The following is a 56,861-nucleotide window of genomic DNA, read 5'->3' on the forward strand; positions in this document are numbered from 1 at the left end:
GAAACAGTGGCGTGTCGAGCACCGATCTTTCCGCAGCCTCGTGCCAATGCCGGAGCGCCAGTAACACAAGACAAACCGCACCGGCGGAAGGCTCAAACATGAAGTGGTTCAGTAGCGCCGACTGCCAGTGTTCCAACGATACTTGGTTCAGCTCCGTCGCAGGAGGTGAAAGCTCAGGTGCATTGGTATGACGACGAGCAGGTATAAGACCACGGCGTCGATAGGAAATACGCCGCATCAGGTCCGTTTCCGGCAGCGGAGACGTTTCGTTGAAATAGGCCTTTTCTAGCGCCTGGATATCAGTGCGTACCCGCGACAGCAGCTGAGACAGGGCCCGTACTGTTGGAATGGGTATGCGCAGTAGGCTGTTTTCGTGATCATTGACAGGGCCCGACAACAGTGCCCTCAACCAATCGGCTAATTCAGGTAATGTAAGGCGTGGCGTCCCTTCGGAGCGGCTGTCAGCACCAAGAAACACGTTGTAGTCGTCCAAAAACTCTCCCACCTGGGGCATCCGTAATCGACGATGCAACGGTAAAATCTTACGCAGATACTCATGCGCCAGATCCTCGGCTATTGGCTTCGCTTGGTCATGATAATGGACAACGTCTATCGTCAGCCGCCGAAACGCGTCACGCCATGTGACCTCGCGATAGAGACTCAGATCCCCGCAGACGATAGGTAATATCACCGGACTGGCCAGATAACGCCGCACTACCTCCAGATTCTCGAACGCACGATGCAGTGTCGTGTCGACGTCATCGATTGGCAGCACTAGCAATTTTTTGCCCAGCAACTGCGCTGCCTTAATGAAGAAGTCGTGGACGGCGCCCGCCAACTCCTGCGTGCCCATGAATGCCCGAAGTCGGTCAAGACCGACTCCGTCACTCTGGGTTTCCTTGCCCGCCAGCGCGATCCCCAGTGTCTGAAGGCTCTCGTGTAACGCTTGCCAGAGATCGGGTTTAGCTCCCCGTTGCTCCTTTACTTGCTTATCGCCAAGTACAGCCGCTACTACAACATTTAGGAATAGATCGTCTCCATCCTCGAGCTGTGACGGATCGATGGGCTTTAGGATATGCACTGCATCGGCCAAACCGGCATAGCGCTCCCTCACACCGTCAGCCTCCAAATACTTGGGCAGGTTGACGATAACGGTCGTCTTACCAGTACCCCGATCGCCATCTAGGAAGATTGTCGTATGACCGCGATCCCGCTCGAAGCACTCACTGTCGTCGCCACTGGTTGTCCAGTCAGCTGTGGGACACGACTCGCTCAGCATTTCCGCAAGCTTCTCGTATACCTTACGGGGCAGTAACTGGCTCACAGTCAAATTGCCCGCCCGCTCCCCTTGGTCGAGAGGAAAATAGATGGGCCTCTTCTGGTCCTGGCCCTGCTCTGACGACATGGTTTTTTCCTTTGATCTTGGTTCTCGATGTTGTCCACGTATCTGCAACGGCTCCGGGAGCGATTAGCAGGACTCGATGCAATTTCGCGGGGCAAATTTTACTACGTCAGAACCTACCCGATACCGACTTTGCAATACACGGCGCAAACTTAATATTTTTTAAAGCCAAAGAGGCCACATCCCAAGCCAAAAATGCCAGCTCAAAGCTCTTGAACAAGCAAGCTCGACCAACGAAAGACGTTTCAAAAAAGATGCTTTTTTAGCGAGCGACTATCGGCTTGGAGCCGATGGGGGCTCTCCACGAAAGGATGCCTAGGAGGGCTGTCGGTTGTGACTAACAATGTCAGATTTTCGCTTGGTGCTTGAAGACCCATGGCTTTTCTAAACGACGAGCTAGCAGCCGTGCCGTCAGCAGATAGTAGTACCGAGTCGCCGCACATCGCCTAGCTAGTCGGTGCTCAAGAAACCAAGTCACATGTTTTCTCTGCCAAGCCCAAGGTGTTTCCAGCTGCCAGCGCTCAGATATCTCTGCTTGGATGAGCTTAGCTTGCCGTAAATGGCGCTGCCGCGTTGCGTACGATCCCGTCAGCACCGCAGCCAAGAACAGTTCCATATCGAATGGCTTGCTCATATGCGTCCTCCAATGTAGGCCGCGACCACATCGATCCGACCGTGCCCCAACTCATAGCTGATTTGCCTTCGGGCCTCACGATCTAGGTTCCTATCTGCCTGGCAACATTGGCCGCCGTTGATAGGCGCGGGGTGTTGGGTGATTTGCTCATAGCGTTCACATGCGTACGCCGCTCGTAGCTCATGGAAGCCTTTGAGCTTGTGTGCATGCAGGATGTCCCGTGCAGGGCGGATGATTTCTTGCAGAACATCCAGGTAGCTTTCGTTGGGCGCAATCAGGTTGTGGCTACCCGCAGGCGACACTTGCCGTCCAAACCCAAGTGCACCTTGAACATGGTCGTCCACCGTAATCCATCGTGGCGCCGAGGCGCCAGCGCGGCCGCCTTTGGTGCCATCCTGAATATTAATCTTGCCTAGGTTGTTAGCCTCACGGCTTAGCCGTGGCAGGTCAGCCAAGATGGCCTCACGCAAGCGCATACCGGTGGCTCGTGCCAACAGAGCGATGGCGGCGGCCCGTAACTGATCCTGGCGACAAAGCGCATCGACGATCTGCTTAACCTGTTCGCGATCTTGGCCCTGCGGCACCGACTGGCGAACCCCGTTGCGCTGCATACCCAACGCCTTACTCGGGCTTGGCAACTTCACGTACTGATCACCGCGAAGCGCTGCCATGGTCCTGTTAACGCTGGATAGGCGGTTTTGTGCGGTGCTGACGGCGAGGTCACCGCGGCTAACTACGTCGCGCAGATACGCTGCATAGTCGGCCAACACTTTCCGATCAATCTGCCGCGCATCATTGATACCCGGCCCCTGATCGGAGCGGCACCACTTCACGAATGCCTGCCACCGATCACAGTGCGCTTTGACCGTGCCGTAGTGGCCTCCGCCGAACATGTCTTTCAGCGCCTGCGGTCCTGCGTAGCTCAGTTGCCTGCCGTAACCGAAATTACGACCATCGCGTCTATCCACCAATGCCATGTCAGTCACCTCATCAGCCGATCTCCGATCCTCGCCCCACGTCATCCCGCCAAGAATGTTGAGTGTTATCAGGGATCAAGGCCCCTGCGACCTGTGGGGAATGTCCACTACGCGGGACTGGCGGCTCCTTACGACCGGGAGCAAGGGCATCTCATGATCTGGCCTCCTGAACACCGTTACCGGTGGGCGGGTGGAAGCAGCAATGGCTGACGAGACCAGCGCCTGAAGATCCTGAGCCATGTGCAAGCAGCAATGCGATGACCGGGGCATGCCTGACTGTCAGTCAGGTGCAGTCCATTCCCTGGTCTGCGGCACCATCATCTACAAGGCTGTTGCTGGTGACATCGGCGTTTGTCACGCCGATTGTCACGAGGAGGATTGCCGCAAAGCCATGTGGGATCAGGGCTGCAGCAGTGTTAGAAGCGCCCGTCTCTTTCCAGAGAAAGAGACGGGCACAGGTTGGCGCAAGATTCGGCCAAGCGGATAGGTTGCTGCAGGGCAGCGAGATACGGTGTTTCTGGCGCACGAGGGCCACATGTGTAAGAGCATCCATCACCGGGGAGGTGACCGGGCGAGCTGCCGGATGCGAATCGCCTTTGGGGAGAACCACCGCGAGAGCGGCGTGACCTTGAAGGCTCGGGTCACCTGGGATGCTGTCAACGACAGCCTTTGCACTGTCTTTTCTACGCCCGCAATCCGAGAGGGTCAAGCGACTCGCCGGCTGGATTTAGCGGTTGAAAATGGCATTGGGCGTGTACGGAATCCCGTGACTTCCAGTGGCCGATTGGGTGCTTTTGATTTTTTAGGTGAGGTCCATCCAAACAGGGCGGCTGTGCAGCCCTGTTTGGATGGACCCGCATGGAAAGCGGATCATCGAAACCTCAAAGCCGTGCGTTGGATCGTGCGTTCACTGCCAGCGTCCGGGCACCCCGTCTTGCGGGGATGACCCGGATGCCTATCTCAAGTATGTGCCGACGCAACGGGCCTGCCGGTGCCGGCACGCATATCCGTGGACTCGGTCGAAGCCAAATGGTGTCGATGCGGACCAACGTAGCAGCTCTCAAAAAATGCTGGTACGAGCAGCAGCATTGTCGGCGGGCCAACTCACGTTGATGGGCGTGCATGGATGCTGGATTTCAATGCAAATGCTGGGAGGTTGAGCTTGTGATCCGGGCGAGAGCATCTGGCTATGTGGGTGACCAAGCAGATGGCGCATAGCGATTGGGCTATGATTACGAAGGTTTTTGGTAGGTGGATACCTTCCGATGTAGATGCCGCAGGATCCAAGGCTGTCTCCCAGTTCGAAGAACAAGCAAACGGCAAAAAACCTCCGAGCGGTTAAAGGCGAAATGCCATGCTTGAGGTATAGTGCGCACCTGACGTATGGATGGGATGCCTATGAGCCACCGTGTAGTAGAATTGCACTGCATCATGCCAATCGAGAATCTTCCATCAGTGTTCCAGCACGGAATTCTCTGCCACGACCGAGCTGCAGCGCTTCCGCATTCATCGGTAGCTGCCCAAGCAATTCAGGATCGTAGGGTAGGTAAGACAGTCCCAAACGGAATGCGTCTGCATCAGTATGCGAATCTTTATTTTTGCGCCCGTAATCCAATGCTATACCTCAGGAAAAATGCTCATCCAGACCTTTGTGTTGTCAGGGTCAGCCGTGGAGTGCTAGAGCTCCCCAATGTAGTAGTGAGCGACCAGAATGCTGCCTCGGACTACGTAAGGTTTCATTCCTATCCTGACGGTATGGCAAGAATCAATTTCGACTACGTGTTCGCGGACTCCTGGAAAGATCAGGAACAGATTGTCGAATGGCAAAAAAAGGCTGCGAAATGTGCTGAAACCCTTGTTCCTGGGGCAGTGGCCCCTGGCTACATCACAGGGTTCTACACTTGTGACGACCCAACGAAGCAAAAAGTTGAGACTGTACTCGCTGGGTTGAACTGGCGAATCCCAGTAACATCCAACCCTCATCTTTTCTTCAGGTGAACAGCGTGATCAGAGTTCTTATAGGCGACATGTTCCAAAGCAACGCGCAGACGTTGGTCAATACCGTGAACTGCGTCGGCGTGATGGGCAAGGGCGTAGCATTAGAATTCAAAAAACGCTGGCCGGGCCTAATGCAAGACTACGTGGAAAGATGCTCACAAAAGCTTGTCAAGCCCGGCATACCTTATATTTACACGGACATCCTCGGAACTTCAATTATAAATTTTCCAACCAAAGACCACTGGCGCTCCCCCTCCAAACTGGTGGACATACAAAACGGGCTAGTGATTTTTGTTGAAAACTATAAAACATGGAATATCACATCCGTAGCCTTTCCTCCTTTGGGTTGTGGAAATGGCGGACTGGAGTGGGAACTGATAGGGCCAATCATGTATAAGATGCTTTCGAAGATTGACATTCCGGTGGAAATGTACGCACCATTCGGTACTCCAGCGAGCCAACTCACTACCGACTTTCTTAGCCCGTCACAGCAAAAGCTTTTCGAAGTATCTTCGCACAAAGGCTCGAAAAACCAGAAGATAAATCCAAACTGGATTGTGCTATTAGAAGTTTTACACCAACTTGAGTCTCAACCATACGCACCTAAAGTTGGACGTACCATTTTTCAAAAAATTTGTCATGCCATCACAGCTTTGGGCGTTGACACCAATCTAGACTTCAAAAAAGCAAGCTACGGTCCTTTCTCTGAAGAAGTACAAAGGCTTTTGAGCACCTTAGCGAACGCGAATCTCATAAGTGAAGTTCAATTAGGACGAATGAATTCACTAAGAACTGGACCAGAATATAAATCCGCGCGCGATAAATTTAAAGATGTACTACAACGCAACGATAGTAAAATATCAAAAACCGTTGATCTTTTTAGTAGAATTAAAAACACAGAACAAGCTGAAGAAGTGGCGACCGTTTTTTATGCGGTAAGCAAGCTCAAAGAAGACCAGAAAGTTACAATTGTGCCTGAGCGAGAGGTTTTTGATTTCGTCCTGTCGTGGAAGAAGGCTTGGAATACCGAATCCAAACGAGAAGCTATCGCCTCTGCGATCCGTAGTCTTGCGATCCTTGGATGGATTCGAGTCAGCTCCAGTGACTGCCTACCAGTAGCGGAGATCAGCTGTGACGAGTTTAGTTTCTGCTAAATGACAGCATTTCACCGCAAGCCCTCCCATTTTTAACTGGTTCGGGCTCAAAGAGTGAGGGGGTGCACAATCAAGATTTTGTTGCCCCCTACCTCAGTTACACACGAGCTGCAATGGCTGCGATCTGGGTAGTGAACTCGTGTATTTCACCAATAACCGACTGCAAGTGATGACTAGTGTCATAAGCGATCCAATCAGTTGGGCTACCTACTATCTTACCTAAACTACATTGCTTGATCATTGCATCACCCCAGCTGAAGTTTGGCTGCCTGTAGTGAAGTGAGCTCACAATTGTTTTCGCAAGGGTTTGACTTTGAGCAAAGCCGCCCTCGCCTTTCACAGAGTGACCGCGAACTACAAAGAATGCATTATTTACTGTATATCTAATCTTAGCATTCATATTTGGCGCAATATTATCTGAAGACCGAGGACTCCTGACTCCATAATCACCAAAATAGAGAGAGGCTCGCGGATTAGCGGATAGAAAACCTTTCCATACAATCATTTCCTTTCGCTGAACCAAGCCACTTGAGTCGCGATCTTTTACTGCTTTATCAATAGTGTCTGGTATCGAACTTGCGTTTATGACGATTTTCTCAAAACCTAGGCCTTTCATGTGCCCGTAAGCAGACTCTATGACTTCCATCAGTTCCTGCATTGGCAACCTGGTCACATCACCGATATCAATGATCACTGGAGTGCTGGACTCATTCAGCCCCGCACTCAGTATCATATCTTCAATTATCTCGTTGAGGTGATCAGGGTCTCCAAGGTCCTCAATAGCCAAGTTGTCTAGCCTGATACAGAAAAATGCGTCATTCGGCAAATCCATAGCCTTGATGGTTTCTCGGTACTCTACTGCATCCCATCTGTCATATCCGATCACAGGGCAAACAACAACCCCTAGGTCGTTCAGCCTATTGCAAACATAACTCAATACTTGTTCACCACCTTCGGTAGTGAACTCGGTAGGCCATTGCGAGACATCGAGCATTACGCGCTTACCCCTAAATACCTCAGCGATCTCATGCGCACGCTTATCTAGATAGTACTCATAAGGGGTAACGCTTTTCTTACATGCGACTTCAAGATCTCTACCTTCAAGCTTGGTGATCTCAAATATAGGCGTACAACGCTCAAACGAAGACTTGTCCAACTTTTTCAAGTAAGACAGCGCCTCCATCTCACCAGATTTAGCTCGAACGATGGGGAAATACTGATTATTCATATTTCATACCTCATAGATTTTCGAGTTGAGCCCTAACCATTCCCTGGCCTATTAGATCGGTAAACTGGTTATAATTACCCGCTTCTTTTCTAAGGCGACCAGCTATAATCGCTGGGTGTATCTTAAGCTCTTTAGCTAAGTTAATAATCGTCTCTCTGCTTGGTTTCAAATATGCATCGGTACGCTTCCACATCGCCCGGGGTATGAATGCATCTCGTGCTATTCTATTAGCCTCTGACTCTCTTTTGTCGGTGCTGCCGTGCTCCAAATCATCTAGGATAGCTTCACTGGCGTCATCGATATGTTTCCAAACGTGCACCATTTCATGCACCAGAGTAAACCAGAAATTGTCGACCCTGTCATACCTCAAGGTCAGCGCAATAATAGGGGTACCGTCTACCTCTTTAAGAGCAGCACCATCAAGCATTGTACCTTTTAGCTGAGGCTCAATAATTACTGCTATACCATGTTTTTTAAGCAACTCCACTGCCATTCGAGGCCCTTCCTCAAAACGACTGAGCTGAACGACCTCTTTGATTAAGGCTTCACCGACTTTTGTCTTATCGTACTCCGGAAGCTCACTTTTCATCTCCCGCGTTCTTTGTATAACTCTAGCCAGCCATGCATAAAGCGCATAAGTTGTCGTTGGAGTAGGTGAGTCACCTGAAAGCGTACGCCGGAAAGAAGCTCCACTTTCTTGCAGCCCCATTTCCGCTATAAATCCCTGAACGATGTCCTCAACAGCTTTCTTTGTTTTACTAGTGATGGTGTCAATCCAGCCCCTAGCAACCATTTCCTTAACAGGGAATTTCGACCAGTCTACATTAGACTTATTTTGGCTACTCCCAACTTCATCAAGCCCAACCAAGGTGTCAGCTGAAATACCAAGCCCTACTGCCAGAGCTCTAATCATAGGCACTGTGAGAGGTCGTTTCCTCGCTAATACTTCTGACACTCTACTTCTGGTTCCAAAATATGGAACCAAATCGGCTTGCTTCAATCCCTTTTCGGTCATACGAAAAAGAATAGCGTCAATTGGATCAGGAGCCTCTACTGGATATTTTTGCTTCTCATAGTCCTCTATGAGCATCGAAAGCAGTTCGAGCCTATCACTTTCCTCCGAACCAAGTCTCGGAGAAGAAATTATCAGAGAATGCACCTCATTAAAGTATTCGAGGTATTGTTCCTCTGTTTTGATAATTTTAGGGCTCAAGATTTTCATAATTTTTTCACTATTGCAGTGATTATTGCAATTCCTTGGGCAAAAGCGATCTTCAACTCTAAGAATGTGTTGGACTCACAGATAGAGAAGAGAAAGGTATCTTCGGAAGTTGAAAGGGCATTAGGGTACTGTTCGAGTAGCTCGGCTGGAACCTTCCACTTTGCGTGACCGATCTCACTCACCCATACACAAATCCATTTGCGGATATGCTCGCTTTCCCCCTGAAGAGGAGGCAGTTTCTCTCTACCAAGCAATCTCATGATCGTCGCTTTGTTCCCAATTTGGGAACAAGCTACCTCAACCCCTACCACACGTCAAGGGAGTGTTCCCAAATCGCGAACAACAGCCGGCCTCCACACGCACCTCACTACGCTCACGAGATTTAAAAGACGAGCTGACTTACACGCTGATTTTCTATCTTCCCCAGGAGATACTGGCGATAAACCTGCCTCTTTACGCTAGCGCGTCAAGGCAGATAAATCTGCAAGGAATTGGCGGAACACGCTCAACCGGCGTAACTTAAGCAATTGATTCATAAGGTTTTTGTTGTGAAATCACCAATCAAATACATGCACGGGCGTGTTTTCTTACCTGCTATCCGATAAATAAGGTCACTCGACTGCGCCACGCCTCGCTCTGAGGCGAGAAACGTTTGCCCCGGTCTGATTCGCGAACTCATGCGGCGAGATATGCTCCTGCCGGTTCGCTTCGAGGTAACGGCTCCACCAACTCATGATCATTCGCCGCTCCTCCAGGAACTCGGCCTTGTGGATATACGCCGCCCGAACATTGTTGCGCTCCCTGTGGCTCATCTGCCGCTCGATAGCCGTCTCTGACCAAAGCCCGGATTCGACCAAGGCACTGCACGCCATGGACCGGAAGCCATGCCCGCAGATTTCAGTCTTGGTGTCGTAGCCCATGTTCCGCAGAGCGCTGTTGACCGTGTTCTCAGACATAGGCTTCCACGAGCGAGCGTCACTGGTAAACACCAGATCGAAGTACCCCGTGATCGCGTGAATCTGTTCGAGTAACGCCACCGCTTGCGGTGACAGAGGGACCAGATGGATATCGCCCGCCATCTTCGTCCCTCTGGTCGAATACGGAACGCCGTCCAACGCGGGTCGCGTATCCGGTATCTCCCATATGCCGCGCTTCAGGTCGAACTCACTCCAACGTGCGAAGCGCAATTCGCTGGAGCGCACGAACACGTGTAGCGACAGCATGACTGTCAGCCGAGTGAGCGTGCGTCCCTTGTAGTTCTCGATGCGATCCATCAACTCTGGCAGACGTGAGAGCGGGAGTGCAGGCCGATGCGTAACCCGTGGCGCGCTGACGAAGCCCTCAAGGTCATATGCAGGGTTCACCGTGATCAACCTCAGCCGCTTCGCCTCACGCATGATGCTCTGAAGGTAGTTTTGTACCCTTAAGGCCACATCGATCGTGCCGCGCTTCTTGATCGCCTCAAGCGGCTGCATGAGGTCGAAGGTATCCAGATCGACGATGGCGCGTGCGCCTAGCAGCGGGAATACGTGAGTCTTCAAACGACTCAGCACGGTCCTGGAATGGCCAGGCGCCCACTTCACGGACATTTCCTTATGCCAGTCCAAGGCAACGCGTTCAAATGTATGGCCTCTGACAACCGCCTCGGCCTTGGCCTGCTGCTTGGACGCAATCGGGTCAATGCCTTCAGCCAGCATCCGCTTAGTCTCGAGACGCTTCTGCCGAGCATCTGCGAGACCGATAACGGGATAATTGCCAAACGAGGTCAGCCCCTCGCGCCCATCCGGTTTCACATACCGGAAGCGCCAGCCTTTGCGGCCATTGGGGTAAACGAGGAGGTAAAGACCGTCACCGTCAAAAAGCTTGTACGGGCGGTCGGTAGGCTTGGCCGAGCGGCAAGCGGTGTCGGTCAGGGGAGCAGTAGTACGAGCCATAAGGGTAAACCCCTTTATCGAATCGACTTTATCCCAAACGTTACCCCTAAATCGGCTGGCAGCTGTCGGAATCCGACGGAACGCCATAACGAAAAAACCCGCCAGAATGCGGGTTTTACGGGGGTTCCAGAGATTTTGGTAGCCTTCGCTGGAACCTGAACTGGTGCCGGAGACAGGAATCGAACCTGCGACCTTCGCGTTACGAGTGCGCTGCTCTACCGACTGAGCTACACCGGCGTGTAGCGCAACGTACCACTGCTCGCACCCGTTACGCAAACCCCTGTTTCCGCTAGCTTATTGCCCCACCCTCAAGGCGCCTTGCACCCCTTCGGCGCCAGGTCTTCCTCGATGTCGGTCGTACACGCCCACCCGCTAGCCGAACGCGTCAGGGTCAATGCCTTGCCCAGCGCATTGGCCGGCGCATCCACCAGCGTACAAACGATGCTCCCAGTGCCATCCGCCGCCTTGCCGCTAGCCGTGATCGCACAGTGCGCCGTCGCCGGCTGGCCACCCAACGCGGCCACATCCGGCACATCCTTCCCGTCGTTCAACCGCAGGTCCATCGCGGTCTTCAGCGCGCTGATCTCCAGCAACCCGGCCGCGGCCTTGGAGCGTGACTGGTGGTTGGTGTACATCGGTAAGGCGATGGTCGCCAGAATGCCGATGATCGCGACGACGATCATCAGTTCGATCAGGGTGATACCGCGTTGCCCTTTCATGAACGTTTTCCTTTTTGATACGCGTACTCGTTGAGGTCAGGCTCGACCCCTGCTGGCAGCGGCGCAGTAGGCCTGAACAGACACCTTTTGTCACCCCTGCCCGCTTGGGCGTCGTCTTCGCTGAACTACTCTAGTGAGCATCACGGACGCGCGCCCTTGCATGGACGCGGCAAGCTGTTTCCAGGCTTGTCGCACGGGCAGAAAAAGGACCTTGCATGACCCAATCCACACTCCTCTACACCTGGCACGGCACCGACGCCAACGGCGCGCCGGTCAGTGGGCAAACGTCCGGGCGCAGCCCGGCCTATGTGCGTGCCGGGCTTATCCGCCAGGGCATCAAGGTGGCCAGTTTGCGGCCTGCCGGTGGGCTGACGTTCAGTTTGCCGAAACGGCAGGCAAAGGCCGACCCGGCGGGGTTCAGCCGGCAGCTGGCGACCTTGCTCAAGGCCGGGGTGCCGCTGCTGCAGGCGTTCGAGGTGATGGGGCGCAGTGGCTGTGATGCGGCGCAGGCGGCATTGCTGGATAGATTGAAACAGGATGTGGCCTCGGGCCTGGGGCTGGCGGATGCGTTGCAGCGCCACCCGGGCTGGTTCGATGCGTTGTATTGCAACCTGGTGCGGGTGGGCGAGCAGTCCGGCACGCTCGACCGGCAGCTGGAACAGCTGGCAGGCATGCTGGAGCAGCGTCGGGTGCTGCACAAGAAGGTGCGCAAGGCGATGATCTACCCGTTGCTGTTGTTGCTGACGGGGTTGGGGGTGTCGGCGATCCTGTTGCTGGAGGTGATTCCGAAATTCGAGGGCATGTTCTCTGGCATGGGCGTGGCGTTGCCGGCATTTACCCAATGGGTGATCGACTTGTCCACAGGGCTGAGCCGCTTTGCGCCGCTGTTGCTGGTGATGGGCGTGGTGCTGGGTTTTGCCATGCGCCAGCTCTACCGGCAGCACGCGCCAGCACGCCTGTGGATATCTCGCCGGGTGCTGGGCTTGCCGGTGTTCGGCACGCTGCTGGGGCAGGCGGCGCTGGCGCGCTTTGCGCGCAGCTTGGCAACGTCCTACGCCGCCGGGGTGCCGTTACTGGATGCGCTGGGCACGGTGGCCAGGGTCAGTGGTGGCGACCTGCATGAACAGGCGGTGTTGCGGCTGCGCCAGGGCATGGCCAATGGGCAGGGGCTGCACCAGGCGATGGCCGCTGAGCCGCTGTTTCCGCCGCTGCTGGTTCAACTGACCGCCATCGGGGAATCCAGTGGCACGCTGGACCAGATGCTGGAAAAAGCCGCCAGCCATTACGAGGAACAGGTCAGCCAGGCGCTGGACCAGTTGACCAGCCTGCTGGAGCCGGCCATCGTGCTGGTCCTGGGCCTGCTGGTGGGCGGCCTGGTGGTGGCGATGTACCTGCCGATCTTCCAGTTGGGTAGCTTGATCTGAACATGACTTTATGGACTTTGCTGGCTGAGCAGCCGGCGTACTTTCTCACCCTGGCCACGGTGCTCGGCCTGCTGGTGGGCAGTTTTCTCAATGTGCTGGTGTACCGCCTGCCGATCATGCTGGAGCGGCAATGGCAGCGTGAGGCGCAGGAAATGCTGGAGTTGCCGACCACGCCGCACGAGCGTTTCGACCTGTGGCTACCCGCCTCGCGCTGCCCGCATTGCGCGCATCGGATTCGCGCATGGGAGAACATTCCGGTCATCAGCTACCTGGCCTTGCGCGGGCGTTGCTCAGCCTGCAAAACCCGCATCAGCCCGCGCTACCCATTGGTGGAGTTAGCCAGCGCGCTGCTGTCGCTGGTGGTGGCCTGGCGCTTTGGTGCTTCGCCCGAGGCCTTGCTGGCGCTGCCGCTGACCTGGTGCCTGCTGGCCCTGAGCCTGATCGATGCCGAGCACCAGTTGCTGCCGGATGCGCTGGTGTTGCCGATGCTGTGGCTGGGGCTGATCGTCAACGCCTTCGGCCTCTACGTCCCGCTGACCAGTGCGTTGTGGGGCGCGGTGGCCGGGTACCTCAGCCTGTGGACGGTGTACTGGGTGTTCAAGCTGGTTACCGGCAAGGAGGGCATGGGCTATGGCGACTTCAAGCTGATGGCGCTGATCGGGGCCTGGGGTGGCTGGCAGGTGTTGCCGTTGACCCTGCTGTTGTCGTCGGTGGTCGGGGCGCTGGCTGGGCTGTGCCTGTTGCGCTTGCGCCGCCATGCCATTGGCACGGCGATCCCGTTTGGCCCCTATCTGGCGATTGCGGGGTGGATTGCCGTGCTCTGGGGTGATGAAATATACGCCTCATACACAAACCTGCTTGGATTCTGATGACCACTGCGGCCTTTACCCCCTGGATTCTCGGCCTGACCGGCGGCATTGGTAGCGGCAAGAGCGCCGCTGCCGAGCGTTTCGTCGAGCTTGGCGTGCATCTGGTCGATGCCGACCAGGCGGCGCGCTGGGTGGTCGAGCCTGGCCGCCCGGCCCTGGCCAGCATCGTCGAGCGCTTTGGCGCCGGCGTGCTGCAGGCGGACGGCCAACTCGATCGTTCGGCACTGCGCCAGCTGATATTCGCCGACCCGGCGCAGCGCAAATGGCTGGAGCAATTGCTGCACCCGCTGATCGGGCAGGAGATTTTCAGCTACCTGGCCAAGGCGGAGTCGCCGTATGCGGTGTATGTGTCGCCGCTGCTGATCGAGTCGGGCCAGTACCAGAAGACCCAACGGGTGCTGGTGATCGATGCGCCGCAGGAGCTGCAGGTGGCGCGTACCCTGGCGCGTGACAACACCAGCGCCGAGCAGGTACAGGCCATTCTCAAGGCCCAGCTGGCCCGCGAGGAGCGCCTGCGCCATGCCGATGATGTGGTGGTCAATGACGGCGACCTCGCCGCGCTGCATCAGCAGATTGACCGCCTGCACCACTTTTACCTGACTTTACGAGGAGGCCAGCCATGAGCCAGCCATTGACCGTCGATTGCCCGACCTGTGGCGCACCTGTGGAATGGAACGAGAAAAGCCCGTTCCGGCCATTCTGTTCGGACCGTTGCAAGCTGATCGACCTGGGGGCCTGGGCGGCGGAGGAGCACAAGATTCCGGGGGCGGAAGAGTCCGAGGACGAGCTGTACTCGGGGGATTTGGAGCCGCGGCATTGATCCGATAGCCAAGTGGCTGTGCGGGCCTTTTCGCGGGCATGCCCGCTCCCACAGGCAACCCCACAAGCTTCAAGACTGACGCGGTACCTGTAGGAGCGGCCTTGTGTCGCGATGGGCCGCAAAGCGGCCCTCGATTTCAGCGTTAACCCAAAGTTCGCCGGGGCTGCTCCGCAGCCCTTTCGCGACACAAGGCCGCTCCTACAAGCAAGGACCGCACCGCTGCGGTGGCCTGGTTAGTTATCGCTCATCCTCCTTCCACGGCGCCTGCAGATACCGCGTGCGGTTGAAGGTTTCCAGCCACTCCGGGCAAAACACCACCAGCGCGCTGATCACCGTGCCGTTGATGAACGCTTCGGGGAACATCATCAGCCACAGGTAGCCGACAAAATCGCTGAGCCACTCCGGCATGGCGAAGCGCCCGTCCAGCCACAACAGCCCCAGCGCGGTCGACAGGCAGGCCAGCACGGTCAGTGCCGCCGGGAAGAACCCTGAACAGAAGATATACACAAACAGGTTCCGCGGCTGGGCGCGCTCGACCCCTATCGCGCACGCCTCGGCGATCAGCACCGGCAGGCCAACCAGCAACAAGCCATTCACCCCCAGCGCCGCCAGGTCCTGACGCCCCAGCACCAGCAAACCGAGCTGGGCCATGAACCCGCCAAGCACCGCCAGTGGCCAGTCCAGCAACAGCGTGACCGCCGTCATGCCTATGAAGTGGTACGACACACCGGTATCGAAATCGCGCCGCACCAACCACAAGGCAAACAGGCAGAACACCGTGCCAAACAGCAGATGCTGGCGGCGCCGGTCAGTGAACAGCTCAACCCAGCGCACCTGGCTGACCGCCCAGATCAGCAACGGCACATATCCCAGCCAGCCAAGCGTAAGGGTGGTGCCCGACAACACCTGCGCGCTGATCACCTGACGAATGCCCCTTGCAGCCATTTGGATAAAGCCGAGTCTACACCCATTCTCCGTTTCATTCGGTTGCGCTAGGCTGGCACCCTCACTCGATGCAGGAAGCATTGCTCATGCCGGAAGGAATCAACCTCGCCCTGCTGCTGGCAGCAGCACTCAACGCCATCATCGGCGTACTTCACCTGGTCATCATCGCCGTCGGGCCACGCTGGTACCGTTTGTTCGGGGCCGGCGAGCGCATGGCCGTGGCCGCCGAAAACGGCCGCTGGTACCCAGGGCTGATCACCGCAGCCATCGCCTGCGTGCTGCTGGCCTGGTCGGGGTATGCGCTGTCAGCTGCCGGGGCCATCGGGCGGTTGCCCTTGCTGCTGCCGGCCATCTGCCTGATCACCTTGGTGTACCTGGCGCGCGGCCTGCTGGGGCCGATATTGCTGGCGGGTACCGGGCGCTCGCGGCGTTTCATCGTGGTCAGTTCGCTGATCTGCCTGGGGTTTGGCCTGGTGCACCTGCTTGGTGTGGTACAGCAATGGCCAATACTGGGCTGATTTCTGCGCACAAACAGCATCTTATCGTCATCGATTAACAGCTAAGCTTGTCTGCATGGATGACTCAGACTACCTGCGCCTGCTTACCATCCAGGCGGAACAAGCCAATGCCTTTCTCTCCAACGCCCGCAAGTGGGAGCGGGAGCGTTGGGTGTGCCAACGCCTGTTGCAGGGGCTGAACATCCCCTATCGCAGCGAGGACTTCACCCCGGCCGGGCAAGAACCGCCAGACGTGCTGTTCCGCGACGCGGCGTTCGAGGTGTTTTTCGTGCTCGACGAGGGCCGCCGGCTCAACGATGAATGGCGCGAAGAACTGCAGCGCCGGCGCAGTGCGTTTTCCCTGGCGCAACTGGTGCGCCGCGAAGCGCGCCCGCGGCGCATCAGTGCCACCGAGCTGCTGGGGCGGCTGGCGCCGACCTTGCGCAAGAAGGCGCACAACTACCGGGAACGCGGGCTGGAACTGAACGAGCTGGATATCATTGCCTTCGCCAGCCTCAAGCGCGAAGTGCTCGACCTCAACACCCATTTCCCGCCGCCCACCGAATACCTGCGCCAGGGCTGGCGCTCGCTGTCACTGGTCGGGCCGACATTTGCCCGGGTGCTGTTCGCCCACCCCGATGCGCCGGACTTCCTGCGCGGCAACCTGGGCCGCAGCATTGTGTTCGACGTGGGCATCAGTCTTTGATCCACTGCAGCGAGTGTTTGCGATGGCGTACACTCGGCGCCAGAGATAGAAAGCCTTATCATTTGTTTCAAGCGCTTGCGTGAACGCTGTAGCGTTTACGCAGTCCCAAACGTCTACCTGACGAGGCCCCACCATGACCAGCCGCCTGAATCCGGAAGATCAGCGTCGTGTCGATGAGTATCTGCGAGCCCCCCAGCACCAAGTCGAGCGCAGGCCCTTCCGGCCGTGGCTGCTCCTTGTGCTGGTGGTGGCCGTGACCATCGGGTTGGGTCTCATCAGCCGCCTGCTCAGTGGACTGGTGCTATGAGCTGCTTCGCGCTCGCCCTCCCCTCGTGCAGTTTGCGGCCGGCCCCCGGGGCCACGAATTCCGTAAACCTTATGAGATATCCCCATGACTCATCGCATCGTGATTGTCGGCGGCGGCGCCGGCGGCCTGGAACTGGCGACCCGCCTGGGTAAAAGCCTGGGTAAGCGCAAGCAGGCCGAGATCACCCTGGTCGACGCCAACCTCACGCACATCTGGAAGCCTCTGCTGCACGAAGTGGCCGCCGGCTCGCTGAACTCCTCGGAAGACGAACTGAACTACGTGGCCCAGGCCAAGTGGAACCACTTCAACTTCCAGCTGGGGCGCATGAGCGGCCTGGACCGTGAAGGCAAACAGATTCAACTGGCCGCCACCCTCGACGAAGAGGGCCGCGAGCTGTTGCCTGCGCGCACCCTGGGCTACGACACCCTGGTCATTGCCGTAGGTTCCAACACCAACGACTTCGGCACCTTGGGCGCGGCGCAGCACTGCCTGTTCCTCGACACCCGCAAGCAGGCCGAGCGTTTCCACCAGCAGTTGCTCAACCACTATCTGCGTGCCCATGCCGGTGACGTGGCGAGCGAGAAGATCAGCGTGGCCATCGTCGGCGCCGGTGCCACCGGTGTGGAACTGGCAGCCGAGCTGCATCACGCGGCCCACGAACTGGCGGCCTATGGCCTGGACCGCATCCAGCCCAAGGACATGCACATCACCATTATCGAGGCCGGCCCGCGCGTATTGCCGGCGCTGCCAGAGCGCATCAGCGTGCCGGTGCACAAGACTCTGGAAAAGCTCGGGGTGAAGGTGATGACCAACGCTGCGGTCAGTGAAGTGACCGAGGATGGCCTGAAAACCAAAGACGGTGAAGTGATCCAGGCCAGTTTGAAAGTGTGGGCGGCTGGTATCCGTGCGCCGGCGTTCCTCAAGGACATCGATGGCCTGGAAACCAACCGCATCAACCAGCTGGTGGTGCGCCCTACCCTGCAAACCACCCGCGATGACAACATCTTTGCCTTCGGTGACTGCGCCGCCTGCCCGCAACCGGGTAGCGACCGCAACGTGCCGCCACGTGCCCAGGCGGCGCACCAGCAGGCTTCGATGCTGGCGCAGAGTTTGAAGGCGCGGCTGGAGAACAAGGCGCTGCCGACCTATGAGTACAAGGACTACGGCTCGCTGGTGTCGCTGTCGCGCTTCTCGGCGGTGGGCAACCTGATGGGTAACCTGATGGGCAGCGTGAAGCTGGAGGGCTGGCTGGCGCGGATGTTCTACGTGTCGCTGTACCGGATGCACCAGATGGCGTTGTACGGGTTCTTCCGTACGGCGTTGATGATGCTGGGTAGCAAGATTGGCCGGGGTACCGAGCCTAGGTTGAAGTTGCACTGACACTGAAGATTGCTGGGGGCGCTTTGCGCCCCTTTCGCGACACAAGGCCGCTCCTACAAACGACCGCGCAATATCTGCTTGCTGTAGGAGCGGCCTTGTGTCGCGATGGCCTGCAACGCAGGCCCAAAATTCTGGCAAAAAAAAAGGGCATCTCATGCGAGATGCCCTTTTTTTCATGGTGGGTCGTGTAGGATTCGAACCTACGACCAATTGGTTAAAAGCCAACTGCTCTACCAACTGAGCTAACGACCCGGAAATGGTCGGGGTGAGGGGATTCGAACTCCTGACATCCTGCTCCCAAAGCAGGCGCGCTACCGGACTGCGCTACACCCCGTGATACTTAAAGAAAAAGGGCATCTCGCTTGAGATGCCCTTTTTACATGGTGGGTCGTGTAGGATTCGAACCTACGACCAATTGGTTAAAAGCCAACTGCTCTACCAACTGAGCTAACGACCCGGAAAATGGTCGGGGTGAGGGGATTCGAACTCCTGACATCCTGCTCCCAAAGCAGGCGCGCTACCGGACTGCGCTACACCCCGAGATTGGCTCCGCGACCTGGACTCGAACCAGGGACCCAATGATTAACAGTCATTTGCTCTACCGACTGAGCTATCGCGGAACTGAACTTCGGTACATCTTTACAGCTTCGAAGCTTGTGCTAGCTTCGGTCTCTTTGGCTATCCGCTTTCGCGTTGCAGCTGCTGAGGCCGGCTATTCTACATTCTTCGTTTTGCTTGTCAACCACTTTTTTTCATTCAACTTACTGATTTGTAAGTTGTTTTGCGGTCACCGATGTTGCTGGTGATTCGCTTAGTGCCTGACAACGCGGCGTATATTAGGGGCACCCGATTTTAGATGCAAGCAAAAATTTCAAAAATTTCAGCTAGTTATCCAGGAAGCCGGAAAGGCCCGGATTTGCTGGGGCTGTGACGGCCCCTTCGCGGGCATGCCCGCTCCCACAGGTACGGCACCGGTCCTCGGAATGTGTGAGAGGCCTGGGAGATACAGACAAAAAAAAGCCCCGCAGATGCGGGGCTCATGGTGAAACAGATCAGCCGAAGACGATTTCGTCGCCTTCCACCTTGGCGGTAATCGCCGTGCCCGGCATGAACTTGCCTGCCAGGATCAACTGCGCCAACGGGTTTTCGATCCAGCGCTGGATCGCCCGCTTCAGTGGCCGTGCGCCGTATACCGGGTCGTAACCCACGGCAATCAGCTTGTCCAATGCCTCCGGGCTCAGGCTCAGCGACAGTTCGCGCTCCAGCAGACGGCTGCGCAGGCGGCCCAGCTGGATTTCGGTAATGCCGGCAATCTGCTCGCGGCCCAGTGGCTCGAACACCACCACTTCGTCGATACGGTTGATGAATTCCGGACGGAAGTGCGAACCCACCGCATCCATCACCGCCGCACGCTGTGCCTCACGGTCACCCACCAGTTCCTGGATCTGCGCCGAGCCCAGGTTGGAGGTCATCACGATCACGGTGTTGCGGAAGTCCACGGTGCGCCCGTGGCTGTCGGTCAGGCGGCCGTCTTCCAGCACCTGCAGCAGCACGTTGAACACATCCGGGTGGGCCTTCTCCACCTCGTCCAGCAGCACCACCGAGTATGGCTTGCGCCGTACCGCCTCGGTCAGGTAACCGCCCTCTTCATACCCCACATAGCCTGGTGGGGCACCGATCAGGCGAGCCACGGAATGCTTCTCCATGAACTCGGACATGTCGATGCGCACCATTGCCTCTTCGGTGTCGAACAGGAACTCGGCCAGCGCCTTGCACAGCTCGGTCTTGCCCACCCCGGTCGGGCCGAGGAACAGGAACGAACCACTCGGCCGGTTCGGGTCGGACAGCCCGGCACGCGAACGGCGCACCGCGTTGGCCACGGCGGTTACCGCCTCGTTCTGGCCGATCACACGCTGGTGCAGCAGCTCTTCCATCTTCAGCAGCTTTTCACGCTCGCCTTCGAGCATCTTGGCCACCGGGATACCGGTCCACTTCGAGACCACTTCCGCAATTTCTTCCTCGGTGACCTTATTGCGCAGCAACTGGTTTTCGGTCTTGCCGTGCTGGTCGACCATCTGCAGGCTACGCTCCAAGTCCGGGATCACCCCGTACTGCAGCTCGGCCATGCGGCTCAGGTCGCCTTTGCGACGGGCGGTCTCCAGCTCCTGGCGGGCCTGCTCGATCTTTTGCTGGATCTGCGCCGAGCCCTGCACCTCAGCCTTCTCGGAGGCCCAGATTTCTTCCAGGTCGGCATATTCACGCTCCAACCGGTCGATTTCCTCGGTCAGCTTCTCCAGGCGCTTTTTCGCCGCTTCGTCTTCTTCCTTCTTCAGCGCCTGCGACTCCACCTTCAGCTGGATCAGGCGACGGTCGAGGCGGTCGAGCACTTCCGGCTTGGAGTCGATCTCCATGCGGATGCGGCTGGCCGCTTCGTCGATCAGGTCAATGGCCTTGTCCGGCAGCTGACGGTCAGTGATGTAGCGGTGGCTGAGCTTGGCCGCAGCAATGATGGCGCCGTCGGTGATGGCAACCTTGTGGTGCACTTCATAGCGCTCTTTCAGGCCCCGCAGGATGGCGATGGTGTCTTCCTCGCTCGGCTCCTCGACCAGCACCTTCTGGAAGCGGCGCTCCAGGGCAGCATCCTTTTCGATGAACTGGCGGTACTCGTTCAGCGTGGTGGCGCCAACGCAGTGCAGCTCGCCACGAGCCAGGGCCGGCTTGAGCATGTTGCCGGCGTCCATGGCGCCCTCACCCTTGCCGGCGCCGACCATGGTGTGCAGTTCGTCGATGAACAGGATGATCTGGCCTTCCTGCTTGGACAGCTCGTTCAGCAGGCCTTTGAGGCGTTCTTCGAACTCGCCGCGGTACTTGGCACCGGCAATCAGCGCGCCCATGTCCAGCGCCAGCAGGCGCTTGCCCTTGAGGCCGTCCGGCACTTCACCATTGATGATGCGCTGGGCCAGGCCTTCGGCGATGGCGGTTTTACCTACGCCAGGCTCACCGATCAGCACCGGGTTGTTCTTGGTACGGCGTTGCAGCACCTGTACGGTACGGCGAATTTCGTCGTCACGGCCAATCACCGGGTCCAGCTTGCCCTCTTCGGCACGCTTGGTCAGGTCGACGGTGTACTTGTCCAGCGCCTGGCGCGATTCCTCGGCGTTGGCGTCATTGACCGCCGCACCGCCGCGCAGGTTGTTGATGGCGTTTTCCAGGGCCTTCTTGCTCACGCCCTGGCTCAACAACAGCTTGCCGAGCTTGCTGTTCTCGTCCATGGCAGCCAGCAGCACAAGTTCGCTGGAAATGAACTGGTCGCCCTTCTGCTGGGCCAGGCGGTCGGCCTGGTTGAGCAGGCGCGCCAGGTCCTGCGACATGTTTACGTCGCCGGTGGGGTTCTGGATTTTCGGCAGCTGGTCGAGTTCTTTCACCAGTGCCTGGCGCAGGCTGTTGATGTCGAAGCCTACCTGCATCAGCAGCGGCTTGATCGAACCGCCCTGCTGCTCGAGCAGTGCCTGCAACAGGTGCACCGGCTCGATGGCAGGGTGATCCATGCCAACCGCCAGGGATTGGGCATCGGATATCGCAAGCTGCAGCTTGCTGGTCAAACGGTCTATTCGCATGGGGGTACCTTCCTTTTAAAGGGCAGGTCGGAGCGATGGACAGCGCCTGTTTGTGAAGAAACCTGCCTGAGATGACCTTATAGATAAGGCTGATTCTGGAAGATTCAAGCGTAGCGGGGTTGACCAGGATCAACCTGTTGGATTAGTGCTGGGCCATTCGCGGGCATGCCCGCTCCTACAGGGAATCCGCAATGTTTGAAACCTCTGGATCGGGCGTGCCCGCGAAAAGGCCGGTGCAGGCTAGCGCGGCTCCAGCCACACCAGGGAAGCAAAGCGCCCCCCCTGCGGGGTACGGCGATAGGAGAAGAACCGCTCGTCGCTGACCGTGCACAAGCCACCGCCATGAACAGCAGTCACCCCACGCGCCGCCAAACGAATACGCGCCAGCTCATAGATGTCGGCCATCAACTTGCCCGGCCGGGCACCATCGACAAAGGCCCGGGCCGCTTCCGGGTGCACCGCCGTAAAGGCATCACGCACTTCCAGCCCCACTTCGAACGCCTGTGGGCCAATCGCCGGCCCCAGCCACACCAGCACCTCTTCGGGTGGCAGTGCCAGGCGATCCAAGGTGGCCTCAAGCACACCACCGGCCAGCCCGCGCCAGCCAGCATGCGCCGCCGCCACACGGGTACCGGCCCGGTCGCAGAACAGCGCTGGCAGGCAATCGGCAGTCATCACGGTGCAGGCAATGCCAGGCTGGTCGGTCCAGCTGGCGTCGGCCTCGGCCACCACGGCCGGGTCGGCATTTGCCACTACTAGCCCATGCACCTGCTTGAGCCAGGCCGGCTGGATGGCGAATTCGTCGCTCAGGCGACGACGGTTTTCGGCCACCGCGGCAGGGTCGTCCCCAACATGGTCGCCAAGGTTGAAGGTTTCATAGGGCGGCAGGCTGATGCCGCCCTGGCGAGTGGTGACACAGGCGCGCACCGAGGCCGGGGCCGGCCAGTCGGGGAACAGCAGCGACTGAGTCAGGCCACTCATCCGATAAAGCTCTCGCGGTCCTGGTTCAGCAGCGACAGCAACCAGACGAAGTCATCCGGCAGCGGCGATTCCCATTCCATGCGCTCACCGGTGGTCGGGTGTACCAGCGCCAGGAAGCGTGCGTGCAGGGCCTGACGCGGGAAGGTCTTCACCGCCTCGACCATGGTCGGGCTGGCTGCCGGCGGAATGCGGAAGCGGCCGCCGTAGGTCTGGTCGCCGACCAGCGGGTAGCCGACATGAGCCATGTGCACGCGGATCTGGTGGGTACGGCCGGTTTCCAGCTTCACCCGCACATGGGTGTGCGAGCGGAAGCGCTTGAGCACACGGTAGTGGCTGATCGCAGGCTTGCCGCCGTCGGTGACTGCCATGCGCTGGCGCATGCCGCCGTGGCGGCCGATGGGCGCGTCGATCTTGCCACCGGCAGTCACCACACCAACCACGATGCATTCATAAATGCGGCTGACCGAGCGCTTTTGCAGCTGGTCGACCAGGTTGGTCTGCGCCTGCAGGGTCTTGGCCACCACCATCAGGCCGGTGGTGTCCTTGTCCAGGCGGTGCACGATGCCGGCGCGCGGCACGTTGATGATGTCGGGCACATGGTGCAGCAGCGCGTTCAGCAAGGTGCCGCTGGCATGCCCGGCAGCCGGGTGCACAACCAGGCCGGCAGGCTTGTTGATCACCAGGATCTGGTCGTCTTCATAGACGATGTCCAGCGCGATGTCCTCGGCCTCCCACTCGCCCTGGGCCTCTTGCTCGGCCTCCAGTGCCAGCACGGCGCCACCATGGACGGTGTCACGCGGGCGCAGGACCGCGCCATCGACCGTCAGGCGGCCTTCTTTGATCCAGGTAGTCAGCCGCGAGCGCGAATACTCGTCGAACAATTGGGCGGCGACCTGGTCGAGGCGTTGACCGCCCAGTTCGGACGGGACCTCTGCGCTAAGTTGAATGATCTCGGACATGCTCGATTCGGCGGGCGCACAGCCTTTGGTTTCGGCTGCGAGCTTGTGGTTAAATACGGCTTCTTTTGTCCCGGGGTTGGCCGGGGCGCTCATCATAACAGGACGGCACCGCCCAAGACAGCGGCCGTCAAAGGGACGCAAGCCGCCATGCAAGTGAAACACCTGCTGCTGATCGCCATCCTCGGGCTCACCGCGGCCTGTTCCTCCAATAAGGAAGTGATCGACGAGAACCTCAGCGAGGCCGAGCTGTATCAGCAGGCGCAAGCTGACCTGGACAACTCCAGCTACACCAGCGCCGTGAACAAGCTCAAGGCCCTGGAGTCGCGCTACCCGTTCGGCCGCTATGCCGACCAGGCGCAGCTCGAGCTGATCTACGCCAACTACAAGAACTCCGAGCCCGAGGCTGCCAAGTCGGCTGCCGAGCGCTTCATCCGCCTGCACCCGCAGCACCCGAACGTCGACTACGCCTACTACCTCAAGGGCCTGACCTCGTTCGACCAGGACCGTGGCCTGGTGGCGCGCTTCCTGCCGCTGGACATGACCAAGCGTGACCCGGGTGCTGCCCGCGACTCGTACAACGAATTCGCCCAGCTGACCAGCCGCTTCCCCAATAGCCGCTACGCCCCCGACGCCAAGCAGCGCATGATCTACCTGCGCAACCTGCTGGCGTCGTACGAAATCCATGTGGCCGACTACTACCTGAGCCGCCAGGCCTATGTAGCCGCTGCCAACCGTGGCCGCTACGTGGTAGAGAACTTCCAGGAAACCCCATCGGTCGGCGACGGCCTGGCGGTGATGGTCGAGGCGTACCAGAAGATGCACCTGGACGAACTGGCCGCCACCAGCCTGGAAACCCTCAAACTCAACTACCCGGACCACCCGAGCCTGGTAGATGGCGAGTTCCAGCCAAAGCAGACCGAGTCTGACGGCCGCGGCTGGCTGTCCAAAGCGACCCTGGGCCTGATCGAGACCGACACCCCGCTGCCGCCGGGTGAAACCCGCGCGAACCAGGACGTGGTCAAGCAGTTCCAGGACGCACGTGACGAGATGCCGCGTGAGCTGCTGCCAACCGACGAGAACGGTGATCCGATCGTGCCGGAAGGGCCGAAGGAAGCCGAGAAGGACCGTTCCTGGTTCAGCTACATGACCTTTGGTCTGTTCGACTGATACGTAGCGGTACATGAAAGGGAGGCCCTGGGCCTCCCTTTTTTATTGGCCGCGTCCTAGACTGTCGGCTTCTTCAACCGACAAGCTGGACACCATGGTTCGCCTACTTTTCTGGATCGCCCTGATCGCCGCCGCGTTCTGGCTGTGGCGCAAGTTCAAAGCCAGCCAACAGTCGCACCCCGAGGCGAAGCTGGATGCGCCGCTGAAGATGGTGCGCTGCGCCCATTGCGGCGTGCACCTGCCCAATGACCGGGCGCTGCAGCAGGGCAACGAGTGGTATTGCAGCCAGGCACACCTGCAGCAAGGGCCGGGGCAATCCCGTTAGAAACTGGGGCTGCCTTGCAGCCCTTTCGCGACACAAGGCCGCTCCCACAGGGAATACGCAGCCCCTGTAGGAGCGGCCCCGGCAATCTCAGCTCAACCGCCCGGCTGGCGCATACGGCGCCGGGTCAATGATCGGCTCTGCCCCGGTCAACAGGTCGGTAAACAGCTGGCACGAAGCCGGCGCCAGCACCAGCCCGTTGCGGTAATGCCCGCAGTTCAACCACAACCCCGCATGCCCCGGCACCGGTCCGATATACGGAATACCTTCCGGCGACCCCGGCCGCAGCCCGGCCCAGTGCGCCACCACCGTGGCCCCCTCGAGCTCAGGCAGCAACTCCACCGCCGAGGCCTTCAGGCTCTCCAACGCCTCCTCGGTCGGGGTCTTGTCGTACCCGGCATGCTCCAGCGTGCTACCCACCAGAATATGCCCGTCACGCCGCGGGATCGCATAGCGCCCCTTGGCCAGCACCATGCTCGGCAGAAAGTCTTCGGCACATTTGAACAAAATCATCTGGCCCTTCACCGGCTCCACCGGCAGTTCCAGGCCGAGCGTACGCAGCAGGTCGCCACTCCACGCGCCAGCACTGAGCACCACCTCATCCGCCGCCAGCACGTCGTCTGCCGTCTGCACCCCGGTCACGCGACCGCCTTGCTGGACAAAACCGGTAACCTGGCAGTGCTCACGCAAGGTCACGTTGGGCAACGCCAGCAACGCCGCCTTGAGCGACTTCACCAGGCGCGGGTTGCGCACGTTGGCCACGCCGGCCATGTAGATGGCACGCTTGAAGCCCGGGCCCAGCACCGGCACCGCGTCATAGGCCGCCGAAATATCCACGGCACTCAGCGGCCGCTGCTCACGCTCGGCCCAGGCCAGCGCTTCGGCCTCGTCGTCCAGGTCGAGCCAGTACAGGCCGGTGGTGTGCACTTCGGGGTCGACGCCGGTGCTGGCGAACAAACGCTCGCCCAGCTGTGGATAAAAGTCTTGCGACCAGTGTGCCAAGGCGGTCACGGCCGGGCTGTAGCGCCACGGGTACAGCGGCGAGACGATGCCACCGCCGGCCCAGGACGATTCGCGGCCGACTTCACCCTGATCACACACCACCACCTGCCCGACCTTCGCCGCCAGGTTGAATGCCGTCAGCAGGCCGATCACCCCGCCACCGACCACCACTACTTGCTTGCTCATCTGTCGATCCAACACCTGAAGTAAATCCGCGATGCACCGGGCATCATTCAATCTTCAGCTTCCCCAGCAGTGCACGCTGTCTTCGACGGCACCCGGATTGCGCTGCACGCCGGCCTGGTCGAGCTGGAAATCGCCACAGCGGTCCTGCGCCATCAGCCCGCTCGGCAGCCGCCGGGCGCGCAGCGTGAAGGTGTCGCTGTCGCGCTGGGCCTGCAGGCTGTAATAGCGGGTACCGTCGGGCAAGGCAGGGTCGCCCTCGGCGTATTGGCCAGTGCGTACGCGGTGGCGCTCCAGGCGCAGGGCGGCGTCATGCAGCAGGCCAACCACTTCGCTGCGCGCGGCTCGCCGTAGCTGGTCGCTGTAACTGGGGTAGGCAATGGCTGCCAGAATGCCGGTCACGGCCAGCACAATCAACAACTCGATCAGGCTCAAGCCTTGCTGCATGTCAGTCTCCTCGCAATCTCTGCCGCCAGGCAATGCGCCGGGTTGTGTCGCCGGCCATGGCGTAGACCGCTTCCAGCACATGCCGTGACTGGGTTTGCAGGCTGACGGCGGTGACGCGGTACAGGGTGACCTGCTGCCCTTCCGGCATATGCGCCGCGTGTTCGCTGGTACCCAGATTCTGCAAATGGAAATAGCCGGTTCGCGTGCGCTGCCACTGCCCGCTCAGGTCATGCGGTCGAGCGGGTGGCGGGCACGCCTCGCAAGGGTCGGGGGGAGCCCGCTCGAGCTCGCCTGCCCCTGCCAGCAGCGTGGCCTCGGCCTGCTCCAGCGCCAGCAGGCCTTCGCTCAGATAGCCGGTCATTCGCGTTTGCGCCAGCGCATCACGCAGGGCGGACGCCGCAAGCAGCCCAAGCAGCAGGCTCAGGACCAAGGCCAACAACAGGACTATGCCACGCTGACGATTCATGGGTTCGGCACCGGGTTGCGGATTGCGACGCTCAGTTCATGGTGCTGTTCAAGTTCGAGCGTGGGTTCGTAAAGCGTCAGGGCAATATCCACCCCCTCACCCTGTGCCATTTGCACACGCTGCAAACGCATTGACCGCACATTTTCAACCAGCGGCTGGAAGTTGCTTTTGTTGCGTTTGAATTTCAGCGTATTGCCCTGGAGTTGGTAGACATATTTGCTGATGGGGTAAACCTGTGGGTAGCCCTCCTTCAACTCATCGTCCACAGACACTTTGCTAGTACAGTCCGTGTGCAGGAACCACTGCGGGCCCCCGGCTTGCCCAGGTAACTCCGCAACGACCAGGCTAAGGGTGGATGCTTCGACTTCCATCGGCCGGGCGAATGCGTGCTCTGCGCTCGAACTGCCGAAGTGCTTTGGCCGCAGTCGCAGGCAGCCAAACATCCCGGTCATGCGGATATCCTGGGCCATTCGCAGCAATGCCAGGCGTGCCTCATCCTGCATGCGTACTGCCGTGCTTTGCAGCCGCCAGGTATGGTGGGCCGAGGCGAATAGCTGGCTGGCCGCCGCCAACAGCAGCAACCCGATGGTCAGCGCCAGCATCACCTCAAGCAAGCCGAAACCACACTGGCCCCGACTCATGGCCGCCCCCTTTCCTGCTCACTGTGCGCCGCCATTGCCGCCTTCCCATCGCGGCGCGCGTCCTCCGCAGCCTGCAATGCCTGCAGTTGCAGGCCTGCCGCTGCGAACATACCCACAGCCACCACTACCACCGCCAATAACACTTCCAGAAGCGTCATGCCCCGCTGTCTTGCGTGCATCCCTGCACCTCCTGCGACTTTTCCTGCAATTGCATTGAACCCGGGCGACTGGACCGCGGGTCCAACGACCGTGAAGCTACAGCCAAGCACTTCCAGGGAGGAATGCACGGTGAAGCAACGAGGTGTAACACTGATTCAAATGTTGTCGGCCCTGGCGGTGGCCGTGTTGCTGACACAGCTCGGCATGCCGGCCTACGCCAGATTGAGCGACGACCTACACAGGGCGGCAGCTGCGCGTGACTTGGCGCAGGCGCTGCGCAGTGCGCGCAGCCATGCCATGTTGCAAAGCCAGCCGGTGCTGGTGCAGGCGTTGGACGGTAACTGGGGGAATGGTTGGCAGGTGATGCTGGAGCATAACGGGCAGGTGCTGCGCGAGCAGCGTCTTTCACGGCCGCTGAAGATCACGAGCAATCGCGGTGAGCAGCTGAAATTCAGTGCGCAGGGTGTTCCGCTTGGGGCCAACGGTAATTGGTTAGGTTCAACGATGGAGATTTGCGAGCGCTTGACCGCAACTAGCCAGTATCAAGTGGTGATGGCATCGACTGGCAGGGTCAACGTACAGATGGGAGAGCCAAAAAAATCCCGATGCAAAGACACCACTAGCAGATCAGCGCGGTCAATGTAGGAGCGGCCTTGTGTCGCGAAAGGGCCGCAAAGCGGCCCCGGCAATATCAGCTCTAACGCTGAAATCCTGGGGCTGCTTTGCAGCCCGTTCGCGACACAAGGCCGCTCCTACAGGGGGGATTGCGCAAACTGCGGTCAGATCAGCGACCGAACCCGCAACTCCTTGGGCATGGAGAAGGTGATGTTCTCTTCCCGCCCATCCAGCTCTTCAGCACCGGTGGCGCCCCAGGCCTTGAGCTGCTCGATCACGCCACGCACCAGCACTTCGGGAGCCGAAGCGCCAGCGGTAATGCCGACCCGCGCCGTCTGGTCGAACCAGCCACGCTGCAGGTCCTCGGCACCGTCGATCAGGTAGGCCGGGGTGCCCATGCGCTCGGCCAGCTCGCGCAGGCGGTTGGAGTTGGAGCTGTTCGGGCTGCCGACCACCAGTACTACGTCGCACTCGTCCGCCAGTTGCTTGACCGCGTCCTGGCGGTTCTGGGTGGCGTAGCAGATGTCGTCCTTGCGCGGGCCGCCAATGTTCGGGAAGCGGGCACGCAGGGCGTCGATCACGCGGCTGGTGTCGTCCATCGACAGCGTGGTCTGGGTGACGAACGCCAGGTGGTCCGGGTCCTTCACCTGCAGGTTGGCAACATCCTCCTCGTCTTCGACGAGGTAGATGGCGCCACCGTTGCTGGCGTCGTACTGGCCCATGGTGCCTTCGACCTCCGGATGCCCTTCGTGGCCGATGAGAATGCACTCACGGCCGTCGCGGCTGTACTTGGCCACTTCGATGTGCACCTTGGTCACCAGCGGGCAGGTGGCATCGAACACTTTCAGGCCACGGCCAGCAGCTTCCTGGCGCACGGCCTGGGAAACACCGTGGGCACTGAAGATGACGATGACGTCGTCCGGTACCTGGTCCAGCTCTTCGACGAAGATGGCGCCACGGTTGCGCAGGTCTTCCACCACGAACTTGTTGTGCACCACTTCGTGACGCACATAGATCGGCGGGCCGAAGACTTCCAGCGCGCGGTTGACGATCTCGATCGCCCGGTCGACCCCCGCGCAGAAGCCGCGAGGGTTGGCGAGTTTGATTTGCATGCTCGGCTCCAGGCTTACAGGGCCTTCACCTCGAGGATCTCCACCTCGAAGGTCAGGGTCTTGCCAGCCAATGGGTGATTGAAGTCGATGGTCACCTGGTCGTCATCGAACGCTTTGACCACACCCGGCAGCTCGGTGTTGGCGGCGTCGTTGAAGATGATCAACAGCCCTTCGGACAACTCCATGCCCTCGAACTGGGACCGCGGCATGACTTGCACGTTCTGCGGGTTTGGCTGGCCGAATGCGTTCTCCGGGGCCACCACGACGGTACGCTTGTCGCCGCCCTTGAAGCCGAACAGGGCGTTCTCGAACCCTGGCAGCAGGTTGCCATCGCCAACCTTGAAGGTGGCCGGGGCCTTGTCGAACGTGCTGTCGACGGTGTCGCCGTTTTCCAGGTGCAGCGCGAAGTGCAGGGTGACTTCGGTGTTCTGGCCGATACGGGTGTCAGTCATGGACCGGATCCTCGGACTTCTTGCTCTTGAACATATCCAGCGCCAGCATCACCGCACCAACGGTGATGGCGCTGTCGGCCAGGTTGAAGGCCGGGAAGTAATGGCGGTTCTGCCAGTGCACCAGGATGAAGTCGACCACATGGCCGAGCACGACGCGGTCGTACAGGTTGCCGATCGCGCCACCCAGCACCAGCGCCAGCGCCACGGCCAGCCAGGTCTCGTTGCGCCCCAGGCGCTTGAGCCACACTACCAGCACGGCACTGACCACCACGGCGATCAGGGCAAACAGCCAGCGCTGCCAGCCGGAGCTTTCAGCCAGGAAGCTGAACGCCGCGCCGGTGTTGTAGGCCAGGGTCCAGCTGAAGTAGTCAGGGATGACGACAACCTGCTGGTACATGGTCAGGGCATTGTTGAAATACAGCTTGGTGGCCTGGTCGAGGACCAGTACCACCAGGCTCAGCCAAAGCCATGCAAGGCGCCCGAAGCGCCCCGCTACAGGGTTAGGCATAGTGGCGCACCTCGCCGGAACCGCTCAGGTTGTCGACGCAACGGCCGCAGATTTCCGGGTGCTCCGGGTGGCTGCCGACGTCGGCGCGGAAGTGCCAGCAACGGCCGCACTTGGTGTGGCCGGACTTGACCACTTGCAGCTTGAGGCCTTCGACTTCGGTGGCCACCGCTTCGGCCGGCGCTTGCGCGAATGGCACCACGCTGGCAGCCGAGGTGATCAGCACGAAGCGCAGTTCGTCGCCCAGCTTGCCCAGGTCGGCGCTCAGGCCTTCGTCGGCGTACAGGGTGACTTCGGCCTGCAGGTTGCCGCCGATGACCTTGGCGGTACGCTGGTTTTCCAGCTCCTTGTTGACCGATGCCTTGACGGCCATCACGCGGTCCCAGTAGGCGCGGTCCAGTTCGGTACCTTCCGGCAGCTCGCTCAGGCCTTCGTACCAGCCGTTGAGCATTACCGACTCGTTGCGCTCGCCTGGCAGGTACTGCCAGATTTCGTCGGCGGTAAACGCCAGGATCGGCGCGATCCAGCGCACCAGCGCCTCGCTGATGTGGTAGAGCGCGGTCTGGCAGGAGCGGCGAGCGACACTGTTGGCGCCGGTGGTGTACTGGCGGTCCTTGATGATGTCGAGGTAGAAGCCGCCCAGTTCCTGCACGCAGAAGTTGTGCACCTTGGAGTAGACGTTCCAGAAACGGTACTCGCTGTAGTGCTCTTCCAGCTCGCGTTGCAGCAGCAGGGTGCGGTCAACCGCCCAGCGGTCCAGCGCCAGCATGTCTTCCGGGGCCAGCAGGTCGCGGGCCGGGTCGAAGCCGGACAGGTTGGAGAGCAGGAAGCGTGCAGTGTTGCGGATACGGCGGTAGGCGTCGGCGCTGCGCTGCAGGATCTGCTCGGAAACGGCCATTTCACCGGAATAGTCGGTAGCGGCAACCCACAGGCGCAGGATATCGGCACCCAGGGTGTTGTTGACCTTCTCCGGCTCGATGGTGTTGCCCAGCGACTTGGACATCTTGCGGCCGTTCTCGTCCACGGTGAAGCCGTGGGTCAGCAGCTCGCGGTACGGCGCGTGGCCGTCGATGGCGCAACCGGTCAGCAAGGACGAGTGGAACCAGCCGCGGTGCTGGTCGGAACCTTCCAGGTACAGGTCGGCACGCGGGCCGGTGGCGTGGCCGATGTCATGCGAGCCACGCAGCACGTGCCAGTGGGTGGTACCCGAGTCGAACCACACGTCGAGGGTGTCGGTGATCTTGTCGTACTGCTCGGCTTCAGCGCCCAGCAGTTCGGCGGCGTCCAGCTTGAACCAGGCCTCGATGCCTTCCTGTTCGACGCGCTTGGCCACTGCTTCCATCAGCTCGACGGTGCGTGGGTGCAGCTCGCCGGTCTGCTTGTGCAGGAAGAACGGGATCGGTACACCCCAGTTGCGCTGTCGGGAGATGCACCAGTCCGGGCGGTTGGCGATCATCGAATGCAGGCGCGCCTGGCCCCAGGCCGGGACGAACTTGGTGTCTTCGATGGCTTTAAGTGCGCGCTCACGCAGCGGCTCGCCGGTGGTCGGCTGCTTGTCCATACCCACGAACCACTGCGCGGTGGCGCGGTAGATCAGCGGGGTCTTGTGGCGCCAGCAGTGCATGTAGCTGTGGCTGATGGTTTCGGTGTGCATCAGCGCGCCGACTTCGCTCAGCTTCTCGACGATGGCCGGGTTGGCCTTCCAGATGAACTGGCCGCCGAAGAATGGCAGCGAGTCCACATACACGCCGTTGCTCTGCACCGGGGTGAGGATGTCGTCGTTGACCATGCCGTAGCGCTTGCAGGTGACGAAGTCGTCTTCACCGTAGGCTGGCGAGGAGTGCACCACGCCGGTACCGGCGCCCAGCTCGACGTAGTCAGCCAGGTAGATTGGCGACAGGCGGTCATAGAACGGGTGGCGGAAGTTGATCAGTTCCAGTGCCGAACCCTGGGCGGTGGCGATGACCGAGCCTTCCAGGCTGTAGCGCTTGAGGCACGACTCGACCAGCTCTTCGGCCAGAACCAGCAGACGCTCGCCGGTGTCGACCAGGGCGTACTTGAACTCCGGGTGGATGTTCAGCGCCTGGTTGGCCGGGATAGTCCACGGGGTGGTGGTCCAGATCACGATGGCAGCCGGCTTGGCCAGCGAAGCCAGACCGAAGGCAGTAGCCAGCTTGGCGTCATCGGCTACCGGGAAGGCAACGTCGATGGTCTGCGATTTCTTGTCGGCGTACTCGACTTCGGCCTCGGCCAGGGCCGAACCGCAATCGAAGCACCAGTTCACAGGCTTCAGGCCCTTGAACACGAAGCCTTGCTTGACCATCTCGGCCAGGGCGCGGATTTCGCCGGCCTCGTTGGCAAAGTTCATGGTCTTGTACGGGTTGTCCCAGTCACCCAGCACGCCCAGGCGGATGAACTCGGTCTTCTGCCCCTCGATCTGCTCGGCGGCGTACTCGCGGCACAGCTCGCGAGTGCGGTCGGCGGACAGGTGCTTGCCGTGGGTGACCTCGACCTTGTGCTCGATCGGCAGGCCATGGCAGTCCCAGCCCGGCACATACGGCGCATCGAAGCCGGCCAGGGTCTTGGAACGGACGATCATGTCCTTGAGGATCTTGTTCAGCGCATGACCGATATGAATCTTGCCGTTGGCATAGGGCGGGCCGTCGTGCAGGACGAACTTGGGACGATCCTTGCCAATTTCGCGCAGCTTCTGGTACAGGCCAATGCTGTCCCAGCGCTGCAGGATCTGCGGTTCGCGCTGAGGCAGGCCGGCCTTCATGGGGAAGGCGGTGTCCGGAAGGTTAAGCGTGGCTTTGTAGTCGGTCATTTCAGGCTCTTCGTTAGCGGTTGAGCGTGCCAATGTGCACGTGCGGCGGCGATATCCGCATCGATCGCCGACTTCAGCGCCTCCAGGGAGGCGAATCGCTGCTCTTCACGCAGCTTGTGGTGGAACTCCACCGTCAGGCGCCGGCCGTAAAGGTCGCCGGCATAGTCCAGCAGATGAATCTCCAGGTGCGGGCGCCCGTCACCGGCAACGGTGGGGCGCACGCCGATATTGCCGACACCCGGCCAGGCCTTGCCGTCGATTTCGATGCTGGCCAGGTAGACCCCGGACAGCGGCACGCGGCGGCGCTTGAGCTGGATGTTGGCGGTAGGTGTGCCGAGCTGGCGGGCCAGCTTCTGGCCATGCAGCACGCGGCCGCTGATGCGGTATGGGCGGCCCAGCAGGTGCTCGGCCAGCTCGAAGTTGCCTTCGGACAGGGCCTTGCGCACTTCGGTGCTGCTGACCCGCAGGCCGTCCTGGATCACCGTGTTGGCAGCCTCGACGGTGAAGCCGTACTGCTTGCCGGCCTCGACCAGGAAGGCGAAGTCGCCGGCGCGGTCGCAGCCGAAGCGGAAGTCATCGCCCACTTCGAGGTGGCGTACACCCAGGCCGTCGACCAGGATGGCCTTGACGAAGGCATCGGCGCCGAGATTGCTCAGGCGCTGGTTGAATGCCAGGCACAGCACCCGGTCGATACCCTCGGCCGCCAGCAGCTCGATCTTGTCGCGCAGCCGGGCCAGGCGGGCCGGCGCGGTGTCGGGGGCGAAGTACTCGCGTGGTTGCGGTTCGAAGATGACCACGCAGGTCGGCAGGCCCAAGGCCTGGCCGCGCTCGCGCAGGCGCGCCAGGATAGCCTGGTGGCCGCGGTGAACCCCGTCGAAGTTGCCAATGGTGGCGACACAGCCCCGGTGCTCGGGGCGCAGGTTGTGAAGACCTCGAACCAGCTGCATAACGCGCTTCTTGCTCATAAAGTGGCCGATTATAACCACACCCGGGCGCCGGTGACAGGCAGCAGCGCCCAAGGGCGGCGTGGAATGCGAAAAACCGACGCCTGACCCGCCCGATGCCTCAGTGCAAGGCCTTGCGGGCGAAATGCCGAGGCCGGAAGCCGCACAGGTACAGGCAGCCGAAATAGGTCACGACGCCCGCCAGTACCAGAGCCCCCAGGCGCACCAGGCGCTCGAGCATGTTGCCCTGTTCCCAGGCTGGCAGATAATGCATGCCGGCCAGCAACACCGCCGACATCAGCCCCACCGCCAGCAACAGCTTGAGCAGGAATATCGCCCAGCCTGGTTGCGGCTGAAACAGCTGCTGACTGCGCAGTTTCCAGAACAGCAGGCCGGCGTTCAGGCAGGCCCCCAGGCTGATCGCCAGGGCCAGGCCGGCATGCGCGAGCGGCCCGATCAGGGCCAGGTTGAACAGTTGGGTGCAGACCAGGGTGAATACCGCGATCTTCACCGGTGTACGGATATTCTGCTGCGCATAGAAGCCCGGTGCCAGTACCTTGACCAGAATGATCGCCAGCAAGCCCACCGAATAGGCGATCAGCGCCTTCTGGGTCATGGCTGCGTCGACGGCAGTGAACTTGCCGTACTGGAACAGCGCCACGGTCAAAGGCTCGGCGAGGATGGCCAGGGCCAGGGTGCAGGGCAGCACCAGCAGGAAACACAGGCGCAGGCCCCAGTCGAGGATCCGTGAGTACTCCTCGCGGTCCTTGTTGGCGTAGGTCTTGGCCAGGGTCGGCAGCAGTATGGTGCCCAGGGCCACGCCCAGTACACCGGAAGGCAGCTCCATGAGGCGGTCGGCGTAGTACATCCACGACACCGAGCCGGCTACCAGGAAGGAGGCGAAGATGGTGTTGATGATCAGCGAGATCTGACTCACCGACACCCCGAGGATCGCTGGCAGCATCTGCTTGAGCACCCGCCACACGCCGGCATCACGCAGGTTCAGGCGTGGCAGCACGAGCATGCCGATCTTCTTCAGCGCTGGCAGCTGGTACAGCAACTGTGCCAGGCCACCGGCCAGCACGCCCCATGCCAGGGCCATGATGGGCGGGTCGAAATACGGCGTGAGCAGCACGGCGAAGGCAATCATCGCCACATTCAGCAAGGTCGGGGTAAAGGCCGGCACCGAGAAACGGTTCCAGGTATTGAGGATTGCCCCGGCCAGGGAGGACAGCGAGATCAGCAATATATAAGGAAAAGTCACCCGCAACAGGGCGGTGGTCAGTTCGTACTTTTCGGCACTGTCGACAAAGCCTGGGGCGGTCGCCCACACCACCCATGGCGCCGCCAGGATGCCGATGGCGGTCACCAGCGCCAGAACCAAGGTCAGCAGGCCACTGACATAGGCGACGAAGGTGCGGGTCGCCTCCTCGCCTTGCTGGGTCTTGTATTCGGCCAGGATCGGCACGAAGGCCTGAGAAAACGCGCCCTCGGCGAAGATGCGCCGCAGCAGGTTGGGCAGCTTGAAGGCGATGAAGAAAGCATCGGTGGCGATGCCGGCGCCGAAAACACGCGCCAGGATGGTGTCGCGGACAAAGCCTAGCACCCGGGAAATCATGGTGATCGAGCTTACCGCAGCCAGGGATTTGAGCAGGTTCATCGAAAAGATTCACGCCAAGGGCAGAGGACGCTGCCAGACAGCGTCCGAATGTGCGATACTCCCGCGCCTTCGCAGGGGAGCCAAAAATTCCCGAGTTTACAGGTCGCGCAGCAGAAAGGAATATTTCCCTCTTGTTGGCGCACCGCTCGGCGGAACCTTGCAGGTGGCCTTGACATCCGTTCGACTGATCGGCATGATTCGCGGCCTATTTTGTTTGCTATTTACCTAAAGTCTTTCGAGGAGCTCGACGGTGGCCAACACACCTTCCGCCAAGAAACGTGCAAAACAGGCTGAGAAGCGTCGCAGCCACAACGCCAGCCTGCGTTCCATGGTCCGTACCTACATCAAGAATGTAGTTAAAGCCATCGACGCAAAAGACGCCGAAAAAGCGCAAGCCGCTTACGTTCTGGCTGTGCCTGTAATCGACCGTATGGCCGACAAGGGCATCATCCACAAGAACAAGGCTGCTCGTCACAAAGGCCGTCTGAATGGCCACATCAAGGCGCTGAAAGAAGCTGCAGCTGCCTAAGCGACGCGCTAGTCGAAAAACCGACCCTAGGGTCGGTTTTTTGTTGCCTGCGATTTGTGCAAGCATCCCGCCCAGTTGATTACGATCGGCTTTTTGTAGGAGCAGCCTTGTGCTGCGAATGGGCTGCATAGCAGCCCCAGGCTTCAGCTGGCAGCGGACATTGTCGGGGCTGCTACGCAGCCCATTCGCAGCACAAGGCTGCTCCTACGGAAAAGCGCAAGGCTGCACTTGGCAGCCCTGCCTCCACATCACTTGGCAATCTGAATCTTCGGCGCCCACTGCAGCCATTCATCCTCGGCCTTGTCGAACAAGGCGAACGTCTGCTGCGGCCGTGCCGGGTTGCCCATCTGCTCGCCATCCGGCGTGGCGAAGGCGATACCGCCGTCGATCATGGTCTCCACCGACTCGGTACGCACCGTAACCCCCTTGACCAGCCCCCAGTCGAAACCGAAGCCGCTGCTGTTCCAGAAGCGGCTGCCGCTGCGCACCAGGGCCGCATAGCGCGGTTCGATCAGGATATGGATCAACACGCGGTCAGCGCTCTGGCCCAGCTCGAAGCCCGTCACCTTGCCCACCGCAACCTCACGGTAGGTCACCGGCACGCCCGGCTTGATCGAGCCACGGCGCGGAGCGCTCAGCGTCAACGGCAGCCCGACTTCAGGCCCTGCCACCTGCGGGGCGTCGGCCAAGGCGATGAAATCGCGCTGCGGGCCACGGTCCTTGGCAGCCGGCTGCACTTCCAGGTACTGCCCACCCACCAGAGTGTCGAGGTTCTGCGTGCGCACCAGGCCAAAGGCTGGCTTGACCACCCAGAACTGCGTACCGACGCGGGCGATACGGTCCGCCGCTTCGGTAATGCGCGCCCGCAGCAGCACCGCCTGCAGGTCATCGGTCAGGTCGACGCTCTCGATGCTGCCCACATCCAGGCCACGGAAGCGGATCGCCGTGCCTGGCTTGAGGCCGTCAGCACGGTCCACACGAATGGTGATCAACGTTCCTGCGCGGTTGACCGCCTCCTGGCTGTCATGCAGGCGGAAGCGTGGGATGTGGCGTTTGAGCGGCACATCGGGCCGTGGCGTGTCGAACGCGATACCACCGGCCATCAGGGTTTGCAGTGATTCACTCTTGATCTTGATGCCCGACAGGCCGCCCGTCAGGGTGATGCCACTGACATTCCAGAAGCGCGACGAACCGTTGACCAGCTTTTCGTATTCCTTCTCGATATGCACACCGATCAGGATGCGGTTGCTGTTGCGGGCGAACTGGTAGCTCTGCACGCTACCCACCTTCACCTGGCGGTACATGACCGGGCTACCGACTTCCAGCGAACCCAGGGTGTCGGCGAACAGCACCATGTGCAGGCCTGGTGCCTTGAGGTCGAGCGGAGGCGCCTTGGCGCGGGCTTCGAACTCGCGCTCGGGCCGCGCGCCCTTTTCACCAGGGCGAATGGCAATGTAGTTACCCTTTACCAGCGCCTCCAGGCCGGTGATACCCGCCAGAGAAATCGACGGCTTTACCACCCAGAACTGCGTGCCCTCGACCAGGTAATCCTCGGCCAACGGGTCCAGCGTAAGCTCGGCCGAGGCACTGGCCAGGTTGTCTGCCATTGTCAGGGCTTTCAGCGAGCCTACCTGGATGCCCTTGTACATGACCGGTGTACGGCCCGCCTGCAGGCCCTCGTAATCGCTCAATTTCACCTTCACCCGGATACCGGCCTGGGCCGCATCAAAGTCCTCATACAGACGGAACGGCAGGTTCGAGTCGGTGGGTGGACTGTCCTTGCGGTGTTCCGGCGTGGCAAAGGCGATACCACCGGCGACAATGCTCGACAGCGATTCACTACGCACTTTCACGCCCGACAGCGAGGCATCGATGCTGACGCCGCTGGCATTCCAGAAACGCGTGTGCTTGCGCACCAGGCTGGCATAGGCCGGCTCGATGAAGACCTTTATCTCGACAGTGCTCTGGTCCTCGGACAGGCGGTAGCTTTTTACCCGGCCAACCTGGATCTGCTTGTAGAACACCGGGCTGTCACGGTTGAGCGACCCAAGCCGCTCAGCCTTGAGGGTAAGGTGCAGGCCCGGCTCGGTGTCCGACAGCGGCGGCGCAACCTTCAAGGCAGTAAAACGTTTGGTGCGCTCCCCCTCCCCTGGGCTGACGGCGATGTAGTTGCCTGACACCAGAGTTTCCAGGCCGGAAATACCCGCCAGGCTGACGCTCGGCTTCACCAGCCAGAAACGCGTGCCTTTGGTCAGATGCGGCTCGGCAGCCTTGTTCATCTCGATGGTGGCGATCACCCCCTGGTTCTCACCCTTGGCGTCGAGCACCAGGCTCTTGACCTTGCCAACCGGCATGCCCTTGTAGATCACCTCGGTCTTGTTGGCGACGATACCCTCACCCGACTCGAAGCGGACTTCAATTTCCACACCGGCATCACGGTAAGCCTGCCACGCAAGCCAGCCACCGATCATCAAGGCGATCAAAGGCAGGATCCATATGGCCGACCAGTTCGAGGCTGGGCGGGTTTTAGCCGTTGGCAGGTCACTCATGGTCGTCATCCGACTCCGTGTTATCCCAAATCAGTCGGGGATCGAAAGTTAAAGCGGCAAGCATTGTCAGGATCACCACAGTTGCAAAGGCGACAGCGCCCAGGTTGGCTTCGACACTGGCTATTCGGCCGAAATTCACCACCGCCACCAGGATGGCGATGACAAAGATATCGAGCATGGACCAGCGCCCAATGAATTCGATGAAGCGGTACATCAATATCCGTTGCCGTGCCGAAAGCGGCTGACGACGCTGAACGGAGTACAACAGCAAGCCGATGCCCACCAGTTTGAACGTGGGCACCAGGATACTGGCAATGAACACCACGGCAGCAATGGGCACCATGCCATGCTTGAGCAAGGTGATGACACCGGACATGATCGTGTCGGGGCTGCCTTGGCCCAGGGTGCTCACGGTCATGATCGGCAGCATGTTGGCCGGGATGTACAGGATCGACGCGGCAATCAGCAGCGCCCAGGTACGCGCGATGCTGTTCGGCCGACGGGCATGCACGATGGCACCGCAGCGTGTACAGGTTTGTGAAGTGCTGTCTGGCTGTTGCCGGTTCAGCTCGTGACATTCATTGCAGACAAGAATGCCTGCATCAATCGCCCGCATGCAGGTCCTCCCCTGATAGCGCACTCCAGATCTGGTGCGGTGACATCACCACCTCGAGCCACACCTGGATCAATAACAGGCTGATGAAGCAGAACAGCCCCAGGCCTACCGTCAGCTCGGCCAGGTCCACCAGCTTGACGATGGCTACCAGCACGCCCATGAAATAGACCTCGAGCATGCCCCAGTCACGCAAGTGGTGATAGATGCGGTAGAACAGCAGGCCGAAACTACGCCCCACGTTCAGACGGATACTCAAGAGCACAACCAGCTGACAGAGCAGTTTTGCCAAAGGGATGGCCATACTGCACAGGAAAACCACGACGGCCACACCGCGCATTTCCGAGTTGTACAGGCCCAGCACGCCGCTCCAGACGGTATCGTCCGATGTCTGGCCAAGCAGGTGCAGCTGCATGATCGGCAGGAAATTGGCAGGCACAAACAGCAGCAAGGCGGTGAGCACCAGGGCCAGGCTGCGGTTGACCACATTGTGCCGATGGGCGTACAGCTCATAGCCGCAGCGCGGGCATTGGGCTTTCTCATCATGCTGGAGCACGGGCTTGCGCAGCAGCAGGTCACATTCATGACAGGCGACAAGCTCGTCCAACGGCAACTGGGCCAGGGTTTCAGGTTCGACAGGATTGGGCATATAGCGCTTCTGAATAGGTGCGTGGGCCTATTCTAGTGTTCTGGCTCGAATTGTGGGAGGCGACGATCGAACGGAGACCAGTGCGGGCGAGTCGAGGCGTCGAACCGCCGCGAACACCGGCGAAGCCGGTGCCATACACCGGGTCGTCTGCTTCGCGGGTGAACCCGCTCCCACAGGGACTGCGTATGCCCGGGAATTTTTGCGCCACAAAGACAAAACCCCTACCTGCATGTGCAGATAGGGGTTTTGCGAAATGAATCTTGACGATGACCTACTCTCACATGGGGAAACCCCACACTACCATCGGCGATGCATCGTTTCACTGCTGAGTTCGGGATGGGATCAGGTGGTTCCAATGCTCTATGGTCGTCAAGAAATTCTGTTGCCAGAATGTCCAGATGGACAGCCCAGCGAATTCGGATATGCGATATTTGTGATGTTGCGAACTTTCGGTTGTTTCGTCTTCACCACCGCAATCTGCGCTAGCAAATTGCTTGGGTGTTATATGGTCAAGCCTCACGGGCAATTAGTATTGGTTAGCTCAACGCCTCACAGCGCTTACACACCCAACCTATCAACGTCGTAGTCTTCGACGGCCCTTCAGGGGATTCAAGATCCCAGTGAGATCTCATCTTGAGGCAAGTTTCCCGCTTAGATGCTTTCAGCGGTTATCTCTTCCGAACATAGCTACCCGGCAATGCCACTGGCGTGACAACCGGAACACCAGAGGTTCGTCCACTCCGGTCCTCTCGTACTAGGAGCAGCCCCTCTCAAATCTCAAACGTCCACGGCAGATAGGGACCGAACTGTCTCACGACGTTCTAAACCCAGCTCGCGTACCACTTTAAATGGCGAACAGCCATACCCTTGGGACCGGCTTCAGCCCCAGGATGTGATGAGCCGACATCGAGGTGCCAAACACCGCCGTCGATATGAACTCTTGGGCGGTATCAGCCTGTTATCCCCGGAGTACCTTTTATCCGTTGAGCGATGGCCCTTCCATACAGAACCACCGGATCACTAAGACCTACTTTCGTACCTGCTCGACGTGTTTGTCTCGCAGTCAAGCGCGCTTTTGCCTTTATACTCTACGACCGATTTCCGACCGGTCTGAGCGCACCTTCGTACTCCTCCGTTACTCTTTGGGAGGAGACCGCCCCAGTCAAACTACCCACCATACACTGTCCTCGATCCGGATAACGGACCTGAGTTAGAACCTCAAAGTTGCCAGGGTGGTATTTCAAGGATGGCTCCATGAGAACTGGCGTCCCCACTTCAAAGCCTCCCACCTATCCTACACAAGCAAATTCAAAGTCCAGTGCAAAGCTATAGTAAAGGTTCACGGGGTCTTTCCGTCTAGCCGCGGATACACTGCATCTTCACAGCGATTTCAATTTCACTGAGTCTCGGGTGGAGACAGCGCCGCCATCGTTACGCCATTCGTGCAGGTCGGAACTTACCCGACAAGGAATTTCGCTACCTTAGGACCGTTATAGTTACGGCCGCCGTTTACCGGGGCTTCGATCAAGAGCTTCGCTTGCGCTAACCCCATCAATTAACCTTCCGGCACCGGGCAGGCGTCACACCCTATACGTCCACTTTCGTGTTTGCAGAGTGCTGTGTTTTTAATAAACAGTCGCAGCGGCCTGGTATCTTCGACCGGCATGGGCTTACGGAGCAAGTCCTTCACCCTCGCCGGCGCACCTTCTCCCGAAGTTACGGTGCCATTTTGCCTAGTTCCTTCACCCGAGTTCTCTCAAGCGCCTTGGTATTCTCTACCTAACCACCTGTGTCGGTTTGGGGTACGGTTCCCAGTTATCTGAAGCTTAGGAGCTTTTCTTGGAAGCATGGTATCAACCACTTCGTCGCCTAGAGGCAACTCGTCATCAGCTCTCGGCCTTGAAATCCCGGATTTGCCTAAGATTTCAGCCTACCACCTTAAACCTGGACAACCAACGCCAGGCTGGCCTAACCTTCTCCGTCCCTCCATCGCAATAACTGGAAGTACAGGAATATTAACCTGTTTTCCATCGACTACGCTTTTCAGCCTCGCCTTAGGGACCGACTAACCCTGCGTCGATTAACGTTGCGCAGGAAACCTTGGTCTTTCGGCGTGCGAGTTTTTCACTCGCATTGTCGTTACTCATGTCAGCATTCGCACTTCTGATACCTCCAGCAAGCTTCTCAACTCACCTTCACAGGCTTACAGAACGCTCCTCTACCGCGTCATCAAAGATGACACCCGTAGCTTCGGTGCATGGTTTGAGCCCCGTTACATCTTCCGCGCAGGCCGACTCGACTAGTGAGCTATTACGCTTTCTTTAAAGGGTGGCTGCTTCTAAGCCAACCTCCTAGCTGTCTAAGCCTTCCCACATCGTTTCCCACTTAACCATGACTTTGGGACCTTAGCTGACGGTCTGGGTTGTTTCCCTTTTCACGACGGACGTTAGCACCCGCCGTGTGTCTCCCATGCTCGGCACTTCCAGGTATTCGGAGTTTGCATCGGTTTGGTAAGTCGGGATGACCCCCTAGCCGAAACAGTGCTCTACCCCCTGGAGTGATACATGAGGCGCTACCTAAATAGCTTTCGAGGAGAACCAGCTATCTCCGAGCTTGATTAGCCTTTCACTCCGATCCACAGGTCATCCGCTAACTTTTCAACGGTAGTCGGTTCGGTCCTCCAGTCAGTGTTACCTAACCTTCAACCTGCCCATGGATAGATCGCCCGGTTTCGGGTCTATACCCAGCGACTAAACGCCCTATTAAGACTCGCTTTCGCTACGCCTCCCCTATTCGGTTAAGCTCGCCACTGAATATAAGTCGCTGACCCATTATACAAAAGGTACGCAGTCACCTAACAAAGTAGGCTCCCACTGCTTGTACGCATACGGTTTCAGGTTCTATTTCACTCCCCTCTCCGGGGTTCTTTTCGCCTTTCCCTCACGGTACTGGTTCACTATCGGTCAGTCAGTAGTATTTAGCCTTGGAGGATGGTCCCCCCATATTCAGACAAAGTTTCTCGTGCTCCGTCCTACTCGATTTCATTGATAAGAGATTTTCGTGTACGGGGCTATCACCCACTATGGCCGCACTTTCCAGAGCGTTCCACTAATCTCAAATCAACTTAAGGGCTGGTCCCCGTTCGCTCGCCACTACTAAGGGAATCTCGGTTGATTTCTTTTCCTCAGGGTACTTAGATGTTTCAGTTCCCCTGGTTCGCCTCTTGCACCTATGTATTCAGTACAAGATACTCAGCTTGTGCTGAGTGGGTTCCCCCATTCAGAGATCTCTGGATCACAGTCTGTTTGCCGACTCCCCAAAGCTTATCGCAGGCTACCACGTCTTTCATCGCCTCTGACTGCCAAGGCATCCACCGTATGCGCTTCTTCACTTGACCATATAACCCCAAGCAATCTGGTTATACTGTGAAGACGACATTCGCCGAAAATTCGCATGTTGCTCTTTCGAGCAGAACTCACAAATTTTACCTTAGCCTGATTAACCAGCAGTGAAACTGGTCATCAGTCTATATCTATCACATATCCGAATTTTTAAAGAACGATCTGACAAAAGTCAGAAATCAACATTCGATGCGAATGTTCATTTCTGAGTTTGATCAAGTAAAGCAAGTGGTGGAGCCAAGCGGGATCGAACCGCTGACCTCCTGCGTGCAAGGCAGGCGCTCTCCCAGCTGAGCTATGGCCCCAAATATTGGTAGGTCTGGGCAGATTTGAACTGCCGACCTCACCCTTATCAGGGGTGCGCTCTAACCAACTGAGCTACAGACCTATATAGGGTCTTGATCGTCTTCAACCATGAATCAAGCAATTCGTGTGGGAGCTCATCAGCAGGCTGATGTCGTCGATTAAGGAGGTGATCCAGCCGCAGGTTCCCCTACGGCTACCTTGTTACGACTTCACCCCAGTCATGAATCACACCGTGGTAACCGTCCTCCCGAAGGTTAGACTAGCTACTTCTGGTGCAACCCACTCCCATGGTGTGACGGGCGGTGTGTACAAGGCCCGGGAACGTATTCACCGCGACATTCTGATTCGCGATTACTAGCGATTCCGACTTCACGCAGTCGAGTTGCAGACTGCGATCCGGACTACGATCGGTTTTGTGAGATTAGCTCCACCTCGCGGCTTGGCAACCCTCTGTACCGACCATTGTAGCACGTGTGTAGCCCAGGCCGTAAGGGCCATGATGACTTGACGTCATCCCCACCTTCCTCCGGTTTGTCACCGGCAGTCTCCTTAGAGTGCCCACCATAACGTGCTGGTAACTAAGGACAAGGGTTGCGCTCGTTACGGGACTTAACCCAACATCTCACGACACGAGCTGACGACAGCCATGCAGCACCTGTGTCAGAGTTCCCGAAGGCACCAATCCATCTCTGGAAAGTTCTCTGCATGTCAAGGCCTGGTAAGGTTCTTCGCGTTGCTTCGAATTAAACCACATGCTCCACCGCTTGTGCGGGCCCCCGTCAATTCATTTGAGTTTTAACCTTGCGGCCGTACTCCCCAGGCGGTCAACTTAATGCGTTAGCTGCGCCACTAAAATCTCAAGGATTCCAACGGCTAGTTGACATCGTTTACGGCGTGGACTACCAGGGTATCTAATCCTGTTTGCTCCCCACGCTTTCGCACCTCAGTGTCAGTATCAGTCCAGGTGGTCGCCTTCGCCACTGGTGTTCCTTCCTATATCTACGCATTTCACCGCTACACAGGAAATTCCACCACCCTCTACCGTACTCTAGCTCGCCAGTTTTGGATGCAGTTCCCAGGTTGAGCCCGGGGCTTTCACATCCAACTTAACGAACCACCTACGCGCGCTTTACGCCCAGTAATTCCGATTAACGCTTGCACCCTCTGTATTACCGCGGCTGCTGGCACAGAGTTAGCCGGTGCTTATTCTGTCGGTAACGTCAAAACAGCAAGGTATTAACTTACTGCCCTTCCTCCCAACTTAAAGTGCTTTACAATCCGAAGACCTTCTTCACACACGCGGCATGGCTGGATCAGGCTTTCGCCCATTGTCCAATATTCCCCACTGCTGCCTCCCGTAGGAGTCTGGACCGTGTCTCAGTTCCAGTGTGACTGATCATCCTCTCAGACCAGTTACGGATCGTCGCCTTGGTGAGCCATTACCTCACCAACTAGCTAATCCGACCTAGGCTCATCTGATAGCGCAAGGCCCGAAGGTCCCCTGCTTTCTCCCGTAGGACGTATGCGGTATTAGCGTTCCTTTCGAAACGTTGTCCCCCACTACCAGGCAGATTCCTAGGCATTACTCACCCGTCCGCCGCTGAATCAAGGAGCAAGCTCCCGTCATCCGCTCGACTTGCATGTGTTAGGCCTGCCGCCAGCGTTCAATCTGAGCCATGATCAAACTCTTCAGTTCAATACTGCTTGGGTTTTTAAGAAACCCTAAACTTGGCTCAGCAATCTCAAATGACTATGTGATTTCTCGCATGGCCACTTGTGATGCTGATAATCTTTGTGACTATCAGTCCGTACTCACAAGCACCCACACGAATTGCTTGATTCGATTTGTTAAAGAGCGTTTGGTTAAGAGCCTTTCGTCTCAACCGAGGCGCGCATTCTACGCTTTCCTCATTTGCTGTCAAGCGTTTATTTTGAAGTTTTTTGCGAGAAACTCGTTTAGCTTCAAACACTTGACTCGCCGCGATCTCTCGTAGCGGGAGGCGAATCATACAGCGTTTAGAAGCGCTGTCAACCATCATCTCAACCGCTGCCGATCATTTGATCGTAGCCCTTTCAACTTCGCTTCAACTATCTAACTCTTTGAAAATCAAGGAGTTTGTCGTTCCGGCGTCGCTGGAAGTGGGGCGCATTATAAGGGGATTCAGAAGGCGGTCAAGGGTTAATTTCATTTATTTGAAATATCCCAGGCGAAGACCTTATAAAGGCCACCAGATGTTCGCCACAACACCTTCTGCGCCTATGAGATCGAGCGCCGCCCGCGCGGCGCTTCGCAGCACAAGGCTGCTCCTACATCTGTTTCGGGCCAGTCACGCCTGTGCCTGCGCACGCGACCGCCTTGTTTGCCCGACGCGACATCGAGGTGGACGCCAAGGCGGTCGCGTGCCGTTCTCACAGGAATAATTGGCCCGAAACAAACGGTAGGAGCAGCCTTGTGCTGCGAAGCGCCGCGCGGGCGGCGCTCGATCTCACAGGCGCCAGAAAACCCAAGACAGGCACCTCTCAAAGCCAATGCCATCTCAAGACAGGCCCATAGCCGCCCTGACGCACACGACAACAAAAAGCCAAAACACCAAACCCCAAAAACAAAGCGGGGAGGCCTGTCGGCCTCCCCGCTTCTGCTTCATCCCTTACAAACTAGGGAACGCAAACTGCGAAGCCTCATGGCTGGCCCGCTGCGGCCAGCGCTGGGTAATCGCCTTGCGACGGGTATAGAAGCGCACACCGTCCGGACCATAGGCATGCAGGTCACCGAACAGCGAGCGCTTCCAGCCACCAAAGCTGTGGTAGGCCACCGGCACCGGCAGCGGTACGTTCACACCGACCATGCCCACTTCGATCTCGTCGCAGAACAGGCGCGCCGCTTCACCGTCACGGGTGAAGATGCAGGTGCCGTTGCCATACTCATGATCGTTGATCAGTTGCATGGCCTGCTCCAGGCTGTTCACACGCACTACGCACAGCACCGGGCCGAAGATCTCTTCCTTATAGATACGCATCTCCGGGGTCACCTTGTCGAACAGGGTGCCACCGACGAAGTAGCCATCCTCATTACCAGCCACACGGAAGCCACGGCCATCCACCACCAGCTTGGCGCCAGCAGCAACACCGTCATCGATGTAGCCCACTACCTTGTCACGGGCAGCAGCCGTCACCAGCGGCCCCATGTCCAGGCCGCACGAGGTGCCGGCCCCAATCTTCAGTGCCTTGATCTGCGGTTCCAGCTTGGCAATCAGGGCGTCAGCCACCTGGTCACCCACGCATACCGCCACCGAAATGGCCATGCAACGCTCGCCGCACGAACCGTAGGCCGCACCCATCAGTGCGCTCACGGCATTGTCCAGGTCGGCATCCGGCATCAGCACCGCATGGTTCTTTGCACCACCCAGGGCCTGCACACGCTTGCCGCGCTTGGTGCCTTCAGCGTAAATGTACTCGGCGATCGGAGTCGAACCGACGAAGCTCAGGGCCTTCACTTCCGGCGCTTCGATCAGCGCATCCACCGCTTCCTTGTCGCCATGCACCACGTTGAGGATACCCTTCGGAAGGCCGGCTTCCAGCAGCAGCTGGGCGATGAACAGAGTCGAGCTCGGGTCGCGCTCGGAAGGCTTGAGGATGAAGGCGTTGCCGCAGGCGATGGCCAGTGGGTACATCCACAGCGGCACCATGGCCGGAAAGTTGAACGGGGTGATACCGGCAACCACGCCCAGCGGCTGGAAGTCGGACCAGGCATCGATGTTCGGGCCGACGTTGCGGCTGTACTCGCCTTTCAGTACTTCCGGCGCGGCGCAGGCGAACTCGACGTTCTCGATGCCACGCTTCAGTTCGCCGGCAGCATCTTCCAGAGTCTTGCCGTGCTCTTCGCTGATCATCTGCGAGATTCGTGCTTCATTCTGCTCCAGCAGTTGCTTGAAGCGGAACATCACCTGGGCGCGCTTGGCCGGTGGGGTGTTGCGCCAGGCCGGGAAGGCAGCCTTGGCCGAATCGATCGCTTCCTGCACGGTCGCGCGGCTGGCCAACTCGACTTTGCGCACGGCCTGGCCGCTGGACGGGTTGAAGACATCGGCGGTGCGCTCACCCTTGGTAACCAGTTCGCCATGGATCAGGTGCTGAACAATGCTCATGCAAAACTCCAGATAAAGAAGGTTGAGGCAGGCGCGCGATGCGTTCACGCGCCAGGCATCAGAATCGGAAAGATCAGTCGATCAGGTTCAGGGTTTCGCCTACTGCGTCGAACAGGCGATCCAGTTCCTGCGGCGTGGTGTTGAAGGTTGGGCCGAACTGCAGGGTGTCGCCACCGAAGCGTACATAGAAGCCTGCCTTCCACAGTTTCATCGCTGCCTCGTACGGACGCACGATGGCATCACCGTCGCGGGCAGCGATCTGGATCGCGCCGGCCAGGCCGTAGTTGCGGATATCGACGATGTTCTTGGTGCCCTTCACGCCATGCAGCAGCTTCTCGAAGTGCGGCGCTAGCTCGGCGGCGGCCTGCACCAGGTTTTCCTTCTGCAGCAGGTCCAGCGCGGCGATACCGGCGGCGCAGGCTACCGGGTGGGCCGAGTAGGTGTAGCCGTGCGGGAATTCCACGGCGTACTCCGGGGTCGGCTGGTTCATGAAGGTCTGGTAGATCTCGCTGCTGGCGATAACCGCGCCCATCGGGATAGCGCCGTTGGTCACCTGCTTGGCGATGCACATAAGGTCCGGGGTCACGCCGAAGGCTTCGGAGCCAGTCATCGCGCCCATGCGACCGAAGCCGGTAATCACTTCGTCGAAGATCAGCAAGATGTTGTGCTGGGTGCAGATTTCACGCAGGCGCTTCAGGTAACCCTTCGGCGGCGGCAGAACACCAGCCGAACCTGCCAGCGGCTCGACGATCACGGCAGCGATGTTGGAGGCGTCGTGCAGCTCGATCAGCTTGAGCATCTCGTCAGCGAGGGCGATACCACCCTCCTCGGGCATGCCTTTGGAGAAGGCGTTGACCGGCAGCACGGTGTGAGGCAGATGGTCGACATCCAGCAGCTGACCGAACAGCTTGCGGTTACCGTTGACGCCACCGAGGCTGGTGCCGGCGATGTTCACGCCGTGGTAGCCGCGAGCACGGCCGATGATCTTGGTCTTGGTCGCCTGGCCTTTCAGGCGCCAGTAGGCACGCACCATCTTCAGCGCGGTGTCGGCACACTCGGAACCGGAGTTGGTATAGAACACATGGTTCAGGTCGCCCGGGGTAAGTTCGGTGATCTTCTCGGCCAGCTGGAACGACAGCGGGTGGCCGAACTGGAAGGCAGGGGAGTAGTCCAGTGTGCCGATCTGGCGAGCCACCGCTTCGGTGATTTCCTTGCGGGTGTGCCCGGCGCCGCAGGTCCACAAACCGGACAGGGCATCGAAGATCTTGCGCCCCTGGTCGTCGAACAGGTAGCTGCCTTCGGCCGCCACGATCAGGCGTGGGTCGCGCTGGAAGTTGCGGTTGGCGGTGTAGGGCATCCAGTGCGCATCCAGCTTGAGCTGGCTGGCGATACCGGCGGGGGCGGTTTCGGGCATGTTCATCGGCGGTTCCTCGGAAGACGATTAGGCAACGATGGATGTTGTTGCAGCTAAATTGGCACGGCGATAAAGTCTGGAAAAGCCAACATTTCTAATCTTCAGACAGGCCCTGACTAAACTAATGAGCCGACGCCCCGATCCACTCGCCCAAGTCAGCGATTTTGACATCCGCCTGCTGAAGATCTACCGCAGTGTCGTAGAGTGCGGCGGTTTCTCGGCCGCCGAAAACGTGCTGGGCATTGGCCGTTCGGCCATCAGCCAGCAGATGAACGACCTCGAGCAACGCCTCGGCCTGCGCCTGTGCCAGCGCGGCCGCGCCGGGTTCTCACTGACCGAGGAAGGCCGCGAGGTCTACCACTCGGCGCTGCAACTGCTCAGCGCCCTGGAAAGCTTCCGCACCGAGGTCAACGGCCTGCACCAGCATTTGCGTGGGGAGCTGAACATTGGCCTGACCGACAACCTTGTGACGCTGCCGCACATGCGCATTACCCATGCCCTGGCCGAGCTCAAGGACCGCGGCCCCGATGTGCGCATCCAGATCCGCATGATCGCACCCAGCCAGGTCGAGCACGGTGTACTCGATGGCAGCCTGCATGTCGGCGTGGTGCCGCAGACCAGCCCGCTGTCGGGCCTCGAGTACCAGCCGCTGTACAGTGAGCGCTCACTGCTGTACTGCGCAGTCGGCCACCCGCTGTTCTATGCCGATGACCAGCAGATCGACGACGACCGCCTCAACAGCCAGGAAGCCATCACCCCCACCTTCCGCCTGCCGGCCGAAATCCAGGCGCATTACCAGGCACTGAATTGCACGGCCAGTGCTTCGGACCGCGAAGGCATGGCGTTTCTCATCCTTACCGGGCGCTACATCGGCTACCTGCCAGACCACTACGCCACGTTCTGGGTGCAGCAAGGCCGCTTGCGTGCCCTCAAGCCCCGGGAACGCTTCTATGACCTGAGTCTCAGCTGGGTAACGCGCAAGGGCCGGCGGCCGAACCTGGTACTGGAAAGCTTCCTCGAAAGCCTGGCTGCGACACGCTGATGCCAGTCTGTGCCGCAAACGCTTGTCACTTCGGCACAGGCAGGTAATCTTGTCCGACAGCCGCAGCCACTGACCCGTACGGAATCGTCCATGACCCTAGAAGTCCCTGCGCATCGCCTCTCCGCCTCGGGCAAGCCCGCGGGCCGCATCCGCCAGAAGAACGAACAGGCCATTATCCAGGCCGCCGAAGACGAGTTTGCCCGCCATGGTTTCAAGGGCACCAGCATGAACACCATCGCCCTCAAGGCGGGGTTGCCCAAGGCCAATCTGCATTACTACTTCACCAACAAGCTGGGCCTGTACATTGCCGTACTCAGCAACATCATCGAGTTGTGGGACAGCACCTTCAACGCCTTGAGCGTCGACGACGATCCGGGCGAAGCCCTGAGCCAGTACATCCGCACCAAGATGGAGTTCTCCCGGCGCAACCCGCAAGCCTCGCGGATTTTCGCCATGGAAGTGATCAGCGGCGGCACCTGCCTGAGCGAATACTTCAGTGCCGACTACCGCGAATGGTTCCGCGGCCGGGCCGCGGTGTTCCAGGCCTGGATCGAAGCCGGAAAGATGGACCCGGTCGACCCGGTGCACCTGATCTTCCTGCTGTGGGGCAGCACCCAGCACTACGCCGACTTCGCCACCCAGATCTGCCAGGTGACCGGCCGCAGCCGCCTGACCAAGCAGGACATGGAAGACGCGAGCAACAATCTTATCCACATCATTTTGAAGGGCTGCGGCATCAAGCCGGCTGCCTGATCGTCATTTATGCCTTCTACCCTGCTCGACCTCTGCGAGTACCGCGAGGAAATCCGCAAAAGCCGCTTCATCACCCTGGCCGGGCCGATCAGCAGTGCCGCCGACGCGATGAGTTTCATCGAACGCCACAGCGACCTGGCCGCCACCCACAACTGCTGGGCCTGGAAGCTTGGCGCCCAGTACCGCAGCAGCGATGACGGCGAACCTGGCGGTACCGCGGGGCGGCCAATCCTCGCGGCCATCGAGGCGCAGGACTGCGACCAGGTGGTGGTGCTGGTAATCCGCTGGTACGGCGGCATTCAGCTGGGAACTGGCGGCTTGGCCAGGGCCTACGGCGGCGGCGCAAACAAATGCCTGCAACAGGCACCCAAGCGGCTTCTGGTGCAGCGCAGCGAATTCACCTGCAGTTGCAGTTTCAGCGAACTGGCACTGGTGAAGCTGCGCCTGGCAGAGGTTGACGGCCTGGTTCTGGACGAACAATTCACCGCCAATGGCGTGGACCTGCTGATTGCACTCGGCGACACCCATCTGGCGCAAATTCAGCAGCAGTTGGCCGACTTGAGCCGCGGGCGCATTCTGCTCGAAGCACGTTGAACATTGCCCACAACAACTGTGGGCCGGCCTGTGGATAAGCTTGGGGCATTCGCTTGCAGGCAGCATTAATCAAGGGCTACAGAGGCTTGATCATATTTTGATCACCATTTGATGACAGCCGCAAACCGTTGATGCTCCTGAGGTTATCCCCAAGTCCCCAGCCTGCGTACCCCCCGCAAGCCATCTGCGCTTGCACACAATAACTGTGGACCAGCTTGTGGATAACCCGTGCGCCAACAGGCCGAAGGCCACGCCGTACAAGGGCCTGACGCAACTGGTGATTTTTCGTACAGCCCACCACGAGGCGCTCGGCACCACAGTGCATTATCCTCAATATCCTTCTTCGAACCGATCACGGAGCGCATCCAAATGGCTAACGCAAAAACCGCACTCATCATCGGCGCCTCACGCGGGCTGGGCCTGGGCCTGGTGCAACGCCTGCAGGAAGACGGCTGGAACATCACCGCCACCGTGCGCAACCCGCAGCAGCCCGGCGCCTTGGCGAACGTGCCCGGCGTGCGCATCGAACAGCTGGAAATGAACGACACGGCCCAGCTCGATGGCCTCAAGCAACGCCTGCAAGACCAAGTCTTCGACCTGGTGTTCATCAACGCCGGGGTCATGGGGCCTCTGCCGCAAGACCTGGAGACGGTGCAGAACAAGGACATCGGCGACCTGTTCATGACCAACGCCGTGGCGCCAATCCGCGTGGCCCGCCGCCTGGTCGGCCAGGTACGCGAAGGCAGCGGCGTGCTGGCCTTCATGAGCTCGATCCTGGGCAGCGTGACCATCCCCGATGGCGGCGAAATCTGCCTGTACAAGGCCAGCAAGGCGGCCCTGAACTCGATGATCAACAGCTTCGTCGTCGAGCAACAACGCCCCGACCTTTGCGTACTGGCCATGCACCCGGGCTGGGTGAAAACCGACATGGGCGGTGAAAACGCCGAGATCGACGTGCTGACCAGCACCCGCGGCATGCTTGAACAGATCAAGGCGCAAAGCGGCAACGGCGGCCTGCGCTTCATCAACTACAAGGGCGAACCCTTGGTCTGGTGATTCACCAGGTCGCAGCCTGGCCGTGCGCAATGCCCGGCCAGGCTCTGTAGAATGGCGGCAACCGTACCTGATCGAGATGACCCACCATGTATGACTGGTTGAACGCCCTGCCCAAGGCAGAACTGCACCTGCACCTGGAAGGCTCGCTGGAGCCCGAGCTGCTGTTCGCCCTGGCCGAGCGCAACAAGATCGCCCTGCCCTGGGCCGATGTGGAGACCTTGCGCGGTGCCTATGCCTTCAACAACCTGCAGGAGTTCCTCGACCTGTATTACCAAGGCGCCGACGTGCTGCGCACCGAGCAGGACTTCTACGACCTGACCTGGGCCTACCTGCAACGCTGCAAGGCGCAGAACGTGATCCACACCGAACCGTTCTTCGACCCACAGACCCACACCGACCGCGGTATCCCCTTCGAGGTGGTGCTCAACGGCATCAACCAGGCGTTGAAGGACGGTCGCGAGCAACTGGGCATCAGCAGTGGCCTGATCCTCAGCTTCCTGCGCCACCTCAGCGAAGATGAAGCACAGAAAACCCTCGACCAGGCCCTGCCATTCCGCGATGCGTTCATCGCCGTTGGCCTGGACAGCTCGGAAATGGGGCACCCACCGAGCAAGTTCCAGCGAGTGTTCGACCGCGCCCGCAGCGAAGGCCTGGTCGCCGTTGCCCATGCCGGCGAGGAAGGCCCGCCCGAGTACATCTGGGAAGCCCTGGACCTGCTGAAGGTCAAGCGTATCGACCACGGTGTGCGCGCCATCGAGGACGAGCGCCTGATGCAGCGCATCATCGACGAGCAGATCCCGCTCACGGTGTGCCCGCTGTCGAACACCAAGCTGTGCGTGTTCGACCACATGAGCCAACACAACATCCTCGAGATGCTCGAGCGCGGCGTGAAGGTCACGGTCAACTCTGACGACCCGGCCTACTTCGGCGGCTATGTCACCGAAAACTTCCACGCCCTGTACACCCATTTGGGCATGACCGAAGACCAGGCCCGTCGACTGGCCCAGAACAGCCTGGATGCCCGGCTGGCCTGAATGACCTGACGGCGACATATCTGTGGCGCCGTCAACCTACCTGCAACGTCGGCACGCGGGCAATGCGATTGATCTGCTGGATACCCAACGCAGAAATATGCAATGCCCGCGAGTCCTCGGCCTCGCGCATCCAGCCAGATTGCAGGAACAGCCGGAACAAGGCCTGCCCCAGCACGCCGCCCAGGTGCGGCCCCTGGTCGTTCCACTCGGTGCAGCGGCAGATCACGCAGCCACGTTGCTGGTGCGGCGCCAAGGCATCGATGTAGACCCCGACCAAAGCCAGCTGCGTCCGCCCCTCTTCGCTTACCATCAACTGCCGACCACTACCCTCCAGCCAGCCGGCCACCACCAGACGGTGATACAGCTCACCGGCCAGTTCCCCACCCAGGTGATCGCCACAGCGACGCGCCCTGCGTATCGACATGGGCAGCGGTGATACCGGTGCCTTGGCCCGCTCCCCCCTGGCACTCTCCAACTGGACACTGGCCAGGGCCTCCACCGCTGCCCCGACTTGCGGGGTGGCCAGCCGGAAGTAGCGCTTGCGCCCCCGCGCTTCGTGCCGGAGCAAACCGGCCGACGACAACAACGAAAGATGAGCGCAGGCCGATGACGAGGTCAGGCCTGTCATTACCGCGAGCTCGTTGGCCAGCCGCGGCGTACCATCGATCAATGCCCACAACATGGCACTGCGCTTGGGGTCGGCCATCAGGCTGGCAATCTGGCTGATACTGCTGGCTGCGTTCATGTCCCTGTAACTCCCTGCAAGTTCACTGTGTGGATGCGATGGCCACCCTTGGCAGGGAAGCGCCTCTCGCTGGCACTGGCCTGGTTCGCCAGTATAAGCCGCAAAAAACGCCATTCAGGCAGCGCCGCGCAGTGGTGCCACAGGCAAAATACCACTGGGTATGCCTACCCATGGCAAGCAGTGAAGCAGTGCGTGAAAGCTGCCCGGACCGCGTGGGCAAGCAGCCCGGCACACATGGCAGGAGCCCGGGAACGACAGGCGGAAAAAACACCGGATGCAACTTCGGACGCGGCCGACAACCAATTTCCACAAGTAGCGCAAGCCAAAGCGAAGGTTCCACGTGCTTGCGGGCATTGCACCCCAAGCAGGAAAAAACATGTAGAAAACATTCTTGCCGACCGTCAGTCAGGACACTGATGCAGGTCATGGCGGGCAGAAGGTGCAGCGCTACACTTCATCCGCTCTCCCCCTTTGGAGGTATGCCGCGATGAAAATTGTCGTCAGTGCGTCGAGCCGAAACCCCGCTTGCCCCTGGCAGGTCCAGCTCGATCAACACGTGGTCAGTTTCCGCAGCGAGGCCGAGGCGCGTGCCTTCGTCGCCACGCTGGAAACCCGCCTGCATGCACCTCACCCGCTTATGCGGGAGCCTTGGCCGGCAAGCGTCGGGTCAGCAGCGCGACACTGACCACCAGCGCCCCGCACAGGCTGATCACCAGCGCCATCGGTACCGCACTGCCATCATGCAGCAGCCCGACCAGCGCTGCTGCGCCGGCGGCAACGCTGAACTGCAGGCAGCCCATCAGCGCCGAGGCACTGCCGGCCCGCGCCCCCTGCCCGCTCATGGCACAGGCAGAGGCGTTGGGGATGATGCAGCCAAGGCTGGAGATGCAGACGAACAGCGGTACCAGCAGTGGCCACAGCTGTGTTGGCCGCATTGCCGCCACGGCCAGCAACACCAAGCCCGCAGCCAGGTACAGCCACACCGCACGCGCCAACAGAAACGCCGGCCCGCGCTTGGCCAGCAAGCGTGCATTCACCTGCGCCACCAGGATGAAGCCGGCGGCATTGGTGCCGAACAACCAGCCGTAATGCTCGGCCGGCACGCCGTAGAGCTTGATGAACACGAAAGGTGAACCGGCGATGTAGGCAAACATGCCGGCGATGGCGATACCACCGGTCAGGGCATGGCCGACGAACACCCGGTCAGCGAACAGACGCAAGTATTGGCGCATGGCGCCAGACAGCGGTTGCCGCGGTATGTGCTCGGGCAGGCTTTCCGGCAGGCCCAGGCTGACCGCCAGCAGGCAGCCGGCACTGAACAGGCTCAGGGCGAGGAAGATCGATTGCCAGCCGGCCACGTTCACCAGCACCCCGCCCAGCATCGGTGCCAGGATTGGCGCCAGGCCCATGACTAGCATCAGCTGCGAGAACACTTTGGCCGAGGCCACCGGGTCGCACTTGTCACTGACGATGGCCCGCGAAAGCACCATCCCGGCGCAACCGCCCAACGCCTGGACAAACCGCGCCAGCACCAGGGTATCGAGGTTGGGGGCATAGGCACAGGCCAGTGACGCCAGGGTGAACAGGGTCACCCCGAACATCAGCGGCTTGCGTCGGCCAAAGCGGTCAGCCACCGGCCCGTAGGCCAGTTGCCCGATGGACAGGCCAAGGAAGTAGGCGGCCAAAGTGGCCTGGACGTGTTTTTCATCGGTGGCGAACGCCTGCGCCATGGCCGGGAAAGCAGGCAGGTAGAAGTCGA

General features: G+C 59.6%; 49 protein-coding genes, 8 tRNA genes and 3 rRNA genes (2 of these 60 running past the window's edge). 20 read left to right on the forward strand and 40 right to left on the reverse strand.

All coding sequences use genetic code 11. The features are described from left to right. The 3 genes from rdrA to IMX18_RS21065 form a co-directional block, all read right to left on the reverse strand. Positions 1–1,405: the 5' portion of an antiviral RADAR system adenosine triphosphatase RdrA gene (gene rdrA, locus IMX18_RS21055; RefSeq protein ID WP_217190750.1), read on the reverse strand. It extends 1,274 nt beyond the left edge of the window; the window shows 1,405 of its 2,679 coding nt (coding positions 1–1,405); it begins with the start codon at positions 1,403–1,405; its stop codon lies beyond the left edge, outside the window. Positions 1,406–1,748: 343 nt separating this feature from the next. Then, positions 1,749–2,036 (reverse strand): hypothetical protein, encoded by a 288-nt coding sequence (locus IMX18_RS21060; protein WP_217190749.1) that lies wholly within the window; start codon positions 2,034–2,036, stop codon positions 1,749–1,751. After that, entirely contained in the window at positions 2,033–3,013 is a 981-nt protein-coding gene (locus IMX18_RS21065) for an integrase domain-containing protein (protein ID WP_217190747.1), read from the reverse strand. Before IMX18_RS21065 ends, IMX18_RS21060 begins: the two co-directional genes overlap by 4 nt. A gap of 1,398 nt (positions 3,014–4,411) precedes the next feature. On the opposite strand from IMX18_RS21065, the gene IMX18_RS21070 reads away from it, so the two are divergent. Both IMX18_RS21070 and darG read left to right on the forward strand, forming a co-directional pair. Then, positions 4,412–5,011, forward strand: coding sequence for a DUF4433 domain-containing protein (locus IMX18_RS21070; RefSeq protein ID WP_176513884.1), 600 nt, complete (start codon positions 4,412–4,414; stop codon positions 5,009–5,011). A gap of 5 nt (positions 5,012–5,016) precedes the next feature. After that, the gene (gene darG / locus IMX18_RS21075; protein WP_217190745.1) at positions 5,017–6,165 is read left to right on the forward strand and encodes a type II toxin-antitoxin system antitoxin DNA ADP-ribosyl glycohydrolase DarG; all 1,149 of its coding nucleotides are present in this window, start codon (positions 5,017–5,019) and stop codon (positions 6,163–6,165) included. A gap of 97 nt (positions 6,166–6,262) precedes the next feature. Here the strand turns inward: darG and IMX18_RS21080 are convergent, their stop codons facing one another. The 5 genes from IMX18_RS21080 to IMX18_RS21105 all read right to left on the reverse strand — a co-directional run bounded on the left by IMX18_RS21080 (position 6,263) and on the right by IMX18_RS21105 (position 11,268). Next, on the reverse strand, positions 6,263–7,393 hold the full coding sequence (locus IMX18_RS21080) for a beta family protein (RefSeq protein ID WP_217190743.1): 1,131 nt from the start codon (positions 7,391–7,393) through the stop codon (positions 6,263–6,265). Between the two features lie 10 nt (positions 7,394–7,403). Then, positions 7,404–8,615 carry an ImmA/IrrE family metallo-endopeptidase gene (locus IMX18_RS21085; protein ID WP_225903911.1) on the reverse strand — a complete coding sequence of 404 codons (1,212 nt, stop codon included), beginning with the start codon at positions 8,613–8,615 and terminating at the stop codon, positions 7,404–7,406. 611 nt (positions 8,616–9,226) lie between these two features. Next, positions 9,227–10,549 carry a tyrosine-type recombinase/integrase gene (locus IMX18_RS21095; RefSeq protein WP_217190742.1) on the reverse strand — a complete coding sequence of 441 codons (1,323 nt, stop codon included), beginning with the start codon at positions 10,547–10,549 and terminating at the stop codon, positions 9,227–9,229. 161 nt (positions 10,550–10,710) lie between these two features. Beyond that, a tRNA-Thr gene (locus IMX18_RS21100) sits at positions 10,711–10,786 on the reverse strand. 71 nt (positions 10,787–10,857) lie between these two features. Beyond that, a complete protein-coding gene (locus IMX18_RS21105) occupies positions 10,858–11,268 on the reverse strand; it encodes a pilin (protein WP_047934243.1) in 411 nt (136 codons plus the stop codon). A gap of 215 nt (positions 11,269–11,483) precedes the next feature. Between IMX18_RS21105 and IMX18_RS21110 the strand changes: the two genes are divergently transcribed. The 4 genes from IMX18_RS21110 to yacG are packed head-to-tail and all read left to right on the forward strand — an operon-like array spanning position 11,484 to position 14,381. Next, complete coding sequence (locus tag IMX18_RS21110) at positions 11,484–12,692, forward strand: type II secretion system F family protein (RefSeq protein WP_015268864.1); 1,209 nt, start codon at positions 11,484–11,486, stop codon at positions 12,690–12,692. 2 nt (positions 12,693–12,694) lie between these two features. Next, a complete protein-coding gene (locus IMX18_RS21115; protein WP_102084225.1) occupies positions 12,695–13,561 on the forward strand; it encodes a prepilin peptidase in 867 nt (288 codons plus the stop codon). Then, a complete protein-coding gene (gene coaE, locus IMX18_RS21120) occupies positions 13,561–14,184 on the forward strand; it encodes a dephospho-CoA kinase (protein WP_100413056.1) in 624 nt (207 codons plus the stop codon). The genes IMX18_RS21115 and coaE overlap by 1 nt, the downstream gene beginning before the upstream one ends. After that, positions 14,181–14,381 carry a DNA gyrase inhibitor YacG gene (yacG, locus tag IMX18_RS21125; protein ID WP_003260624.1) on the forward strand — a complete coding sequence of 67 codons (201 nt, stop codon included), beginning with the start codon at positions 14,181–14,183 and terminating at the stop codon, positions 14,379–14,381. Before coaE ends, yacG begins: the two co-directional genes overlap by 4 nt. Before the next feature lie 237 nt (positions 14,382–14,618). On the opposite strand, the gene IMX18_RS21130 is transcribed toward yacG, so the two are convergent. Beyond that, a complete protein-coding gene (locus tag IMX18_RS21130; RefSeq protein ID WP_085720852.1) occupies positions 14,619–15,326 on the reverse strand; it encodes an energy-coupling factor ABC transporter permease in 708 nt (235 codons plus the stop codon). An 86-nt stretch (positions 15,327–15,412) separates the two neighbouring features. Between IMX18_RS21130 and IMX18_RS21135 the strand changes: the two genes are divergently transcribed. The 4 genes from IMX18_RS21135 (at position 15,413) to IMX18_RS21150 (ending at position 18,216) form a co-directional block, all read left to right on the forward strand. Then, the gene (locus tag IMX18_RS21135; protein WP_015268860.1) at positions 15,413–15,844 is read left to right on the forward strand and encodes a hypothetical protein; all 432 of its coding nucleotides are present in this window, start codon (positions 15,413–15,415) and stop codon (positions 15,842–15,844) included. A gap of 55 nt (positions 15,845–15,899) precedes the next feature. Further along, positions 15,900–16,529: a DUF1780 domain-containing protein gene (locus IMX18_RS21140; protein ID WP_013970766.1), complete on the forward strand. Its 630-nt coding sequence runs from the start codon at positions 15,900–15,902 to the stop codon at positions 16,527–16,529. Between the two features lie 133 nt (positions 16,530–16,662). Further along, complete coding sequence (locus IMX18_RS21145; RefSeq protein WP_013970765.1) at positions 16,663–16,836, forward strand: DUF3094 family protein; 174 nt, start codon at positions 16,663–16,665, stop codon at positions 16,834–16,836. An 84-nt stretch (positions 16,837–16,920) separates the two neighbouring features. Beyond that, positions 16,921–18,216, forward strand: coding sequence for an NAD(P)/FAD-dependent oxidoreductase (locus IMX18_RS21150; protein ID WP_003260618.1), 1,296 nt, complete (start codon positions 16,921–16,923; stop codon positions 18,214–18,216). Between the two features lie 176 nt (positions 18,217–18,392). Here the strand turns inward: IMX18_RS21150 and IMX18_RS21155 are convergent. From IMX18_RS21155 to rluD, 8 genes are all read right to left on the reverse strand, one after another. Continuing rightward, a tRNA-Lys gene (locus tag IMX18_RS21155) sits at positions 18,393–18,468 on the reverse strand. A gap of 5 nt (positions 18,469–18,473) precedes the next feature. Next, positions 18,474–18,550 (reverse strand) — tRNA-Pro (locus tag IMX18_RS21160). A gap of 47 nt (positions 18,551–18,597) precedes the next feature. Further along, positions 18,598–18,673 (reverse strand) — tRNA-Lys (locus IMX18_RS21165). Between the two features lie 6 nt (positions 18,674–18,679). Then, positions 18,680–18,756 (reverse strand) — tRNA-Pro (locus IMX18_RS21170). A gap of 4 nt (positions 18,757–18,760) precedes the next feature. Beyond that, positions 18,761–18,836: transfer RNA gene (locus tag IMX18_RS21175), tRNA-Asn, on the reverse strand. A 432-nt stretch (positions 18,837–19,268) separates the two neighbouring features. Next, positions 19,269–21,833: an ATP-dependent chaperone ClpB gene (clpB, locus tag IMX18_RS21180; protein WP_015268858.1), complete on the reverse strand. Its 2,565-nt coding sequence runs from the start codon at positions 21,831–21,833 to the stop codon at positions 19,269–19,271. A 240-nt stretch (positions 21,834–22,073) separates the two neighbouring features. Then, the gene (gene pgeF / locus IMX18_RS21185; RefSeq protein WP_100413058.1) at positions 22,074–22,814 is read right to left on the reverse strand and encodes a peptidoglycan editing factor PgeF; all 741 of its coding nucleotides are present in this window, start codon (positions 22,812–22,814) and stop codon (positions 22,074–22,076) included. Next, positions 22,811–23,773 (reverse strand): 23S rRNA pseudouridine(1911/1915/1917) synthase RluD, encoded by a 963-nt coding sequence (gene rluD, locus IMX18_RS21190; protein ID WP_015268856.1) that lies wholly within the window; start codon positions 23,771–23,773, stop codon positions 22,811–22,813. Before rluD ends, pgeF begins: the two co-directional genes overlap by 4 nt. 147 nt (positions 23,774–23,920) lie before the next feature. Here rluD and IMX18_RS21195 point away from each other — a divergent pair, with 147 nt between their 5' ends. Beyond that, positions 23,921–24,940, forward strand: a complete 1,020-nt coding sequence (locus IMX18_RS21195; protein ID WP_015268855.1) for an outer membrane protein assembly factor BamD — start codon at positions 23,921–23,923, stop codon at positions 24,938–24,940. A gap of 94 nt (positions 24,941–25,034) precedes the next feature. After that, a complete protein-coding gene (locus tag IMX18_RS21200) occupies positions 25,035–25,265 on the forward strand; it encodes a PP0621 family protein (protein ID WP_015268854.1) in 231 nt (76 codons plus the stop codon). A gap of 87 nt (positions 25,266–25,352) precedes the next feature. Here the strand turns inward: IMX18_RS21200 and thiO are convergent, their stop codons facing one another. Genes thiO through IMX18_RS21225 form a run of 5 tightly spaced genes read right to left on the reverse strand, consistent with a single transcriptional unit; the run spans position 25,353 to position 28,180 of the window. Continuing rightward, positions 25,353–26,450 carry a glycine oxidase ThiO gene (gene thiO / locus IMX18_RS21205; RefSeq protein WP_015268853.1) on the reverse strand — a complete coding sequence of 366 codons (1,098 nt, stop codon included), beginning with the start codon at positions 26,448–26,450 and terminating at the stop codon, positions 25,353–25,355. Positions 26,451–26,504: 54 nt separating this feature from the next. After that, positions 26,505–26,894: a type IV pilin protein gene (locus tag IMX18_RS21210; protein ID WP_013970758.1), complete on the reverse strand. Its 390-nt coding sequence runs from the start codon at positions 26,892–26,894 to the stop codon at positions 26,505–26,507. Position 26,895: 1 nt separating this feature from the next. Beyond that, on the reverse strand, positions 26,896–27,360 hold the full coding sequence (locus tag IMX18_RS21215) for a hypothetical protein (protein ID WP_039614945.1): 465 nt from the start codon (positions 27,358–27,360) through the stop codon (positions 26,896–26,898). After that, on the reverse strand, positions 27,357–28,001 hold the full coding sequence (locus IMX18_RS21220) for a PilW family protein (protein WP_217190740.1): 645 nt from the start codon (positions 27,999–28,001) through the stop codon (positions 27,357–27,359). Before IMX18_RS21220 ends, IMX18_RS21215 begins: the two co-directional genes overlap by 4 nt. Beyond that, positions 27,998–28,180 carry a prepilin-type N-terminal cleavage/methylation domain-containing protein gene (locus tag IMX18_RS21225; RefSeq protein ID WP_015268850.1) on the reverse strand — a complete coding sequence of 61 codons (183 nt, stop codon included), beginning with the start codon at positions 28,178–28,180 and terminating at the stop codon, positions 27,998–28,000. Before IMX18_RS21225 ends, IMX18_RS21220 begins: the two co-directional genes overlap by 4 nt. Positions 28,181–28,289: 109 nt before the next feature. Here IMX18_RS21225 and IMX18_RS21230 point away from each other — a divergent pair, with 109 nt between their 5' ends. Beyond that, entirely contained in the window at positions 28,290–28,805 is a 516-nt protein-coding gene (locus tag IMX18_RS21230) for a GspH/FimT family pseudopilin (RefSeq protein WP_043935296.1), read from the forward strand. 134 nt (positions 28,806–28,939) lie between these two features. Here IMX18_RS21230 and ispH read toward each other — a convergent pair whose 3' ends face one another. The 6 genes from ispH to murJ form a co-directional block, all read right to left on the reverse strand. Further along, a complete protein-coding gene (gene ispH, locus IMX18_RS21235; RefSeq protein WP_013970753.1) occupies positions 28,940–29,887 on the reverse strand; it encodes a 4-hydroxy-3-methylbut-2-enyl diphosphate reductase in 948 nt (315 codons plus the stop codon). Between the two features lie 14 nt (positions 29,888–29,901). Further along, positions 29,902–30,339 carry an FKBP-type peptidyl-prolyl cis-trans isomerase gene (gene fkpB, locus IMX18_RS21240; protein WP_003258215.1) on the reverse strand — a complete coding sequence of 146 codons (438 nt, stop codon included), beginning with the start codon at positions 30,337–30,339 and terminating at the stop codon, positions 29,902–29,904. After that, entirely contained in the window at positions 30,332–30,847 is a 516-nt protein-coding gene (gene lspA / locus IMX18_RS21245; protein ID WP_003258216.1) for a signal peptidase II, read from the reverse strand. Before lspA ends, fkpB begins: the two co-directional genes overlap by 8 nt. Continuing rightward, positions 30,840–33,671 (reverse strand): isoleucine--tRNA ligase, encoded by a 2,832-nt coding sequence (gene ileS / locus IMX18_RS21250; RefSeq protein ID WP_015268847.1) that lies wholly within the window; start codon positions 33,669–33,671, stop codon positions 30,840–30,842. Before ileS ends, lspA begins: the two co-directional genes overlap by 8 nt. Continuing rightward, positions 33,668–34,618 carry a bifunctional riboflavin kinase/FAD synthetase gene (ribF, locus tag IMX18_RS21255; RefSeq protein WP_015268846.1) on the reverse strand — a complete coding sequence of 317 codons (951 nt, stop codon included), beginning with the start codon at positions 34,616–34,618 and terminating at the stop codon, positions 33,668–33,670. The genes ileS and ribF overlap by 4 nt, the downstream gene beginning before the upstream one ends. 118 nt (positions 34,619–34,736) lie before the next feature. Beyond that, positions 34,737–36,275, reverse strand: coding sequence for a murein biosynthesis integral membrane protein MurJ (gene murJ / locus IMX18_RS21260; protein ID WP_015268845.1), 1,539 nt, complete (start codon positions 36,273–36,275; stop codon positions 34,737–34,739). A gap of 250 nt (positions 36,276–36,525) precedes the next feature. On the opposite strand from murJ, the gene rpsT reads away from it, so the two are divergent. After that, positions 36,526–36,804: a 30S ribosomal protein S20 gene (rpsT, locus tag IMX18_RS21265; protein ID WP_003247625.1), complete on the forward strand. Its 279-nt coding sequence runs from the start codon at positions 36,526–36,528 to the stop codon at positions 36,802–36,804. A gap of 248 nt (positions 36,805–37,052) precedes the next feature. Here rpsT and IMX18_RS21270 read toward each other — a convergent pair whose 3' ends face one another. From IMX18_RS21270 to aptA, 10 genes are all read right to left on the reverse strand, one after another. Further along, entirely contained in the window at positions 37,053–39,353 is a 2,301-nt protein-coding gene (locus IMX18_RS21270; protein ID WP_015268843.1) for a PqiB family protein, read from the reverse strand. Then, on the reverse strand, positions 39,346–39,969 hold the full coding sequence (locus IMX18_RS21275; RefSeq protein ID WP_015268842.1) for a paraquat-inducible protein A: 624 nt from the start codon (positions 39,967–39,969) through the stop codon (positions 39,346–39,348). Before IMX18_RS21275 ends, IMX18_RS21270 begins: the two co-directional genes overlap by 8 nt. Continuing rightward, the gene (locus IMX18_RS21280; protein ID WP_013970746.1) at positions 39,956–40,615 is read right to left on the reverse strand and encodes a paraquat-inducible protein A; all 660 of its coding nucleotides are present in this window, start codon (positions 40,613–40,615) and stop codon (positions 39,956–39,958) included. The genes IMX18_RS21275 and IMX18_RS21280 overlap by 14 nt, the downstream gene beginning before the upstream one ends. 258 nt (positions 40,616–40,873) lie before the next feature. Beyond that, positions 40,874–40,989 (reverse strand): 5S ribosomal RNA (gene rrf, locus IMX18_RS21285). Positions 40,990–41,120: 131 nt separating this feature from the next. Continuing rightward, a 23S ribosomal RNA gene (locus IMX18_RS21290) occupies positions 41,121–44,012 on the reverse strand. A 233-nt stretch (positions 44,013–44,245) separates the two neighbouring features. Then, a tRNA-Ala gene (locus IMX18_RS21295) sits at positions 44,246–44,321 on the reverse strand. Positions 44,322–44,327: 6 nt separating this feature from the next. Next, positions 44,328–44,404, reverse strand: a tRNA-Ile gene (locus tag IMX18_RS21300). 77 nt (positions 44,405–44,481) lie between these two features. Continuing rightward, positions 44,482–46,018: ribosomal RNA gene (locus IMX18_RS21305) — 16S ribosomal RNA — on the reverse strand. The 16S, 23S and 5S rRNA genes sit together here with 2 tRNA genes alongside, the layout of an rRNA operon. Positions 46,019–46,970: 952 nt before the next feature. Further along, positions 46,971–48,464, reverse strand: coding sequence for a CoA-acylating methylmalonate-semialdehyde dehydrogenase (locus IMX18_RS21310; RefSeq protein WP_217190784.1), 1,494 nt, complete (start codon positions 48,462–48,464; stop codon positions 46,971–46,973). Positions 48,465–48,537: 73 nt separating this feature from the next. Then, entirely contained in the window at positions 48,538–49,884 is a 1,347-nt protein-coding gene (gene aptA, locus IMX18_RS21315) for an omega-aminotransferase AptA (RefSeq protein ID WP_054572853.1), read from the reverse strand. Between the two features lie 118 nt (positions 49,885–50,002). Here aptA and IMX18_RS21320 point away from each other — a divergent pair, with 118 nt between their 5' ends. From IMX18_RS21320 to IMX18_RS21340, 5 genes are all read left to right on the forward strand, one after another. Continuing rightward, positions 50,003–50,920, forward strand: a complete 918-nt coding sequence (locus IMX18_RS21320) for a LysR family transcriptional regulator (protein ID WP_013970743.1) — start codon at positions 50,003–50,005, stop codon at positions 50,918–50,920. Positions 50,921–51,010: 90 nt separating this feature from the next. After that, positions 51,011–51,673 (forward strand): TetR/AcrR family transcriptional regulator, encoded by a 663-nt coding sequence (locus IMX18_RS21325; protein ID WP_003257076.1) that lies wholly within the window; start codon positions 51,011–51,013, stop codon positions 51,671–51,673. A 9-nt stretch (positions 51,674–51,682) separates the two neighbouring features. Next, a complete protein-coding gene (locus tag IMX18_RS21330; protein ID WP_015268839.1) occupies positions 51,683–52,267 on the forward strand; it encodes an IMPACT family protein in 585 nt (194 codons plus the stop codon). A 369-nt stretch (positions 52,268–52,636) separates the two neighbouring features. Next, positions 52,637–53,323, forward strand: a complete 687-nt coding sequence (locus IMX18_RS21335) for an SDR family oxidoreductase (protein ID WP_191471993.1) — start codon at positions 52,637–52,639, stop codon at positions 53,321–53,323. 86 nt (positions 53,324–53,409) lie between these two features. Beyond that, entirely contained in the window at positions 53,410–54,357 is a 948-nt protein-coding gene (locus IMX18_RS21340; protein ID WP_013970740.1) for an adenosine deaminase, read from the forward strand. A gap of 31 nt (positions 54,358–54,388) precedes the next feature. Here IMX18_RS21340 and IMX18_RS21345 read toward each other — a convergent pair whose 3' ends face one another. After that, positions 54,389–55,102 (reverse strand): ArsR/SmtB family transcription factor, encoded by a 714-nt coding sequence (locus IMX18_RS21345; protein ID WP_013970739.1) that lies wholly within the window; start codon positions 55,100–55,102, stop codon positions 54,389–54,391. Positions 55,103–55,589: 487 nt separating this feature from the next. On the opposite strand from IMX18_RS21345, the gene IMX18_RS28120 reads away from it, so the two are divergent. Further along, on the forward strand, positions 55,590–55,787 hold the full coding sequence (locus IMX18_RS28120; protein ID WP_015268837.1) for a hypothetical protein: 198 nt from the start codon (positions 55,590–55,592) through the stop codon (positions 55,785–55,787). On the opposite strand, the gene IMX18_RS21350 is transcribed toward IMX18_RS28120, so the two are convergent. Further along, positions 55,738–56,861: the 3' portion of a multidrug effflux MFS transporter gene (locus IMX18_RS21350; RefSeq protein ID WP_015268836.1), read on the reverse strand. 58 nt of this gene lie beyond the right edge of the window; only the last 1,124 of its 1,182 coding nucleotides appear in the window; the start codon falls outside the window, past its right edge — the gene reads right to left on this strand; it ends in the stop codon at positions 55,738–55,740. The genes IMX18_RS28120 and IMX18_RS21350 overlap by 50 nt on opposite strands.

The sequence above is a fragment of the Pseudomonas shirazica genome, from assembly GCF_015168335.1.
Classification (GTDB): domain Bacteria; phylum Pseudomonadota; class Gammaproteobacteria; order Pseudomonadales; family Pseudomonadaceae; genus Aquipseudomonas; species Aquipseudomonas asiatica.

Bases quoted from the DNA above. Each gene is read 5' to 3' on its own strand.
- rluD (WP_015268856.1), bottom strand. From the start codon at position 23,773: ATGTCCGAGATCATTCAACTTAGCGCAGAGGTCCCGTCCGAACTGGGC.
- IMX18_RS21215 (WP_039614945.1), bottom strand. From the start codon at position 27,360: ATGAATCGTCAGCGTGGCATAGTCCTGTTGTTGGCCTTGGTCCTGAGC.
- IMX18_RS21145 (WP_013970765.1), top strand. From the start codon at position 16,663: ATGACCAGCCGCCTGAATCCGGAAGATCAGCGTCGTGTCGATGAGTAT.
- ileS (WP_015268847.1), bottom strand. From the start codon at position 33,671: ATGACCGACTACAAAGCCACGCTTAACCTTCCGGACACCGCCTTCCCC.
- IMX18_RS21070 (WP_176513884.1), top strand. From the start codon at position 4,412: ATGAGCCACCGTGTAGTAGAATTGCACTGCATCATGCCAATCGAGAAT.
- IMX18_RS21085 (WP_225903911.1), bottom strand. From the start codon at position 8,615: ATGAAAATCTTGAGCCCTAAAATTATCAAAACAGAGGAACAATACCTC.
- aptA (WP_054572853.1), bottom strand. From the start codon at position 49,884: ATGAACATGCCCGAAACCGCCCCCGCCGGTATCGCCAGCCAGCTCAAG.
- IMX18_RS21095 (WP_217190742.1), bottom strand. From the start codon at position 10,549: ATGGCTCGTACTACTGCTCCCCTGACCGACACCGCTTGCCGCTCGGCC.
- IMX18_RS21110 (WP_015268864.1), top strand. From the start codon at position 11,484: ATGACCCAATCCACACTCCTCTACACCTGGCACGGCACCGACGCCAAC.
- murJ (WP_015268845.1), bottom strand. From the start codon at position 36,275: ATGAACCTGCTCAAATCCCTGGCTGCGGTAAGCTCGATCACCATGATT.
- IMX18_RS21280 (WP_013970746.1), bottom strand. From the start codon at position 40,615: ATGCCCAATCCTGTCGAACCTGAAACCCTGGCCCAGTTGCCGTTGGAC.
- IMX18_RS21310 (WP_217190784.1), bottom strand. From the start codon at position 48,464: ATGAGCATTGTTCAGCACCTGATCCATGGCGAACTGGTTACCAAGGGT.
- IMX18_RS21270 (WP_015268843.1), bottom strand. From the start codon at position 39,353: ATGAGTGACCTGCCAACGGCTAAAACCCGCCCAGCCTCGAACTGGTCG.
- lspA (WP_003258216.1), bottom strand. From the start codon at position 30,847: ATGCCTAACCCTGTAGCGGGGCGCTTCGGGCGCCTTGCATGGCTTTGG.
- pgeF (WP_100413058.1), bottom strand. From the start codon at position 22,814: ATGAGTGGCCTGACTCAGTCGCTGCTGTTCCCCGACTGGCCGGCCCCG.
- ispH (WP_013970753.1), bottom strand. From the start codon at position 29,887: ATGCAAATCAAACTCGCCAACCCTCGCGGCTTCTGCGCGGGGGTCGAC.
- IMX18_RS21115 (WP_102084225.1), top strand. From the start codon at position 12,695: ATGACTTTATGGACTTTGCTGGCTGAGCAGCCGGCGTACTTTCTCACC.
- yacG (WP_003260624.1), top strand. From the start codon at position 14,181: ATGAGCCAGCCATTGACCGTCGATTGCCCGACCTGTGGCGCACCTGTG.
- coaE (WP_100413056.1), top strand. From the start codon at position 13,561: ATGACCACTGCGGCCTTTACCCCCTGGATTCTCGGCCTGACCGGCGGC.
- IMX18_RS21220 (WP_217190740.1), bottom strand. From the start codon at position 28,001: ATGAGTCGGGGCCAGTGTGGTTTCGGCTTGCTTGAGGTGATGCTGGCG.
- IMX18_RS21140 (WP_013970766.1), top strand. From the start codon at position 15,900: ATGGATGACTCAGACTACCTGCGCCTGCTTACCATCCAGGCGGAACAA.
- IMX18_RS21320 (WP_013970743.1), top strand. From the start codon at position 50,003: ATGAGCCGACGCCCCGATCCACTCGCCCAAGTCAGCGATTTTGACATC.
- IMX18_RS21195 (WP_015268855.1), top strand. From the start codon at position 23,921: ATGCAAGTGAAACACCTGCTGCTGATCGCCATCCTCGGGCTCACCGCG.
- IMX18_RS21325 (WP_003257076.1), top strand. From the start codon at position 51,011: ATGACCCTAGAAGTCCCTGCGCATCGCCTCTCCGCCTCGGGCAAGCCC.
- IMX18_RS21065 (WP_217190747.1), bottom strand. From the start codon at position 3,013: ATGGCATTGGTGGATAGACGCGATGGTCGTAATTTCGGTTACGGCAGG.
- IMX18_RS21105 (WP_047934243.1), bottom strand. From the start codon at position 11,268: ATGAAAGGGCAACGCGGTATCACCCTGATCGAACTGATGATCGTCGTC.
- IMX18_RS21150 (WP_003260618.1), top strand. From the start codon at position 16,921: ATGACTCATCGCATCGTGATTGTCGGCGGCGGCGCCGGCGGCCTGGAA.
- ribF (WP_015268846.1), bottom strand. From the start codon at position 34,618: ATGCAGCTGGTTCGAGGTCTTCACAACCTGCGCCCCGAGCACCGGGGC.
- clpB (WP_015268858.1), bottom strand. From the start codon at position 21,833: ATGCGAATAGACCGTTTGACCAGCAAGCTGCAGCTTGCGATATCCGAT.
- IMX18_RS21225 (WP_015268850.1), bottom strand. From the start codon at position 28,180: ATGCACGCAAGACAGCGGGGCATGACGCTTCTGGAAGTGTTATTGGCG.
- IMX18_RS21200 (WP_015268854.1), top strand. From the start codon at position 25,035: ATGGTTCGCCTACTTTTCTGGATCGCCCTGATCGCCGCCGCGTTCTGG.
- IMX18_RS21340 (WP_013970740.1), top strand. From the start codon at position 53,410: ATGTATGACTGGTTGAACGCCCTGCCCAAGGCAGAACTGCACCTGCAC.
- IMX18_RS21210 (WP_013970758.1), bottom strand. From the start codon at position 26,894: ATGCAGCAAGGCTTGAGCCTGATCGAGTTGTTGATTGTGCTGGCCGTG.
- IMX18_RS21335 (WP_191471993.1), top strand. From the start codon at position 52,637: ATGGCTAACGCAAAAACCGCACTCATCATCGGCGCCTCACGCGGGCTG.
- IMX18_RS21060 (WP_217190749.1), bottom strand. From the start codon at position 2,036: ATGAGCAAGCCATTCGATATGGAACTGTTCTTGGCTGCGGTGCTGACG.
- IMX18_RS21345 (WP_013970739.1), bottom strand. From the start codon at position 55,102: ATGAACGCAGCCAGCAGTATCAGCCAGATTGCCAGCCTGATGGCCGAC.
- fkpB (WP_003258215.1), bottom strand. From the start codon at position 30,339: ATGACTGACACCCGTATCGGCCAGAACACCGAAGTCACCCTGCACTTC.
- IMX18_RS28120 (WP_015268837.1), top strand. From the start codon at position 55,590: ATGAAAATTGTCGTCAGTGCGTCGAGCCGAAACCCCGCTTGCCCCTGG.
- IMX18_RS21135 (WP_015268860.1), top strand. From the start codon at position 15,413: ATGCCGGAAGGAATCAACCTCGCCCTGCTGCTGGCAGCAGCACTCAAC.
- IMX18_RS21080 (WP_217190743.1), bottom strand. From the start codon at position 7,393: ATGAATAATCAGTATTTCCCCATCGTTCGAGCTAAATCTGGTGAGATG.
- IMX18_RS21275 (WP_015268842.1), bottom strand. From the start codon at position 39,969: ATGCGGGCGATTGATGCAGGCATTCTTGTCTGCAATGAATGTCACGAG.
- thiO (WP_015268853.1), bottom strand. From the start codon at position 26,450: ATGAGCAAGCAAGTAGTGGTGGTCGGTGGCGGGGTGATCGGCCTGCTG.
- IMX18_RS21130 (WP_085720852.1), bottom strand. From the start codon at position 15,326: ATGGCTGCAAGGGGCATTCGTCAGGTGATCAGCGCGCAGGTGTTGTCG.
- IMX18_RS21330 (WP_015268839.1), top strand. From the start codon at position 51,683: ATGCCTTCTACCCTGCTCGACCTCTGCGAGTACCGCGAGGAAATCCGC.